This is a genomic window from Pseudomonas sp. DWRC2-2 (assembly GCF_049897885.1).
Taxonomy (GTDB): Bacteria; Pseudomonadota; Gammaproteobacteria; order Pseudomonadales; family Pseudomonadaceae; genus Aquipseudomonas; species Aquipseudomonas azotoformans_A.
This window is the reverse complement of sequence record NZ_JAFCXD010000005.1, coordinates 223,493-281,163: the sequence shown is the minus strand read 5'-3', so window position 1 is coordinate 281,163 and position 57,671 is coordinate 223,493. Positions and strand designations below refer to the sequence as shown.

At 59.4% G+C, this 57,671-nt stretch carries 50 protein-coding genes (1 of these 50 cut by a window edge); 25 read left to right on the top strand and 25 right to left on the bottom strand.

Annotated features, from left to right (window positions below; genetic code table 11):
* From ACP7EW_RS23095 to ACP7EW_RS23075, 5 genes are all read left to right on the top strand, one after another.
* Positions 1-690 carry the end of a UDP-glucose dehydrogenase family protein gene (locus ACP7EW_RS23095; RefSeq protein WP_426220002.1) on the top strand. The gene continues 690 nt to the left of window position 1, outside the view, so the window shows 690 of its 1,380 coding nt (coding positions 691-1,380); the start codon falls outside the window, past its left edge; it ends in the stop codon at positions 688-690.
* A 3-nt stretch (positions 691-693) separates the two neighbouring features.
* Entirely contained in the window at positions 694-2,316 is a 1,623-nt protein-coding gene (locus ACP7EW_RS23090; RefSeq protein WP_426220000.1) for an ArnT family glycosyltransferase, read from the top strand.
* 172 nt (positions 2,317-2,488) lie between these two features.
* Complete coding sequence (locus ACP7EW_RS23085) at positions 2,489-3,199, top strand: HPP family protein (protein WP_426219998.1); 711 nt, start codon at positions 2,489-2,491, stop codon at positions 3,197-3,199.
* A gap of 141 nt (positions 3,200-3,340) precedes the next feature.
* Positions 3,341-4,444 carry an enoyl-CoA hydratase/isomerase family protein gene (locus tag ACP7EW_RS23080; RefSeq protein WP_426219996.1) on the top strand — a complete coding sequence of 368 codons (1,104 nt, stop codon included), beginning with the start codon at positions 3,341-3,343 and terminating at the stop codon, positions 4,442-4,444.
* 3 nt (positions 4,445-4,447) lie between these two features.
* Complete coding sequence (locus ACP7EW_RS23075) at positions 4,448-5,599, top strand: acyl-CoA dehydrogenase family protein (RefSeq protein WP_426219994.1); 1,152 nt, start codon at positions 4,448-4,450, stop codon at positions 5,597-5,599.
* A gap of 54 nt (positions 5,600-5,653) precedes the next feature.
* Here ACP7EW_RS23075 and ACP7EW_RS23070 read toward each other — a convergent pair whose 3' ends face one another.
* From ACP7EW_RS23070 to ACP7EW_RS23055, 4 genes are read right to left on the bottom strand one after another with little or no spacing between them, the layout of a single operon-like run.
* The gene (locus tag ACP7EW_RS23070; protein WP_426219992.1) at positions 5,654-6,427 is read right to left on the bottom strand and encodes an enoyl-CoA hydratase; all 774 of its coding nucleotides are present in this window, start codon (positions 6,425-6,427) and stop codon (positions 5,654-5,656) included.
* 11 nt (positions 6,428-6,438) lie between these two features.
* The gene (locus ACP7EW_RS23065) at positions 6,439-7,566 is read right to left on the bottom strand and encodes an acyl-CoA dehydrogenase (RefSeq protein ID WP_426219990.1); all 1,128 of its coding nucleotides are present in this window, start codon (positions 7,564-7,566) and stop codon (positions 6,439-6,441) included.
* A gap of 9 nt (positions 7,567-7,575) precedes the next feature.
* Entirely contained in the window at positions 7,576-8,760 is a 1,185-nt protein-coding gene (locus ACP7EW_RS23060) for an acetyl-CoA C-acyltransferase (protein ID WP_426219988.1), read from the bottom strand.
* 12 nt (positions 8,761-8,772) lie between these two features.
* A complete protein-coding gene (locus ACP7EW_RS23055; RefSeq protein ID WP_426128892.1) occupies positions 8,773-9,540 on the bottom strand; it encodes an SDR family NAD(P)-dependent oxidoreductase in 768 nt (255 codons plus the stop codon).
* A 200-nt stretch (positions 9,541-9,740) separates the two neighbouring features.
* Between ACP7EW_RS23055 and ACP7EW_RS23050 the strand changes: the two genes are divergently transcribed.
* The 5 genes from ACP7EW_RS23050 to ACP7EW_RS23030 all read left to right on the top strand — a co-directional run bounded on the left by ACP7EW_RS23050 (position 9,741) and on the right by ACP7EW_RS23030 (position 19,863).
* Complete coding sequence (locus ACP7EW_RS23050; RefSeq protein ID WP_426219986.1) at positions 9,741-10,634, top strand: bestrophin family protein; 894 nt, start codon at positions 9,741-9,743, stop codon at positions 10,632-10,634.
* A 70-nt stretch (positions 10,635-10,704) separates the two neighbouring features.
* Positions 10,705-11,763 carry a tetratricopeptide repeat protein gene (locus tag ACP7EW_RS23045; protein ID WP_426219984.1) on the top strand — a complete coding sequence of 353 codons (1,059 nt, stop codon included), beginning with the start codon at positions 10,705-10,707 and terminating at the stop codon, positions 11,761-11,763.
* A 144-nt stretch (positions 11,764-11,907) separates the two neighbouring features.
* Positions 11,908-13,407, top strand: a complete 1,500-nt coding sequence (locus ACP7EW_RS23040) for an ATPase domain-containing protein (protein ID WP_426219982.1) — start codon at positions 11,908-11,910, stop codon at positions 13,405-13,407.
* Positions 13,407-15,077: an ATP-binding protein gene (locus ACP7EW_RS23035; RefSeq protein ID WP_426219980.1), complete on the top strand. Its 1,671-nt coding sequence runs from the start codon at positions 13,407-13,409 to the stop codon at positions 15,075-15,077. Before ACP7EW_RS23040 ends, ACP7EW_RS23035 begins: the two co-directional genes overlap by 1 nt.
* Positions 15,078-15,180: 103 nt before the next feature.
* On the top strand, positions 15,181-19,863 hold the full coding sequence (locus tag ACP7EW_RS23030) for a hypothetical protein (RefSeq protein ID WP_426219978.1): 4,683 nt from the start codon (positions 15,181-15,183) through the stop codon (positions 19,861-19,863).
* 36 nt (positions 19,864-19,899) lie between these two features.
* On the opposite strand, the gene ACP7EW_RS23025 is transcribed toward ACP7EW_RS23030, so the two are convergent.
* The 5 genes from ACP7EW_RS23025 to ACP7EW_RS23005 form a co-directional block, all read right to left on the bottom strand.
* Positions 19,900-20,277 carry a response regulator gene (locus ACP7EW_RS23025; RefSeq protein ID WP_003217591.1) on the bottom strand — a complete coding sequence of 126 codons (378 nt, stop codon included), beginning with the start codon at positions 20,275-20,277 and terminating at the stop codon, positions 19,900-19,902.
* 78 nt (positions 20,278-20,355) lie between these two features.
* A complete protein-coding gene (locus ACP7EW_RS23020; protein WP_426219976.1) occupies positions 20,356-21,549 on the bottom strand; it encodes a hybrid sensor histidine kinase/response regulator in 1,194 nt (397 codons plus the stop codon).
* Complete coding sequence (locus ACP7EW_RS23015; RefSeq protein WP_426219974.1) at positions 21,543-22,148, bottom strand: chemotaxis protein CheB; 606 nt, start codon at positions 22,146-22,148, stop codon at positions 21,543-21,545. The genes ACP7EW_RS23020 and ACP7EW_RS23015 overlap by 7 nt, the downstream gene beginning before the upstream one ends.
* Entirely contained in the window at positions 22,145-22,975 is an 831-nt protein-coding gene (locus ACP7EW_RS23010) for a CheR family methyltransferase (protein WP_426219972.1), read from the bottom strand. The genes ACP7EW_RS23015 and ACP7EW_RS23010 overlap by 4 nt, the downstream gene beginning before the upstream one ends.
* Positions 22,976-26,473 (bottom strand): response regulator, encoded by a 3,498-nt coding sequence (locus ACP7EW_RS23005; RefSeq protein WP_426219970.1) that lies wholly within the window; start codon positions 26,471-26,473, stop codon positions 22,976-22,978.
* 239 nt (positions 26,474-26,712) lie between these two features.
* On the opposite strand from ACP7EW_RS23005, the gene ACP7EW_RS23000 reads away from it, so the two are divergent.
* Positions 26,713-27,078, top strand: a complete 366-nt coding sequence (locus tag ACP7EW_RS23000) for a response regulator (RefSeq protein ID WP_426219968.1) — start codon at positions 26,713-26,715, stop codon at positions 27,076-27,078.
* A 157-nt stretch (positions 27,079-27,235) separates the two neighbouring features.
* On the top strand, positions 27,236-28,636 hold the full coding sequence (locus ACP7EW_RS22995) for a DUF1254 domain-containing protein (protein WP_426219966.1): 1,401 nt from the start codon (positions 27,236-27,238) through the stop codon (positions 28,634-28,636).
* Positions 28,637-28,674: 38 nt separating this feature from the next.
* Here ACP7EW_RS22995 and ACP7EW_RS22990 read toward each other — a convergent pair whose 3' ends face one another.
* The 3 genes from ACP7EW_RS22990 to ACP7EW_RS22980 all read right to left on the bottom strand — a co-directional run bounded on the left by ACP7EW_RS22990 (position 28,675) and on the right by ACP7EW_RS22980 (position 31,063).
* Positions 28,675-29,346: a DUF3313 domain-containing protein gene (locus tag ACP7EW_RS22990; RefSeq protein WP_426219964.1), complete on the bottom strand. Its 672-nt coding sequence runs from the start codon at positions 29,344-29,346 to the stop codon at positions 28,675-28,677.
* A gap of 89 nt (positions 29,347-29,435) precedes the next feature.
* On the bottom strand, positions 29,436-29,930 hold the full coding sequence (locus tag ACP7EW_RS22985) for a hypothetical protein (protein ID WP_426219962.1): 495 nt from the start codon (positions 29,928-29,930) through the stop codon (positions 29,436-29,438).
* Positions 29,931-30,043: 113 nt separating this feature from the next.
* On the bottom strand, positions 30,044-31,063 hold the full coding sequence (locus ACP7EW_RS22980) for a hypothetical protein (RefSeq protein ID WP_426219960.1): 1,020 nt from the start codon (positions 31,061-31,063) through the stop codon (positions 30,044-30,046).
* 222 nt (positions 31,064-31,285) lie between these two features.
* Here ACP7EW_RS22980 and ccoN point away from each other — a divergent pair, with 222 nt between their 5' ends.
* The 3 genes from ccoN (at position 31,286) to ACP7EW_RS22965 (ending at position 33,704) form a co-directional block, all read left to right on the top strand.
* Positions 31,286-32,713 carry a cytochrome-c oxidase, cbb3-type subunit I gene (gene ccoN / locus ACP7EW_RS22975; protein WP_426219957.1) on the top strand — a complete coding sequence of 476 codons (1,428 nt, stop codon included), beginning with the start codon at positions 31,286-31,288 and terminating at the stop codon, positions 32,711-32,713.
* A gap of 1 nt (position 32,714) precedes the next feature.
* Complete coding sequence (locus ACP7EW_RS22970; protein WP_426220305.1) at positions 32,715-32,924, top strand: cbb3-type cytochrome c oxidase subunit 3; 210 nt, start codon at positions 32,715-32,717, stop codon at positions 32,922-32,924.
* A 90-nt stretch (positions 32,925-33,014) separates the two neighbouring features.
* Positions 33,015-33,704 (top strand): aspartate/glutamate racemase family protein, encoded by a 690-nt coding sequence (locus ACP7EW_RS22965; RefSeq protein ID WP_033902917.1) that lies wholly within the window; start codon positions 33,015-33,017, stop codon positions 33,702-33,704.
* Here the strand turns inward: ACP7EW_RS22965 and ACP7EW_RS22960 are convergent.
* The 4 genes from ACP7EW_RS22960 to ACP7EW_RS22945 all read right to left on the bottom strand — a co-directional run bounded on the left by ACP7EW_RS22960 (position 33,701) and on the right by ACP7EW_RS22945 (position 37,730).
* Positions 33,701-34,213, bottom strand: coding sequence for a GNAT family N-acetyltransferase (locus tag ACP7EW_RS22960; protein WP_426219955.1), 513 nt, complete (start codon positions 34,211-34,213; stop codon positions 33,701-33,703). The two genes, ACP7EW_RS22965 and ACP7EW_RS22960, sit on opposite strands and share 4 nt — an antisense overlap.
* 61 nt (positions 34,214-34,274) lie before the next feature.
* Positions 34,275-35,339 (bottom strand): DUF1176 domain-containing protein, encoded by a 1,065-nt coding sequence (locus ACP7EW_RS22955; RefSeq protein ID WP_426219953.1) that lies wholly within the window; start codon positions 35,337-35,339, stop codon positions 34,275-34,277.
* 53 nt (positions 35,340-35,392) lie between these two features.
* The gene (locus tag ACP7EW_RS22950) at positions 35,393-36,532 is read right to left on the bottom strand and encodes a glycerate kinase (protein WP_426219951.1); all 1,140 of its coding nucleotides are present in this window, start codon (positions 36,530-36,532) and stop codon (positions 35,393-35,395) included.
* A gap of 91 nt (positions 36,533-36,623) precedes the next feature.
* Positions 36,624-37,730: a sugar diacid recognition domain-containing protein gene (locus ACP7EW_RS22945; protein ID WP_426219949.1), complete on the bottom strand. Its 1,107-nt coding sequence runs from the start codon at positions 37,728-37,730 to the stop codon at positions 36,624-36,626.
* Between the two features lie 162 nt (positions 37,731-37,892).
* On the opposite strand from ACP7EW_RS22945, the gene ACP7EW_RS22940 reads away from it, so the two are divergent.
* Complete coding sequence (locus ACP7EW_RS22940) at positions 37,893-39,203, top strand: MFS transporter (protein WP_016974773.1); 1,311 nt, start codon at positions 37,893-37,895, stop codon at positions 39,201-39,203.
* Positions 39,204-39,216: 13 nt separating this feature from the next.
* Here ACP7EW_RS22940 and ACP7EW_RS22935 read toward each other — a convergent pair whose 3' ends face one another.
* Positions 39,217-39,921, bottom strand: a complete 705-nt coding sequence (locus ACP7EW_RS22935; RefSeq protein ID WP_426219947.1) for an SDR family oxidoreductase — start codon at positions 39,919-39,921, stop codon at positions 39,217-39,219.
* Positions 39,922-40,022: 101 nt separating this feature from the next.
* Between ACP7EW_RS22935 and ACP7EW_RS22930 the strand changes: the two genes are divergently transcribed.
* The 3 genes from ACP7EW_RS22930 (at position 40,023) to rarD (ending at position 43,035) form a co-directional block, all read left to right on the top strand.
* Positions 40,023-40,925: a LysR family transcriptional regulator gene (locus ACP7EW_RS22930; RefSeq protein WP_426219945.1), complete on the top strand. Its 903-nt coding sequence runs from the start codon at positions 40,023-40,025 to the stop codon at positions 40,923-40,925.
* Between the two features lie 79 nt (positions 40,926-41,004).
* Positions 41,005-42,015, top strand: coding sequence for an aldo/keto reductase (locus ACP7EW_RS22925; RefSeq protein ID WP_426219943.1), 1,011 nt, complete (start codon positions 41,005-41,007; stop codon positions 42,013-42,015).
* Positions 42,016-42,153: 138 nt separating this feature from the next.
* A complete protein-coding gene (gene rarD, locus ACP7EW_RS22920) occupies positions 42,154-43,035 on the top strand; it encodes an EamA family transporter RarD (protein WP_426219941.1) in 882 nt (293 codons plus the stop codon).
* A 55-nt stretch (positions 43,036-43,090) separates the two neighbouring features.
* Here the strand turns inward: rarD and hppD are convergent, their stop codons facing one another.
* Positions 43,091-44,167, bottom strand: coding sequence for a 4-hydroxyphenylpyruvate dioxygenase (gene hppD / locus ACP7EW_RS22915; RefSeq protein ID WP_033902925.1), 1,077 nt, complete (start codon positions 44,165-44,167; stop codon positions 43,091-43,093).
* Positions 44,168-44,412: 245 nt separating this feature from the next.
* Positions 44,413-45,336 (bottom strand): DMT family transporter, encoded by a 924-nt coding sequence (locus ACP7EW_RS22910; RefSeq protein ID WP_426219939.1) that lies wholly within the window; start codon positions 45,334-45,336, stop codon positions 44,413-44,415.
* A gap of 77 nt (positions 45,337-45,413) precedes the next feature.
* Here ACP7EW_RS22910 and ACP7EW_RS22905 point away from each other — a divergent pair, with 77 nt between their 5' ends.
* From ACP7EW_RS22905 to ACP7EW_RS22895, 3 genes are all read left to right on the top strand, one after another.
* Entirely contained in the window at positions 45,414-46,283 is an 870-nt protein-coding gene (locus tag ACP7EW_RS22905) for a LysR family transcriptional regulator (RefSeq protein ID WP_426219937.1), read from the top strand.
* 97 nt (positions 46,284-46,380) lie between these two features.
* Complete coding sequence (locus ACP7EW_RS22900) at positions 46,381-47,922, top strand: EAL domain-containing protein (protein ID WP_426219935.1); 1,542 nt, start codon at positions 46,381-46,383, stop codon at positions 47,920-47,922.
* 198 nt (positions 47,923-48,120) lie between these two features.
* A complete protein-coding gene (locus ACP7EW_RS22895; RefSeq protein WP_038850932.1) occupies positions 48,121-48,486 on the top strand; it encodes a histone-like nucleoid-structuring protein, MvaT/MvaU family in 366 nt (121 codons plus the stop codon).
* Positions 48,487-48,598: 112 nt separating this feature from the next.
* Here ACP7EW_RS22895 and ACP7EW_RS22890 read toward each other — a convergent pair whose 3' ends face one another.
* Positions 48,599-49,135 (bottom strand): DUF4946 domain-containing protein, encoded by a 537-nt coding sequence (locus ACP7EW_RS22890; RefSeq protein WP_426220303.1) that lies wholly within the window; start codon positions 49,133-49,135, stop codon positions 48,599-48,601.
* A 196-nt stretch (positions 49,136-49,331) separates the two neighbouring features.
* Here ACP7EW_RS22890 and gloA point away from each other — a divergent pair, with 196 nt between their 5' ends.
* Positions 49,332-49,853 (top strand): lactoylglutathione lyase, encoded by a 522-nt coding sequence (gene gloA / locus ACP7EW_RS22885; protein ID WP_426219932.1) that lies wholly within the window; start codon positions 49,332-49,334, stop codon positions 49,851-49,853.
* A gap of 50 nt (positions 49,854-49,903) precedes the next feature.
* Here gloA and ahpF read toward each other — a convergent pair whose 3' ends face one another.
* From ahpF to ACP7EW_RS22870, 3 genes are all read right to left on the bottom strand, one after another.
* Entirely contained in the window at positions 49,904-51,469 is a 1,566-nt protein-coding gene (gene ahpF, locus ACP7EW_RS22880) for an alkyl hydroperoxide reductase subunit F (RefSeq protein ID WP_028616213.1), read from the bottom strand.
* A gap of 128 nt (positions 51,470-51,597) precedes the next feature.
* Positions 51,598-52,161: an alkyl hydroperoxide reductase subunit C gene (gene ahpC / locus ACP7EW_RS22875; protein WP_010210361.1), complete on the bottom strand. Its 564-nt coding sequence runs from the start codon at positions 52,159-52,161 to the stop codon at positions 51,598-51,600.
* A gap of 144 nt (positions 52,162-52,305) precedes the next feature.
* The gene (locus tag ACP7EW_RS22870; protein ID WP_426128821.1) at positions 52,306-53,232 is read right to left on the bottom strand and encodes a site-specific integrase; all 927 of its coding nucleotides are present in this window, start codon (positions 53,230-53,232) and stop codon (positions 52,306-52,308) included.
* A gap of 170 nt (positions 53,233-53,402) precedes the next feature.
* Here ACP7EW_RS22870 and ACP7EW_RS22865 point away from each other — a divergent pair, with 170 nt between their 5' ends.
* A complete protein-coding gene (locus ACP7EW_RS22865) occupies positions 53,403-54,410 on the top strand; it encodes a DNA-binding protein (protein ID WP_426219930.1) in 1,008 nt (335 codons plus the stop codon).
* Here ACP7EW_RS22865 and gorA read toward each other — a convergent pair whose 3' ends face one another.
* Positions 54,411-55,769, bottom strand: coding sequence for a glutathione-disulfide reductase (gene gorA, locus ACP7EW_RS22860; protein ID WP_426219928.1), 1,359 nt, complete (start codon positions 55,767-55,769; stop codon positions 54,411-54,413).
* Between the two features lie 105 nt (positions 55,770-55,874).
* On the bottom strand, positions 55,875-56,714 hold the full coding sequence (gene galU / locus ACP7EW_RS22855; protein WP_028616217.1) for a UTP--glucose-1-phosphate uridylyltransferase GalU: 840 nt from the start codon (positions 56,712-56,714) through the stop codon (positions 55,875-55,877).
* Positions 56,715-57,021: 307 nt separating this feature from the next.
* Between galU and ACP7EW_RS22850 the strand changes: the two genes are divergently transcribed.
* On the top strand, positions 57,022-57,207 hold the full coding sequence (locus tag ACP7EW_RS22850; RefSeq protein WP_033902935.1) for a hypothetical protein: 186 nt from the start codon (positions 57,022-57,024) through the stop codon (positions 57,205-57,207).
* The last annotated feature ends 464 nt before the right edge of the window (positions 57,208-57,671 follow it).

Here is a 57,671-nt window from a genome sequence, read left to right as displayed (position 1 = left end):
GCCGAACACCTGGGCGCGGACATCGAAGCCGTACGCCTGGGCATTGGTGCCGATTCGCGTATCGGCTACCACTTCATCTACCCCGGCTGCGGCTACGGTGGTTCGTGCTTCCCCAAGGACATGCGCGCCCTGATCCACAGCGCCAAGCAAGCCAACTGCTCCAGCGACCTATTGGAAGCGGTAGAAGCCATCAACCAGCGCCAGAAGAGCAAGTTGTTCGAGCGCATCAATGCGTTCTTCCAGGGCAACCTGCGCGGCAAGACGTTTGCCCTGTGGGGCCTGGCGTTCAAGCCGAACACCGACGACATGCGCGATGCGCCCAGCCGCGTGCTGATGGAGGCCCTGTGGGCGGCCGGCGCCAACGTGCGCGCGTTCGACCCGGAAGCTATGCAGGAAACCCAGCGCATCTATGGCGATGACCCTCGGCTGATGCTGATGGGCACCCCGGAATCCACCCTGGGCGGCGCCGATGCGCTGATCGTCTGCACCGAATGGCAGCAGTTCAAGGCGCCAGACTTCGACCTGATCCACCAGCGCCTGAAAACCCCGGTGATCTTCGACGGCCGCAACCTCTACGACGGCGAGCGCCTGGCGCGCAAAGGCTTCCAGTACTACCCGATCGGCCGTGGCGACTCCTGCCAGTTGCCGATTCCGCAGCAGCAATGGTTGCCGCAGGTCGTGGAAGCCTGAGACGTGAACAAAGATCGACCGCCCCTGTTAACCCCAACGATCCGCCGCCAATCCCTCGGTTTGGGATTGCTGGCGTTGTTGCTGTTCATCGCCGGCAGCTGGCACCAGGCGATTATTGGCTTCGATTCCCGCTTCGTGCTGTTCGCCCAGGAGATGCTGCGCCATGGACCGGGATTCTTCCCGACCACCTACGGCCAGCCTTATGCGGATTACCTGGCCACGTCGACGCTCCTGACGTGGTTGTTGTCCTTGCCGCTGGGCCAGGTCACCAGCCTTACAGCCTGGTTGCCCACGGCGATGGCCTCGGCGGTGATCGTTACCCTGGTGTATCGCCTGACCGCGCCCTACTCCCAGCGTTGGGGCTTGCTGAGCATTGCGATCCTGTTGCTGAGCAGCACCTTCATCAGCGAAACCCGCTCGGTGTCACTCGACCAGATGCTGGCCGCGATTGCGTTGGCGGTGTTTTACCTGGGCTATGCCCACGATCACTTTGGCGCCGGTAAACGCCTGCATTGGCTGTACCTGCTGCTGATTGTCGGCTTTGCCGTGCGCGGGCCGATTGGCCTGGTCATTCCCACGGGCGTGTTGTGCAGCTATTACCTGATCACCCGCCAATGGCGGCAACTGTTCAGCTTCGGCTTGCTTGCGCTGGCGTTGTTGGTGGCCTGTGTCGGCTTGCTGTTGCTGATGGCCAAGCTGAGTGGCGGCGAGCCGTTCATGCAGGACGTGATCCGCATGCAGTTCCTCGGGCGCATGGACGGCAGCGAAGGTTCCAGCGGTGTGCTGTATTACTTCACCAGCTCCCTGGGCAACTATGCCCTGGCGTATCCGATGGCTGTGCTGGTGCTGTTGGCCATGCTGATCAGCGGACGGCGGGCGCCTGGGCCAGCGTTGCAGTTGGTGTGGTACTGCGCGGCCGCCGGGTTGCTGGTGATGCTGGGCTTGTCGATTCCCCAGGCGAAGAAGGCGCGCTATGTGCTGCCGATGCTGCCCATGGCGGCGATGATTGCGGCGTATCCGTTCCAGGTTGCACACGGGCGATTGTTTGCCGGGTTGCGCGGATTGATGCTGGGTATCTGGACGTTGTTGCCGACACTGTTGATCGCCGGGTTGCTGTTCGCACGGCCGCGCTATCCGGAACAGTTGAGCCATCTGGGCTGGGTATTCGGTGTGCTGGGTGGGCTGCAAGTCGTGGCACTGCTGGCGCTGCTCAAGACACAGCTGCGTACGGTCGGACCGGCGTTTGCGGCGGTACTGGCCGTATGGGCCACCTACATCATGGTGGTCGAACCGCTGGAGCGCAGTGTCTACGACACCCGCACCTTTACTTTGCAAGTGCATGAACAGGTGATGCAGCAAAAGGCACCGGTGGTGTTGCACGGCCTGGGCAAAGACGCCAAGGCCATCAAGTACATGGTCAACCTCAATTGCGACCAGGTGCCGTTGTTCACTCAGCAGGCGGCCGACCTCAAGCCCCTCCAGGGGCCCGCGTGGCTGGTGATGAGCGAGGCAGACTATGAAGGCTTGACGGACCCACGCTTGCGTTCCATCACGCCGACCTTGGCCGGCGAATTTGATCGTAACCCTTATGTGCTGCTGCATTTGGAAAAAAGCCCACAACCCTGAGGCTCAACTTCATTTTTTTTGCACTCAACCTTCATTAATATGCATTGGCGCCCTGTTCTCCGGGGCGGCACACTGCATGGGTTCCTTCCCCCAAATGTTGGAACTTTCAAAGGGCTTTTCCGGGCAACCAGACAAGCCTTTTTTTTGCCCGCTGTTTATGGATCCCCTTTCAATGCTCGCTCGCTGGTTACCCGCTGCTATCAACACCCGCCCCACCGAATGGAGCCGTGCCGCCATCGGCATGGCCCTGGGCACGCTGTTCAGTGTCTGGCTGTGCTCACACGTGTTTGGCATGGAGGTGGCGCTGCACCTGCTCGGCCCGCTCGGGGCTTCGGCGGTGTTGTTGTTCGCTGTTTCGTCCGGCGCCCTGGCGCAACCCTGGTCAATTATCGGCAGCTATTTGTGCGCGGGTGTAGTGGCTTTGCTCGTCGCCCGTGTGCTTGGCCCTTCCCTGGGTGGGGCCTGCCTCGCAGCAGGCATGACCGTGGTGCTGATGTGCTGGCTGCGCTGCCTGCATCCGCCGGCCGGCGGCTTGGCAATGACGCTGGTGTTGGCCGACCCTGCTTCTGCCGCCCTCGGTTGGTATGAATTGGGCGCGGTCTTGCTCGGTGCTGGCGCGCTGCTGGCCTGTGCGCTGGCTTACAACAACGCCACTCGCACGCGGTATCCCAAAGGCGCCGCTGAAGCACCGACGCTTACCTTGAATAACCCTGATGCCGCTCAAGACCCCGCCATTACTGCCGCCGATTTGAAGCTGGCGCTGGCCGACATGGAGCAGTTCTACGATGTGGAGCCCACGGAGCTGGAACAATTGATCCACGCCGCAGAAACCCACGCGCGACGACGCAGCATTGGTGAAGTCCTGGCCAGCCGGGTGCCTTGAGCCCATCGTCCCCTCGCTGCATAAATGCAAAAACGACCTGCAGGATTCACGGTTGTACTGGGCAAATTTGCACTGGTACGATCACGAGAAGGTTCGTCCGCGAACATCTTGATAAAGAACAATAAAAGCAGGGAGTTATCGATGACTGCTCAGGTTTCATCCGAGGCAAGCCACGCAGAAACACTTCAGGACGAAGTCCTCGCCGAGGTCCGTAACCATATCGGCCACCTCACCCTCAATCGCCCCGCTGGCTTGAACGCCATTACCCTGAACATGGTGCGCAGCCTGGCGTCCCAACTGCAGGCCTGGGCCGATGACCCGCAGGTGTACGCCGTGGTCCTGCGCGGCGCCGGCGAAAAGGCCTTCTGTGCCGGAGGCGATATCCGTTCGCTGTACGACAGCTTCAAGAACGGCGATACGCTGCATCAGGACTTTTTCGTCGAGGAATACGCACTGGACCTGGCCATCCACCATTACCGCAAACCGGTACTGGCACTCATGGATGGATTTGTCCTGGGCGGCGGCATGGGCCTGGTGCAAGGCGCTGACTTACGCGTGGTCACCGAGCGCAGCCGCCTGGCGATGCCGGAAGTGGCCATCGGTTACTTCCCTGATGTGGGCGGCAGTTACTTCCTGCCGCGTATTCCGGGTGAGCTGGGGATTTACCTGGGTGTCACCGGGGTGCAGATCCGCGCAGCCGACGCGCTCTACTGCGGTTTGGCGGATTGGCACCTTGAAAGCAACAAGCTCACCGAACTGGACCAGAAGCTCGACCGCCTGCAATGGCACGACTCGCCGCTCAAGGACCTGCAAGGCGTGCTCGCCAAGCTGGCCGTGCAGCAACTCCCCGACGCACCGCTGGCCGCCTTGCGCACGGCCATCGACCATTTCTTCGCGCTGCCGGATGTGCCGAGCATCGTCGAGCAGCTGCAGCAAGTCACCGTCGGCGACAGCCATGAATGGGCACTGAACACCGCCAACCTGATGCAGACACGCTCTCCCCTGGCCATGGCTGTGACCCTGGAGATGCTGCGTCGCGGCCGGCGCCTGCCCCTTGAGCAATGTTTTGCCCTGGAATTGCACCTGGACCGCCAATGGTTCGAACGTGGCAATCTGATCGAAGGCGTGCGCGCCCTGATCATCGACAAGGACAAAGCCCCGCGCTGGAACCCACCCACCCTGCATGGTCTGGCCCTCAGCCATGTAGAAAGCTTCTTTCATCACTTCGAGAAGGTTGCGAACTAAGCCATGCAAGACATTGAATACACTGAAGAACAAGTGATGATCCGCGACATGGCGCGCGACTTTGCCCGTGGCGAAATCGCACCCTACGCCCAAGCGTGGGAAAAAGCCGGCTGGATCGACGATGCCCTGGTCGCCAAGATGGGCGAACTCGGCCTGCTGGGCATGGTGGTGCCGGAAGAATGGGGTGGCACCTATGTCGATTACGTCGCCTACGCCCTCGCCGTGGAGGAGATCTCGGCCGGCGACGGCGCCACGGGCGCGCTGATGAGTATCCATAATTCAGTGGGTTGCGGACCAATCCTCAACTACGGCACAGAAGCGCAGAAGCAGACATGGTTGGCGGACCTCGCCAGCGGCCAGGCGATTGGCTGCTTCTGCCTCACCGAACCCCAAGCGGGTTCCGAAGCCCACAACCTGCGCACCCGCGCCGAGCTGCGCGATGGCCAATGGGTGATCACCGGCGCCAAGCAATTCGTCAGCAACGGCAAGCGCGCCAAACTGGCGATCGTGTTTGCCGTGACCGACCCAGAACTGGGCAAAAAAGGCATCTCGGCGTTCCTGGTGCCCACCGCAACAGCGGGCTTCATGGTGGACCGCACCGAACACAAGATGGGCATCCGCGCGTCCGACACCTGCGCCGTCACCCTCAACCAATGCACAGTGCCGGAGGCCAACCTGTTGGGTGAGCGCGGAAAAGGCCTGGCGATTGCCCTCTCCAACCTGGAAGGTGGACGCATCGGCATTGCCGCCCAGGCGCTGGGCATCGCCCGTGCCGCGTTTGAGGCAGCAGTGGCGTATGCGCGTGATCGCGTGCAGTTCAACAAGGCGATCGTCGAACACCAGAGCGTGGCCAACCTGCTGGCCGACATGCAGACCCAACTGAATGCCGCGCGCTTGTTGATCCTGCATGCCGCGCGACTGCGCAGTGCCGGCAAACCGTGTTTGTCGGAAGCTTCCCAGGCCAAGCTGTTTGCCTCGGAAATGGCCGAGAAAGTCTGCTCGTCAGCGATGCAGATTCATGGTGGGTACGGCTATCTGGAGGATTATCCGGTGGAGCGTTACTACCGGGATGCGCGGATCACGCAGATTTATGAGGGGACCAGCGAGATTCAGCGGATGGTGATTGCTCGCGAACTGAAAAATTACCAGCTGTAACCTGACACGCTACACAACAACGGTGGGAGCTGGCTTGCCAGCTCCCACATGCGCTTACTTGTCCTTGAACTCCGGCGCACGCTTGGCCACAAACGCCGCCATGCCTTCCTTCTGATCCTGCGTCGCAAACGCGGCATGGAACACCCGGCGTTCAAAACGTACGCCTTCCGACAGGCTCACTTCAAACGCACGGTTCACGCTTTCCTTGACCATCATGCTGATCGGCACCGACTTGCCGGCGATCAGGGTGGCGACTTTCAGTGCTTCTTCCAGCAGCTCATCGGCGGGCACGATCCGCGCGACAATCCCGCAGCGCTCCGCTTCTACGGCGTCGATAAAACGCCCGGTCAGGCACATTTCCATGGCCTTGGCCTTGCCCACGGCGCGGGTCAGGCGCTGGGTGCCGCCCATGCCCGGCAGTACGCCGAGGTTGATTTCCGGCTGGCCGAACTTGGCGCCGTCGCCGGCCAGGATGAAGTCGCACATCAGCGCCAGCTCACAGCCACCACCGAGGGCAAAACCGTTGACGGCGGCGATGATCGGCTTGCGGCGGTTGGCCACGCGGTCGCTGTCGCTGAACAGGTTGTCCAGGTAGATCTGCGGGTAGGTCAGCTCGGCCATTTCCTTGATGTCGGCACCGGCGGCGAAGGCTTTCTTGGAACCCGTCAGCACGATACAGCCGATTTCCGGGTTGGCTTCCAGGCCATCCAGCGCCTGGTTCAATTCGCTGACCAGTTGCGCATTCAGGGCGTTCAAGGCTTGTGGGCGATTGAGGGTAATCAGCCCGACGCGGCCTTGGACGTCGAGCAAAATGGTTTCGTAACTCATGTATCGGCTCCTTAGAGATTGCGTGAGATGACCATGCGCTGGATATCGCTGGTGCCTTCGTAAATCTGGCAGACCCGCACGTCGCGGTAGATCCGCTCCAGCGGGAAGTCGCTCAGGTAACCGTAACCGCCCAGGGTTTGCAAGGCGGCCGAACAGACTTTCTCGGCCATTTCCGAGGCGAACAGCTTGGCCATCGAGGCTTCCACCAGCGCTGGCTTGCCACTGTCACGCAGCGCAGCGGCGTAATGCACCATCTGCCGGGCGACCGCGATTTGTGTGGCCATGTCCGCCAGGCGGAAGGCCACGGCCTGATGTTCAATGATCGGCTTGCCGAAGCTTTCACGCTCGCGGGCATAGTCGCGGGCCGCTTCAAAGGCGGCGCGGGCCATGCCCACCGCTTGCGAGGCGATGCCCACGCGGCCGCCCTCAAGGTTGGCCAGGGCAATCTTGTAGCCTTCGCCCTCCTCCCCGAGACGGTTGGCGACTGGCACCTTCACATCCTCAAACAGAATCTGGCACGTATCGGACGCATGCTGGCCGAGCTTGTCTTCAACCCGCGCCACGCTGTAGCCCGGCGAATCGGTCGGTACGATGAATGCGCTGATCTCCCGCTTGCCCGCCGCAGGGTCGGTCACCGCAAATACAATCACCACCCCGGCGTTCTGCCCGGAGGTGATGAACTGCTTGCAGCCATTGAGTACGTAATGATCACCTTCCAGGCGCGCGCGGGTTTTCAAACTGCTGGCATCGGAACCCGCCTGGGGCTCGGTCAGCGCGAAGGCGCCGAGCATGGCGCCGCTGGCCAGGGGTTTGAGGAACTGTTCTTTCTGCTGATCGTTGCCGAACGTGAGGATCGGCACGCAGCCTACCGAGTTGTGCACGCTCATGATAGTGGAGCAGGCGCCGTCACCGGCGGCGATTTCTTCCAGGGCCATGGCGTAGGCCAGGTAGCCGGTGTCGCAACCGCCCCACTGTTCCGGCACCAGCATGCCGAAGAAGCCCAGCTCGGCCATTTCACCGATGGCTTCCTTGGGAAAGCGATGCTCGCGGTCCCATTCGGCGGCAAAGGGTTTCAGGCGCTCCTGGGCAAATTGCCGGGCGGCGTCGCTGATTTGCAGGTGTTCGTCATTGGGCAGCATGGTCAGTCCTTAATACAGGCATTCAACAGCCATGGCCGTGGCTTCACCACCGCCGATACAGATGGCGGCGACGCCACGCTTGAGGCCGTTCTGGCGCAGGGCCGAGAGCAGCGTCACCAGGATCCGCGCACCGGACGCACCGATCGGATGGCCCAACGCACAGGCGCCGCCGTGGATATTGACCTTGGCGTGGGGGATTTCCAGCTTGCTCATGGTCACTAGGCTGACAACGGCGAAGGCTTCGTTGATCTCGAACAGATCCACTTCATCCAGGTTCCAGCCGGTTTTGGTCATCAGCTTGCGGATAGCGCCCACCGGCGCCACCGGGAACAACCCTGGTTCATCGGCAAACGCCGCATGCCCATGAATCACGGCCAAGGGCTTGAGACCCCGTTTCTCGGCCTCGGACTGGCGCATCAGCAGCAAGGCCGCCGCGCCATCGGAAATCGAACTGGAGTTGGCCGCCGTCACCGTGCCGCCTTCGCGGAACGCCGGTTTCAGGCTGCTGATCTTGTCCAGCTTGGCCTTGGGCGGTTGTTCGTCATGCAGGATGGTTTTCTGTTCTTTGCCCACGGTGACCTGTACCGGAACGATCTCGGCGGCAAAATGGCCGTGGGAGATCGCTTCCTGTGCGCGAGTCAGGGACGCGATGGCGAACGCGTCCTGGGCCTCACGGGTAAAACCGTTGTGCAGGGCGCAGTCCTCGGCAAAGGTGCCCATCAGGCGGCCTTTGTCGTAGGCATCTTCCAGGCCGTCGAGGAACATGTGGTCCAGCACCTTGCCGTGGCCCATGCGGTAGCCGCTGCGGGCGCGGTCGAGCAGGTATGGCGCGTTGGACATGCTTTCCATACCACCGGCAATCACCACGTCGACGCTGCCGGCCAGCAGCGAATCATGGGCCAGGATCGCGGCTTCCATGCCTGAGCCGCACATTTTGTTGAGGGTGGTGCAACGCGTGGCCTTGTCCAGCCCCGCGCCCAAGGCGGCCTGGCGTGCCGGCGCCTGGCCGAGGCCGGCGGGCAGTACGCAGCCAAACAACACTTCATCCACGGCATCGGGAGCAATACCGGCACGTTCGACGGCGGCACGGATCGCGGCGGAACCCAACTGCGGCGCGGTCAGGCCCTTGAGGTCACCCTGGAAGCCACCCATGGGCGTGCGCACGGCGCTGACGATAACAATGGGATCGGTCATGGAAAATACTCCTTACTTGGCGGCCATGCGCAAGGCGCCGTCAAGACGGATCACCTCGCCATTGAGCATGCTGTTTTCAATGATGTGCCGCACCAGCGCGGCGTATTCGGCGGGTTTGCCCAGGCGTGGCGGGAATGGCACGCCGGCCGCCAGGGAATCACGGACTTCCGGGGTCATGCCAGCCATCATCGGCGTCTCGAAAATGCCCGGAGCGATGGTCATGACGCGAATGCCAAACCGCGCCAGTTCGCGTGCTGCCGGCAGGGTGAGGCTGGCGATGGCGCCCTTGGACGCGGAATACGCGGCCTGGCCGATCTGACCGTCAAACGCGGCGACGGAGGCGGTATTGATGATCACACCGCGCTCGCCGTCGGCATTCGCCTCGGTTTCGGCAATGGCGGCGGCCGCCAGGCGCAGCAGGTTGAAGCTGCCGATCAGGTTGACGTTGATCACCTGGGCAAAGCTGGCCAGGCCGTGGGGGCCGGTCTTGCCGAGGATTTTCTCGCCGCGGACCACGCCGGCACAGTTCACTAGGCCATGCAACCCGCCAAACGCTGCGACGGTGGCTTGCACGGCGGCTTCGGCGGCCGCTTCCTGGCTGATGTCCGCCACGGCGCTGCGGGCATTCTCGCCCAGCTGCTGGGCCTTGGCGGCCACGGCCTCGGCGTTGAGGTCTACCAGCATCACCTTGGCGCCTGCCGCTACGAGCATTTCAGCGGTGGCTGCACCCAGGCCCGAGGCGCCGCCGCTGACCAGGAAGATCTTGTTTTCAATCTGCATTGTTATTCTCTTTAACAGTCCGAATCGTCGAAATAGTCGCCCCAGAGCGCCACTGCGGCAATGGTCAAAGCCCTCAACCTGCCTGACTGTTTTGGCCAGTCATCGACCGCGCCGATCAGCCGGTCAGCCCCAGCGATTGGACGGGCACACTGCAGGCTTCTACTCTGATGGGCTGCGCCACCCAAGAAGCCCGCCCCTGAATGATAGTCCGACCCAAACCCAACCTCCTGGGCATCCTGTTTTCCCTCAAGGGCTCGATTGCCAAGCGCATCGCCCTGCGCAGTCTGCTGGTCACCCTCTTGGCCTCGGTGATCGTGCTGGTGGAAACCCTGCACCCGGCGTACTTTTCCAAGGTCAATGCCACGCCGTTCACCTTGCTCGGGCTGTCGTTGTCGATCTTCATGAGCTTTCGCAACAACGCCTGCTATGACCGCTGGTGGGAGGGCCGCAAGCAACTGGGGCAGATGATCATCGACGTGCGCTCGTTGATTCGCGAAACCCAGGTGCTGCGCGATCCCGCCGAGCGGGCGGGCTTGCTGCGCAGCCTGTGTGGGTTTGCCCATGGTCTGGTCGCCCGGCTGCGTCATGAAGATGAAGCCCTGGCCATCAAGCCGTGGAGTCAGGTCCAGGCCAGCCACCCCAACTTGCCCGATAACGTGCTGCAACAGGTCGGCGCGCGGTTTTCCGTATTGGCCGAACAAGGCGTGATCAGCGAATGGCGCTACACCCAACTGGAGGCGCGCCTGGTCAGCCTCAGCCAGGTGCAGGCGTCCTGCGAGCGGATCAAGAGCACGCCGCTGCCCTTCCCCTATACCTTGTTGCTGCATCGCACCATTTACCTGTTCTGCATCCTGCTGCCGTTTGCCATGGCCGAGCCGTTGGGCTGGCTGACGCCGGTATTTACCGCCATCGTCAGCTACACGTTTTTCGGCCTCGATGAAATCGGTGATGACTTGGAAGACCCGTTCGGCTTTGACGAAAACGACCTGCCCTGCAATGCCCTCCTGCGCACCCTGGAGCGCGAAGTGTTGGCAGCCCTCGGCGAAACCGACCTGCCGCCGCTCCTGGAGCCGGTGGAATACGTGCTGACCTGATGCGGGTTTGACACCTGCCGTGGTCTGACCGAAGCTGACGACTTTGCTGCCCACGCTTTCGGACGCCTGCATGTCAAAGTCACGCCGTTACTCCTTCGTCGGCCTGTGCGCCCTGTTGTTGATTGTGCTGATCACTTGGTGTTTCTCTCGCTCCACCCCGGTAGCTGTAGCGCCCGCCATTGCCCATGGTTACGCCAAGGCCCTGAAACAGGCGCGCAACGGCGAGCCGGGTGCCGCGCGTGTGCTGTACCAGCAACTGGCCCGGCCGGACCTTTCGCCCGAACGTCGCGCTGCGTTGCATGCTGAATTGCCCAACTATCCCAGCCCCCAAGCGCTGAAGCTGGCAGACAAAGACCTGGCCAGCGAGTCGCCCCTGGTGCGCGAAGCCGCCATCCACAGCATTGTCGGCCTGGTGCCCACCGGCCAACGCACGCTGTTGCTCGGGCCGGTACTGGACGATCCCGAGCAGGACGTGCGGTTTGCCGCCGCCAATGCCCTGCTTGGCCTGTCGCCCGATACCTTGGGCCTGTACTTCGGGCCCCTGCAGCAGGTCCTCGATGAGTTCGTGAAGAAACTCAAGGCCCAGCCCGAAACGGCCGAAGGCTGGATTCAACTGGCGCGCCTGTACATCCACAGCGCCCTGTTGCCGGAGGCGCAAAATGCCCTGGAACAAGCCATGCGCCTGCAACCGGACAACCTGCAAGCGGTGGTGGCGCAGATTGAATTGCTGGATAAACAGGGCAAGACGGAAGAGTCCCGCCAGTTGCTGGCGCGCCAATTGGCCGCGCACCCTGAGTCAGCCTACCTGCAACATGCCTTGGGCCTGTGGCTGTTGCACCACGGCGAGCGGCCGTACGCGCTGCTCGGCCTGTCGAAGGCGGCGGAGCTGGAACCGGACAATCAGGATTACCGCTACGACCTCGCCACCACGCTGCATGCCCAGCAAGAGCTGGAAGCCGCCCAGCGCCAACTGGAGGAAATCATTCAGCGCCACCCCGCCAATCGCAAGGCCCGCGTGCTGCTGATCAATTACTGGAAGGAAAGCGGTCAGTTGCAGAACGTCCAGGTTCTGCTCGCGCAGCTTGAGCAACAGAATCCGGATGATCCGGCGTTGCAACAAGGTCTGTAGGTTCAGGCTAAAAACTTGTAAACCCAAGCCACCGTTGTACAAATTTTACGAAACGTTGAACCGCTAAAGGCCACTACGGTCAAGTAAATATGGCGCGCCACAAGCGGCGCGCCCCTCTATTTGAACGTGACCTGAGGGCACTCCTTGTCTACATCCAATGAGCTGTTCAGTGAAAAGGCCGCCACCGGCATCGAAGGTCTGGATGACATTCTTTCCGGGGGGCTATCGCGCAGCCACCTGTTCCTGCTGGAAGGTGAACCAGGCACCGGTAAAACCACCGTCGCCCTGCATTTTCTGCAGGCGGGTGCGAAAAACGGTGAGACTTCGTTGTACATCACCTTGTCCGAGACCGAACGTGAACTGCGTCAAGGTGCCAAGTCACACGGCTGGGACCTGGACGAGAATATCCATATCTTCGAACTGACCCCTCCGGAAAGCCTGCTCAACGCTGAACATCAGCAAAGCCTGCTGTATTCCTCTGACCTGGAATTGGGCGAAGCCACGCGACAGATCTTCGAAGTGGTTGAGCGGGTCAAACCGACCCGGGTGGTCGTCGACAGCCTCTCCGAAATCCGCCTGCTGGCGCAGAGCTCTTTGCGTTATCGCCGGCAGATCCTGGCGATCAAACATTACTTTGTGCGTTATGACGCCACCGTGCTGTTGCTGGATGACCTGACCACCGAATCCCTGGACAAAACCGTGCACAGCGTGGCCCACGGGGTGATCCGCCTGGAAGAACTGACCCCCAACTACGGCGCCGAACGTCGCCGGGTACGGGTGGTCAAGTACCGCGGCCAGAAGTACCGTGGCGGCTTCCATGACTTCACCATCATGCAAGGTGGCGTGCATGTGTTCCCGCGCCTGGTCGCGGCCGAGCATCGTGGTGGCTACAACCGCGAGACGCTCACCAGCGGCATCCGCGAGCTGGATTCGTTGTTGGGCGGTGGCATCGAGACCGGCTCCAGCAGCCTGATCCTCGGCCCGGCCGGTACGGGCAAATCGCTGATCTCAATGATTTTCGCCGCTGCCGCCGTGGCCCGTGGCGAAAAGGCCGCGCTGTTTATTTTCGATGAAGAGCTGGGTTTGCTGTTCGAACGCATGAAGAACATGGGCATCGACCTGGCGGCCTTGCAAGCCACCGGCAACCTGCTGATCGAGCAAGTGGACGCCGCTGAACTGTCGCCCGGCGAGTTTTCCCACCGCGTACGGCGGTGCGTGGACGACCGGGGCATCAAGACCGTGGTCATCGACAGCATCAACGGCTACCAGGCCGCCATGCCGGAAGAGAATGCGCTGATCCTGCACATGCACGAGCTGTTGCTGTACCTCAACCGCAGAGGCGCCGCCACCTTCATGACCGTCGCCCAGCATGGTTTGGTCGGAGACATGCAGGCGCCGGTAGACATCACCTACCTGGCCGATACCGTGATCCTGCTGCGTTACTTTGAAGCGATCGGTGAAGTGCGCCGCGCCATCTCGATAATCAAAAAGCGTACCGGCTCCCATGAGTCGACAATCCGTGAATACCGCATCGGCAGCCGGGGCATGACGGTCGGCGAGCCTTTGAACAACTTCCAGGGGGTCCTGCGCGGCATTCCCACCTACATGGGCGCTGGCTCGCCCCTGCTCAAGGACATGGGCTAGTGGCGGCCGTTACGCCTGTCTCCGAGCGCGCGATCATCCTCGCGCCGTTGGGACGTGACAGCTCGCTTGCACTGATGATGCTCAATGAAGCCGGGTACAGCGGCATCATTGCCAGTGACCTGGGCATGCTGTGTGAGGCGTTGGAACACGGCAGCGGCTTGCTGATCATCGCCGCCGAAGCGCTGCGCGGCGCTGACCTGGACCCGTTGCTGGAGCATTTGCACCAACAACCCGCCTGGTCAGACTTGCCTATCGTTCTGATGACCCACCACGGCGGCAGCGAACAGAACGGTTCATCCCAGTTCAGCGGCTTGCTGGGCAACGTGACGTTCCTGGAGCGTCCGTTCCATCCGGTGACGCTGATCAGCCTGGTCAGCACCGCCCTGCGCGGGCGTCGTCGGCAATACGAAGCCCGCGACCGGCTGATCGATCTGAGTGAAAGCGAACTGCGCCTGCAACGCACCCTGGAAACCCTGGAACAACAGGTTGAGGAACGCACTGCCCAACTGCGCCACAACGAAGACGCCTTGCGCCAATCCCAGAAGATGGAAGCGGTCGGCCAGTTGACCGGCGGCATCGCCCATGACTTCAACAACATGCTCACCGGCATCATCGGCAGCCTGGAGCTGCTGCGAAGGCGTGTGTCCCGTGGCAAATTGGACGACCTCGACAGCCTGATCGATCTCGGTGTGACCTCAGCCAACCGCGCTGCGGGCCTTACTCACCGCTTGCTGGCGTTCTCCCGCCGGCAATCCCTCGATTCAAAACCCGTTGAGATCAACCAACTGGTGACCTCGATGGGCGAATTGCTGCAACGCAGCATCAACGAGAGCATCGCCCTGGACATGCGCCTCACCGGTCAGCTGTGGACCGCCGAAGCCGACCCCAACCAATTGGAAAGCGCCCTGCTCAACCTGGTGATCAACGCACGGGACGCCATGCCCAACGGCGGCAGCCTCACCGTGGAAACCACCAATCGCCACCTCGACAGCGTCTTCACCGCCGCCTACGGCACCTTGAAACCCGGTGACTACGTTGAACTGAGCGTCAGTGACACCGGCTGCGGCATTCCGGAAAGTGTGATGGGGCGCGTGTTCGATCCATTCTTCACCACCAAGCCGATCGGCCAGGGCACGGGCCTGGGGTTGTCGATGATCTACGGGTTCGCCCGCCAGTCACATGGTCATGTCACCATTCACAGTGAAGTCGGCAAAGGCACGACAGTCAGCCTGTTTCTGCCTCGGTTCATTGGCGAAATCGTGGCCGATGTGGCGGCCGATGCAGCGCTGCTGCCCTTCGCCAATGCCGGAGAAACGGTACTGATCGTCGAGGACGACCCTGCGGTGCGTGTATTGGTCGGCTCAGTGCTTAAGGAGTTGGGCTATGGGTTTATCGAAGCGGGTGATGCTGATACAGCCGTGCCGATCATCGAGTCGGACCATCGCATCGACCTGATGATCAGCGATGTTGGCCTGCCGGGCATGAATGGCCGCCAACTGGCGGAAATCGGCCGGCAGATCCGGCCAGAGCTCAAGGTATTGTTCATCACCGGTTATGCCGAACATGCGGCGGTGCGGGGTGGGTTTCTGGATCCCGGCATGCAACTGATCACCAAGCCGTTCACGTTCGATTTGTTGACCGCGAAAGTTCGGGAAATGATCCAGCAATAAAACGTGATATGTCTGGCAACAGCTACACACATTAGGATTGGAATCGTTGTTGTGGTTATGAATACAAACACTCTGGTATTCATACATCCCGACGAGCGAACCTATGACCGTTGCCGGCCCAATCCATACAGCGCCCCGCCACCTGCCATTGACCCAATTTCAGCAGCGCTCCCTCACGCAAGCGCCCCTTGCTGCCAGTAACCAACCCATAGAGTCTCCCCCGCCTCAAGGAAACACCCGCAGCCAAGGCGATCTGGATCTGTCAAAACACTACGGAATAACGCTGGCCAAGTCCTTGGATGATCATGCTCTGGACGGTCAGGTGTCGCCCATTCCAGCCCACTCGACGTTCGGTCAATGGTGGGCGCAGTTGAGACGTGCGTTCCAGGCGCCCGATATCACGCAATGGATGAATGATCGCGGCATTGACCCGGACTCGGTGGAAATCAATCCAGGCGCGGGACAAGTCATGTTCCGGCTCAAACGCCTGCTGGACCCGCGGCAAGTCATACACACTGTAGGACAGGACGATGCGCAGTGGGCGGCCGCGAGCCGCCACCTCATGATGGCCGCACGCGTTATTGCTGCCGGTTCGTATTTTGCGACATTCAAGCCGCCTCAGGCCAAGACCAGCAACATTGCACCGATCGTACTGATCGGTCATTTCTACAGAGAACGCAATGTTTCGCCTCTCCCAACACCCCAGGAGCGTGTCGCGGACTTTGCGGCCGGGAAAGGCTTTCCTGTGATCAACGATCCAGCGTTCGCAGAGCTGCGCGCCCAGCGCGACGAAGACACCTTGGCACAGCAAAAAGCCTTGCTGGGTAACGTGCACACCCGACGCAATGTCGCTGAAACATTGAAGACATTGCTCGCGGGACTGGAGTCGGGCACGGCTGAGATCTCGACCTATCTGACGGACTACCATGCATCGGTCCATCCCGACAGTGATTCTGAATATGCGGGCACCACACCCAGTCTCAAACAGATATTTATCAGTAATGACTGGGATATTCCAACCGATCACGCCCAGTTGGAAAATGTTGTACAGGCGTTGATAACGCCATCCCCCGTACGTCCCGAGCATGACAACTACGCGGGTGCGCTCGACTGGCCGCTGCCCGCAGACAACCTCACACGGCTGGAACTCATGGCAGACCTGCGTCAGGGGGCCTTTGGCGATATCGACATTTCGCCATTCGCCAACGTGCTTGAATACCTGCTGGATAAGGCAGTCATCACGCCTGAGGCGCTCAGCAATCCGCGTCAGTTGCTCGATCGCCTGATCAACTCGCCAAAAGGCCGTGCGCTGGGTCAAGCGATTCAAGCCCGATTTAATAACAGATCCGTCAGCGGCAGTGCGAATGATTGGTTGCTGGCGGCCATGAGCGCCGATCCACAGCACGCCCAGCAAGGCGATAAACGCAATATCGCGGGTTTTTTGCTTATAGATGCCAGAAATGGTGCGTACACAGCGTCAGAGATTGTGCTGACACTGACGGATCACTTGCTTGACACCGGCAGGTCCTCTTCCTACGAAAAAGCTCAGCTTTTGGCACACCTGCTGTTGTCCTCTCAGGCCCCGGAGTTGCTGGTCAAGGGGATCCCCGATGCGGTGAAGTTCGGTACCCATAGCTGGGTCAGTTTTGCTACCGCAGTTTCACGCATCGAGGCGAGCGCGCCGGGGGCTACGGCGGCTATGACGTATGCGCAAGTAATGCTCGCCGCCGACATCGCGCCGATCAGCCTTGAGCAGCGCCAGGTCGAGTACCAGGCCCAGCAACAGGCACTTAAGGATTGGGCGGTCGTCACCGGGATGGAGTTTCCTGTGTCGGATGAGGCCATGCTGGCGGTGCGCAAGGCATTTGATCAACACATCAGCGAATTGAGTGCGGCGTCTGCCGCCCATTCGAGGGTAATGCCCGATGTTAGGCAAAACGGGCTGCAGGAACTGGCCAAGGCCTTTCCTGATATGGCGCCCGGGCTCTTTGAGAAAAAATGCATCGAGTTGAAACGTCAGCACTTGGATTTCCCCGGCCCCTACTCGTTGCTTGATCTGTATATGCGCGACGGCGCGCAGGGGACGCCGGGTTTTTATGATGGGATTACGCGGGACACGGCCGACAGCGCAAACCAGTGGATCTCGACGTCAACCGATGTCGATCTCGACACAATACTGCCCGTTCTGATCGATCTTCCGCATTTGAAAAACGACTTCAGGGTCGCCTTCCCCCTTTACGCCGACGGCATCAACAAGAGCGTGGCGACCCAAGTCAAACAGCTTGTATCGACACAAAGCCTGGAACACCGGCGCAACTTCGAGTTTGGCAAGATCACATTGGCCAAACAAGTCATCACCGAGCATGAGGCCTTCAGCCGCAACGTCGTGAAAAGCAGGACGACCGTGTCTGAGGGCCATAGCCTGCTGGTGAGGACCGAACGCGAGGGTAAGGTCAATATCTACGAAATAGATATCAAGCAGAACAAGATCCTCCACCGCGATGACTTGGGAGACTTTGATGTCTCGCAGCAAGAAGGATCTGTGACGTACCAGGGGGTTGTGCCCTCAGGCACCTATGACAGCGGCATAGCAGATGAAACCAAAGGTGCATCGGGCATACCCAATAGCTTCAGCAGTGACCGCACCTCCTACATTGCTGCTGCAATGATGAAAGAGGTGAATATTGACGGTCTCAAGGAAGCCGCCCTGGGGCTGACCACATTCGATACTGAAGTGCCCTTTTACAAGACCGCCACTGAGTTCATGCTGAATTTGATTCCGCTGAGGTCCGCGATCAAAAACTTCAGCGAGGGTAACTACGGTGAAGGCATTATCGATCTGACCATGGACGCCTTCGGTTTCATGCTTGGGCTGGGGGCCGCAGCCAAAGGCGCCAAGGCCCTCCAGCTGGGCGCCTCTGTCGCAAGCAAAATCGCCCGAGGAACAAAAATTGTCGGGCGCGCTGCGATCAGTACGCTCAATCCTCTGGACGGTTTGGGTAATCTGGCGGTTCGATCAGTCAAGGCTGGAGCCAGCGGCTCCGTCTACTCCTACCGCTGGCTACGCGGCAGTATCGACAGCTATGACTTGCTCAAGGCCAGCAAACGCTTCGACGCCAGTGCCATCGGGACATTCAAGCTGCAAGGTGCCGTTATTGAAGGGCCCGCCGTGCTCAGCGGCGGTAAATGGCACGCTTTCGATACCGCCAGCGGGCAGGCGTTTGGCAAGTCGCTGGATGACTTCGTGCCCAGTGCACGACTGGAAACGAACCGGCTCGGAGGCTGGGAGACAACGAGGAGTGTCGGCAAGCTCGATGACAATGTTGTGAACACTTGGAAAAAGGCTGTTCGTAAGCATCGGGAAGGTAACGAGAGGGAAGCATTTGAAAATGGCTACAGCTCTGGAACCCTGGCAAGTGTACCTGGGCTATCAAAGTCCTCAAAAATTGCGGACCTGATCAAGTTGGGCGGTAACCAAAACCTGACCGCCCTTCAGGCAGGTGTCTTGATGCGCAGATACGACGATCTCGCCTACGCGTTCGGTCATCGTGGTGTGGCCCGTTTCATCGACAATATAGAACCGCGCTTCGGCAGCGTGACGCCCATGCCGCAAGTGGTTTACTTCAGCCAGACATCCCAACTGTCCGAAGGACAATGCGCGGCACTGGCGCGCACATTCGCGAGCGCTATGGCCGAGGGCAAGGATCACCTGCTGATCAAGAACATGTACACCGCAGCGGCTTTTCCCACAGACCCCACTTCCCGACGGTTCATGGAATCGCTGCGCAAGCTTCAGGTACAGGTAGGTGGCGAAACGGCCTTCCACGCCGGCAAAGTCCCTCGCTTGGAGACCTATCAAGAGATGGTAAAGGGATTGGCCGATTCCGCGGTTTCAAAGTCGGTGATGATTGACTCTCCGGGCCACGCAATGGCCGCCGGCGTCAAAATCGAGGGTGATGTCAAAAGCTTTTACTTTTATGACCCCAACCACGGTGTCGCAACGTTTTCGAGCGCGGCGGACATGGAAGGAGGCCTTAAAAAGCTGTTTCATGATAAAAAAATGAATGTGCAGTATAAAACCCACGCCAACGATTCAAACACACTGAAGTTCAAGGTATTTGACCATGACGATGAGTGGCAGCAGAAAAACAGCGTGTTCGGTCCGGAGTTCAAAAAACTGTACGAGGCGCAAATTATTCCTTCCGCCGCGCCGCATCCTCTCAGCCACCAACAATTGAAGATGAACTGGGAGAAACTGCATGCAGACCCGGACAATCATGCGCTGAACTGTTATCAAGCGTCCCTGCGTGTCGGGCAGGCTGAAAAGACGCTCTCTCCCAAAGTATTCGATGCCGTTACCGACACAACGAACGGTAGTGACGGCATCAATTATTCAACCCGCTACCTTGAGCTCATGGAGGTCAAACCAGGCAACTTGAAAGATCAATTCAACCCGGCCGAGATTACCGAGTCTGGGTTTCTCAATTTCAAGCACTCCACACCCAATGGTCAGTTCGGTCATACCGTCTACATTCAGAAAACCAGTAGCAATGAGTTGATGCTGTTCAATACGAACAACCTGGACCTGGATGCGGCAATGGTGAGGAATGGCAACCCGCCCCAGCTCAGTGGCGCAATGACGGTTTACAACCTTGGCCATGGCAAACACAAAGGCTTGCAGAACTTCATCGACGGATTTAATGGAAATACAGGTTGGCAGTTCGCCTTTACCCCGGCCAGCGTGCTCAATGCGAATGTCAACAAACTAAAGCCATCAACCCTTTGAAAACAGCGGCGTCGCAACGGGAGGACGCCGCCTCTTTCAAGCCAACAACCGCTGGATATGCTCTTGCAGCGTATCCAGATCAAACGGCTTGGCCAGGATCGGTGCATTGCGCGTGATCGGGCTGTTGCAGTCGAGGATTTCCTGCGGATAACCGCTGATGAAGATCACTTTCAGCTCAGGGCGCAATTTGATCGCCGGCTCGGCGATCTGCACCCCGGAAATCCCGCCGGGCAGGCGGTAATCGGTGACCATCAGGTCCAAGTGCGGCTTGGTCGCGAGGATTTCGAAGGCCTGCTCCCCATCAATCGCCTTCAACACCCGATAGCCCAGGCCGGCCAGGTATTCACCCAGCACAAACATAATGGATTCGTCGTCCTCGACGATCAGAACGACATCTTGTGCATCTTCACTCATGGGAAGCCTTAGTCCGGTCAATTGCTGCAATTACGACCATGGGGTCACGCAGAGGTTGCGTCGAGGTGACGATTGAATTCATGCCGAGGCCTGCAACGGCAGGCATACCCGGAACAAGGCGCCCTCGCCTATCTGGCTCTCGACCTCGATGGTGCCGCCATGGGCCGCAACGATCTGTTCGGAAATAAACAGCCCAAGGCCCAGCCCAGCAGCCACTTGGCTGGCGGACACTCGCTCGAACTGTTGGAAAATGCGCTTCTGGTTCTCTTCGCTGATGCCGATCCCATGGTCGCGCACTTCCACCCGCGCCTCGCCATGCTCGCTGTACACGCGCACCTCCACCGGGCTCTTGGCCCCGTAACGCAGTGCATTGGTCAGCAGGTTGGTCACCACTTGCTCGATACGGAACTCGTCCCAGTTGCCTTCCACCGGGCCGTCGGCGGCCAGTGTCATGGACGAATCCGCCGCAGCCACTTGAGGCGCAAAGTTTTCCACCAGGTTGCTCACCAACTGCGTCAGGTCGAAGCGCGCCGGACGTATCGACAGTTTGCCGGTGCGGATGCGCGAGACATCGAGCATGTCTTCGATCAGGCGGATCAGGCTCTGGATCTGGCGCTCATCGCGGTCGACCATGGCGTGCATCTTGTCCAGGGTGAACGCGGCAGCGTTGTCACGGGCCAGGTGCATCTTGCGCAGTTGGGTTTCGAGAATCAGGCCGTTGAGGGGCGTACGCACTTCGTGGGCGACAATCGACATGAAGTCGTCCCGCATGCGCACCGCCTGCTCCAACTCGGCCTGGGTGGCCTGCAGCCGCGTCAGCAGCAGTTCCTGCTCGCGCCGGCTGCGCTCCAGGGCTTCGACCTGTTGTTTCATGGCCTTGCTTTGGCGGAAAAGGTCGACGAACACGTTGACCTTGCTTTTCACCGCATGGATATCCAACGGCTTGTGCAAAAAGTCTACCGCGCCGCTTTCATAGCCCTTGAAGGCGTAATTGAGCTCGCGGCCGGCGGCGCTGACGAACACAATCGGGATGTTCTTGGTCTTTTCGGTACCGCGCATCAATTCGGCCAGCTCGAAACCATTCATGCCGGGCATCTGTACATCGAGAATCGCCATGGCGAACTCATGCTCCAGCAACAGGGACAAGGCTTCGTCGGCGCTCAATGCCTTGAACACCTGGCGGTCCTCGCGCTTGATCAGCGCTTCAAGGGCCAGCAGGTTTTCCGGCAGATCGTCGACGATCAGCAGTTTGGCCTGGACAGTACTTAACATGGGGAATATTCCAGGGAAGCCAGCAATGAGCCAATGTGGCTCAGCTTCAGAATGTGGTCGGGTGTGTGCAGCGCCAAGGCTGCGCGGGGCATGACGGCAACGCGTGCTTCTGTGGGCTCTTGCACCACAGTGGTTCCACCGTGTTGCTTGACGTGAGCCAGGCCGCGCGCGCCGTCATGGTTGGCGCCGGTCAACAGAATGGCCAGCAGGCCCGTGCCGTAGGCATCGGCGGCGGATTCGAAGAGGAAATCAATGGCCGGCCGCGAATGGTGCACGCGGTCTTCCTGGCTCAGGGACAGGCTGCGGTCGTGTTCCACCGACAGGTGATAGCCAGGGCCGGCAAAATACAATGTGCCCGGCTTGATCACTTCCTTGTCACGGGCATCCACTACAGGCATGGCCACGCGGCGGTCGAACACTTCGGCTAATTGGCTGCGACGCTCGTCCGGCAGGTGCAGGACGGTAATGATTGGCAAGCCAAAATCGGCGGGCAGCTCGGCGAATATCGTCAGCAACGCCTCCACGCCACCGGCGGAGGCGCCGATGACGATCGCTTCTATGCCCCGGACCGATGCCGGGCTGGCAGCCGCTTGATTCATAGTTTGCGGTAGATCCGTTCCTGTTTGACCAAGGGTTCGAACTGCTTGCCGTACGCGGAGAAATCCAGGGTCTCTTTGCTGCCCAGCACCAGGAAGCCGCGATGACACAGCGACTCATGGAACAATCCAAACGCGCGATCTTGCAATTTTTTATTGAAATAAATCAGTACGTTACGACACGAAATTAATTGGGTTTCTGAGAATACACTGTCGGTCGCCAAACTGTGATCGGCAAAGGTGACATTCTCTCGCAACGTTTTATCGAAGATCGCGTAATCGTAAGCCGCGGTGTAGTAGTCGGCAAATGAACGTTGCCCACCGGCCTGCTGATAATTGGCGGTGTAGGCGCGTACGTTCTCCAGGGAGAAGATGCCCTGCTTGGCCTTGTCCAGCGACGCCGGGTTGATGTCGGTGGCGTAGATGATCGTACGCTCGAGTAAACCCTCCTCGCGCAGCATGATCGCCATGGAGTACACCTCCTCCCCCGTGCTGCAGCCGGCGATCCAGATCTTGATCGATGGATAGGTCTTGAGCAGCGGCACCACTTCCTGGCGGATCGCCAGGAAGTGCGACGGGTCGCGGAACATCTCGCTCACTGGAATCGTCAGGAACTGCAATAACTGCATGAACGCCGCCGGGTCATGCAGCACACGCTCCTGCAAGGCGGAGATGGTCGCGCAGTCGAATTGGCGCAGGGCGTGGGCCACACGCCGCTTCACCGACGCCCCGGAGTAATCGCGGAAGTCGTAGCTGTACTTGAGGTAAATCGCCTCGATCAACAGGCGCAGCTCAATGTCGCTGCTTTTTTCCAAGAAACTTCGCTCCACTTAAATGCGTTCCATCTTCGGCAGCCAGACGCGAATCAGCGAGAACAGACGGTCCAGATCGATCGGCTTGGCCAGGTAATCGTTGGAGCCCGCCGCAAGGCAGCGCTCCTGATCGTCCTTCATAGCCTTGGCCGTCACCGCAATGATCGGCAGCTTTTTCCAGCGCGGGTCCTGGCGGATCAAAGCAGTGGCCTCGTAACCGTCCATCTCCGGCATCATCACGTCCATCAACACCAGGTCGATATCCTCGACTTTATTGAGCTTATCGATGGCTTCACGGCCGTTACGCCCGATCACCACCACGGCGCCTTTGTGCTCCAGGGCGCTGGTCAGGGCGAAGATGTTGCGTACATCGTCGTCCACCAGCAGGATTTTACGCCCCTCGAAAACCTTGTCGCGGCTGCGCGCGGTCTTGAGCATCTTCTGGCGGTCATGGGACAGCTGGGATTCGACTTTGTGCAGAAAGAGTGTGACTTCATCCAGCAGGCGCTCTGGCGAGCGGGCGCCCTTAATGATGATCGAGCGTGAATACTTGCGCAGCTCGGCCTCTTCATCGCGGGTCAGGTTGCGCCCGGTGTAGACGATCACCGGCGGGAACGAGCAGATATCTTCAGTCGCCATGCGTTTGAGCAGCTCGTTGCCGAGCATGTCCGGCAGCTTGAGGTCGATGATCATGCAGTCGTAGATATTCGTGCGCAACAGGTCCAGGGCGGCCTGGGCGTAGCCGACGTCGGTGATCTCGATGTCATCGTCGCCGATCAGGCGGGCAATGCTGTCGCGCTGCAGGTCATCGTCTTCCACCAGCAGCACGCGCTTGACCTTCTGGGTCAGCTTGGCTTCCAGGCGCGCAAACACGTCCTTGAGTTCTTCGCGGGTGGTGGGTTTGACCGCGTAACCAATGGCGCCCATGTGCATGGCGGCTTCGACGCGGTCTTCCACAGAAATCACATGCACGGGGATATGCCGGGTGCTGGCGTGTTCTTTCAGGCGTTGCAGCACGGTCAGCCCGGAATGGTCCGGCAGGCGCATGTCCAGCAGGATCGCGTCGGGTACGTATTCCTCGGCCAGACCGTAGCCTTCATCCGCGCCGTGGGCCACCAGGCAGTTGTAGCCCAGCTCATGGGCCAGGTCGAAGAGGATACGGGCGAAGTTCGGCTCGTCCTCCACCACCAGTATGCAGCGCGTGGTAAAGGGTGCCTTGTCGCGATCGTCGGCAAAGCGCGGAATCTGGTTGGCGTCGGCCACCGGCAATGGCGACACCTTTACCGGCGTCGGCGCAGGCGCCACCACGACTTGACGCGGTTGTTCGATGGGCGCTGAGTTTTCCTCACGCTCTACATACTGCTCCGGCAGCACCAAGGTGAAGACACTGCCCTTGCCCGGCTCGCTGGTCACACTGATGTAACCGCCCAGCAGGGTCGCGAGGTCACGGGAGATCGACAGGCCCAAGCCGGTGCCGCCGTAGCGCCGGTTGGTGGTGCCATCCGCCTGGCGGAAGGCTTCGAAGATGCTTTCCTGCTGGTCCGGCGCAATACCGATGCCGGAATCGCGCACGGTAAAGGCAATGCCCTCCCCCGGTGCACGGGACACCGACAGGCTGACTTCGCCCTGTTCGGTGAACTTGACGGCGTTGGACAGCAGGTTCTTGAGGATCTGCTCCAGGCGCTGGCGATCGGTAAACAGCATGCCCGGCGCGCCTTCCTGCACTTCCACCTGGAAGCCCAGCTTGCGATCGGCCGCCAGTGGTTCGAACATGCCGCGCAGGCCATCGACCAGGCGTGCCACGCTGGAATTTTCCGGGCGCATTTCCAGCTTGCCGGCCTCGACCTTGGAGATATCCAGGATGTCGTTGATCAGGTTGAGCAGGTCATTGCCGGCAGAATAGATCGACTCGGCAAACTTGACCTGTTCGGCGCTGAGGTTTTCCTGGGGGTTCTCCGCCAGCAATTTGGCCAAGATCAGCGAGCTGTTCAGCGGTGTGCGCAGCTCGTGGGACATGTTGGCGAGGAATTCGGACTTGTACTTGCTGGAACGTTGCAACTCGTCGGCACGGTCTTCCAGTTCGAGCTGCGCCTGGCTGAGTTCAGCGTTCTTGCGGTCCATGGCGTCGCGTTGCTGGGCCAGGGTTTCGGTCTGTTCGGCCAACTGCTCGTTGGTCTGCTCCAGCTCGGCCTGTTGGGTTTCCAGGTGGGCCTGGGATTCCTTGAGGATGCGCGACTGTTCTTCGAGTTCTTCGTTGGCGGTCTTGAGTTCTTCTTGCTGCACTTGCAGCTCTTCGTTGAGCTGCTGAGTCTCGGCCAGCACTTCCTGCAGGCGCTGGCGATAACGGGCGGCTTCGATGGATGTGCCGATATTCCCGGCGATCAGCTCAAGCAGTTCGACGTCACGTTCTTCCAGTGGGCGGAGGAAGCCCAGCTCAATCACCCCGTTGACGCGCTCGTCATTATTGGTGGGCATCACCAGTACGCTACGGGTAGCACCCTCGCCAAGGCCCGAGCTGACCTTGAAGTAATCCACCGGCACATCGTCCAGACGTATCAGGCGGTCTAGATTCGCAGCCTGTCCAACAATACCCTCGTCGCTGTAGATCGACTGTTCCTTCTGCTCCTGCTCGCGGGAGAAACCATAAGTGGCGACACGTTTGAGCCCGCCGTGCTCTTCACGCACGTACAGCGCGGCGACGGCTGAGCCCATGTACTGGGCAAAGAATTGCAGGATGTTGCGGCCCAGCATGTTCAGCGTGAGCTGGCCGAGCACTTGTTCTGCCAGTTCTGTCTGGCCGTTACGCAACCACGCTTGTTGCTCCAGGCGCCGTGCAATCTTCTGTTGCGACGCGAGGTTTGCGCTGTAACTCTCTGATAATGAAATTAAATTCTTACGCCCAATGTATGCCAGAAAACCACTCAGACCGAGCACAAATGCCAGGTACAGGGTGACGCTGACCACGGTAGTGCGGGTGACTTCTTCATTGCGAGTGATGCGGAACTGCTGTTCCATCGCCACCGCGTCGTCGTATTCCTTGCGGATCTCGTCCGTCAGGCGCTTGCCACGACCCGCCTTGACTGCGCTGCGGTAGTCACCGCTCTCACGCTGCATATCAATCATCGACTGGGCGTATTTGTTCCACTCGACTTGCAGGGCTTCCAGACGTTTGAGGCGATCCACCTGTTGTGGGTTGTCGGCCACCAGCTCTTGCAAATTACGCAAATCGGCAATGATGCGCGGCTTCGCCACCTCATAAGGGTCGAGGAAATGCTCGTCACCGGTGATCAGGAAACCGCGCATGCCGGTCTCAAGGTCTACCGTCAGCTTGGACGACTCATTGAGGTTATTGATCACCCGGTCGGTGTGTTCGACCCACTGGATCACCGTCAACAGATAGGTGATCAGGCAGACGAAAAACACCGCACTGAGCACGCCCACACCCAGTGGCAGCGCGACGTTTCGGCTCAGGAGGTTACGAAAGCTCTTTTCATCGACGGACGATGCAGGGGTCATGGGCATGCCTTGGCCAGGTGTGGAAAAACCGGGAGTTTGCCCCAAAGTGGCAGCCAAGACCATTTTTCTGGAACGGTTTTGTACTGATTCCTACAAAAGAACAGGCTATTCTCTCTGGTCTTTTCTATCGCATTGTTTTTACGGCCAGCGGGAACTTGTCATGAGTGCGCGCTTACTCAAGGAAGAGGCCTGTCAGAACGGCCGCGTGTAAACCTCGCCTTTTTTGGGAATTCCATATTATGTCCGCAGTCACCTCCACCATCCTTGTCGTCGAAGACGATGCCATCGTGCGCATGCTGATCGTCGATGTCCTGGAGGAGTTGGAATTCAGTGTCTTGGAGGCTGCCGATGCTGAAGAAGCGCTGGCAGTGGTGCAAAACGGAGCGCAGGTGATCGACCTGATGATGACCGACGTCGGCCTGCCGGACATGGACGGCAAGCAATTGGCGACCAAAGTGCGCAAGTTGCGCCCCGCCCTGCCCATCCTGTTCGCCAGCGGGTATGCCGAGAATATCGACGTGCCGGTGGGCATGCAGGTGATCGCCAAGCCGTTCTCCATTGATCAGTTGCGTGACAAAGTCAAATCGATGCTGCCAGTGCATTAATACCGTTCTGCTGTTGAATGCCGCCTGAATGGGCGGCATTTTTGCGTCAGACGTACCGAGATTAACGTGACCTTCGGCCCATAAAACCGGAAACTCAACGCCTGCCCGCGCCATTCAGCCTTATTCTTCAAAACGCACTCAGGAAGGACGCAACAACATGATTGGAAAACCGACGCGCCTGCTGTTGGCGAGCCTCTCGATACTCATGAGCACCGGCGTCTGGGCCGACTTCACCGCCAACCCCGTCGAAGCCCGGGCAATCGCCAAGGAAGCCTATCTCTACGGCTACCCGGTCGTTGAGATGTACAAGACGCTCTACACCCAGGCCGTTGATCAAGGTGGCGCAGGTTTCAAAACGCCCATTAACCGCATCAGTCATTCCGCGCAGGTGCTGGGGCCTAAAGACATTTCGCAACTCAAGCCCAACCCGGACACGCCCTACTCCTTCGTCTGGATGGATCTACGCAGGGAGCCACTGATACTGACGTTGCCCCGGATCGAAGACGATCGTTATTACTCAGTGCAGTTGATCGATCTCTACAGCCAGAACATCGCCTACCTGGGTACTCGCAGTACCGGAAACAATGGCGGCCACTACATGGTCGCGGGGCCTGACTGGAAGGGCCAGCAGCCGGTGGCCGTCGACCGGGTGATCTACAGTGAAAGCAACTTGGTGTACGCCCTCTACCGCACGCAACTGTTTGATGAGAAAGACCTGGGCAAAGTCAAACAGATACAGAATGGCTATAAGGTGCAGCCGCTGAGCGGCTACGTGAAACAAACCGCGCCAGCCAAGGTGGCTAAAATCGAATGGCCCAAGCCCACGGCCACCATGACAGACAGCCCGCAACTGTTTCGCTACCTGAACTTTATGCTGGCTTTCGCCAAGCCTCAGGACAGCGAGAAAGACATGCTGGCTCGCTTTGCCAAGATAGGCATCGCGCCCGGTGCGCCGTTCAAGGTCAGCCAACTGAGCGCGGAACAACGCAAAGCCCTGGAAGAAGGCATTGCAGACGGCAAGGCCGAGTTTGCGGCATTCAAGAAGGACAAGATCGATACCCATCAAGTCAACAGCGGCGAACTGCATGGCAGCCGTGACCGCCTGAAAAACAATTACCTGTATCGGTACGCCGGGGCCAACCTGCGTCTGTTCGGCAACTCGCCAGACGAAGTCGCTTACATGACCTACGCGGTCGACAGCGAAGGCAAACCGGCCAATGGTGCGCGTCACAGCTACACCGTCCACTTTGCCAAAGACCAGCTGCCGCCGGCCGACGCTTTCTGGTCATTGACGATGTACAACGCCAAAACCGGTCAATTGGTGCCCAACCACAAAAAGCGCTACCTGATCAATTCGCGGATGCTGCCTGATCTCAAGCGCGACACCGATGGTGGGCTGACCCTGGCGTTGCAACACCACGAGCCACCCAAGGCCGAACAGAGCAACTGGTTGCCTGCGCCGCCTGCGCCCTTCTATGCCGTGCTGCGGATCTACCTGCCCAAGCCGGAAGTGGGTAACGGCCAATGGAAGTTGCCGCCTCTGACCCCGCTCAAGTAACGCTGCCTGGCCGGCGGTTACGCCGGCCAGCACTGGGCTCAGTGCCTCTTCAACGTGACGTAGGACTGGTGCAGGTCCGATGCCCAGCCATCGATTACGCTTTTCACATCCTCGGCTTTCATCACCTGCGAATCATTCGCCAGCGGCTTGCCGGTGCCTTTGCGCACCACTTGGGCGAGGACCTTGCCGCTGGCACCGTCGAGAAACTGCGCTTCCGTGCCCAGGGCGGTTTCCTGGTCCCGAATGCCAGTACCCGCACTGACGGCGGCAGCGACCAGTGCGACCGGTACAAACTCATACGGTTTGAGCCCCTCCGTCTTGCTGCTGACCGCCGTGATGGCTGCTCGCACCACGATTACGCCAGGACCGGGGCCTTCGGCCTGGGGCAGCGACTTGACCAGCTCACGCTTGAGCGCCTGATTAAAGTAATCGTTGATACCGCGCAGGGTGCTCTCCGGGATTTTTGCGGTGGCCTGAGGCTTGGGGTAAAACTGCGTGGGCTCGATATACACAGCGGTGTAGCGGTCGAGATCCAGTTGAGGATCGACCCAGCGCATTACTTCAGCGCCCGAAGGCGACTTGGCTTCTTTCAGTTGGCTGTAGTCGGAGAGGAAACCGGAGTATTCATCCGGTGGCGTAATCTTGCTGGCACACCCCGCCAGCCCGAGCAACGTGATGCACAGCGTGCTGATCAATTGCCTTGGTTTCATCGGTGATCTCCCTGGCGGTCTGCGCTGAAACAATGAGCTGTAGGTATAGCCAATTCTGGGAAAATAACCCTGGGCCAGCCACCAGAGATTCAAGCACGCTCGCGTGGAATCAGGCTCTGCAACTGCGAGGCCAGGAAATTCGCGTCGAAACCAAAGGTGTCCGCGTCTTTCAGGCCATTGGTCTTCTTCCACAGCCAATCGTTTTTGTCCGCCGGCAGCACCAGCGAAACGCTGCCGTGCCGCGCAGCGGTCAAGCCCATGACCGACACGGAGATCAACCCGCCCACACCCATCACGTCCGGCACGAATTCCACCGATTTGCCGGTGATATTCACGGTCAGTTTCTCGGTCTTGAAGGTCGATGCCTCCACCGGCACGCTGGGCCCACTGGCGACGTAGGCTTCACGATGCACCTCCAGCAAGCCGACCGTCTTTACCGGCGCAAGCCACTGCTCGATCTGACCAAACAACTCATCGAGCTTTTGCGTCCAACGGGCAGACTGCACATCGAATTGCTGTTTTTTATGCGCTTCGCTGTCGGCGTAATGACGAAGCATCTCGCCCAGTTGCTGAACATCGTCCATTGCGGATTTCCTTGGGTGAGCCAGGTTGCGAAGCCTGATCATGGCAGATGTGGTGGCCGGTCGTGCGACTAATGCCTATAAGGCAACGAAGTGCAGTGACCGGCGCTTCTTACTTAACTGTCAGCACCTCGCCATTCCCATTGGGTATAAGCCGTACTGACGCCAAGGGCTTCGAACTTCTCCGCGACATACTGCAGGCAGGCTCCACCATCCGGTTTGTAGTGCCCTGAAGCGTCGTTGACCATAGCAATCACGTGATCCATGTTGTTTTCAGTCACCCTGAACTCCCCAGCACAGACAACAGGCCGTCCACTCCCCAATTGGCTATGCCTTACATAGCCGGTTCGATCACTATGTTCCCAACGTTTATAGATAATGGCGCTTTCAGGTGTATATACCCAGGTATAACTATTCCCCAGACTATTGGGTGCCAGCGCCTCACTAGTGCGTGTTTTTAATTGGTGACCGATGAGTCTGCCATCCACGACACCGACTAATTGACCGACCCCTTCGATTTTTGAAGGGTCATAGCAGCGCCAATGCATCAAGTCTCCAATAAAAGGCATCCACCTAATCGGAAAAGTCTGAGAATTAATATCGACAGGCTTGTAATCGGAGTTCCTCCAATTAGAAAAATTGACATGTCCGGACCATACTTGCTGTTGATGCTCAGAGGCGTTCCGCAACCACTGATCAACGTGTTTGAATGATGTATTAGTGTAAATGTCATTGGCGGTGATAAGCACGGAATCAAGCTTCCAGTCATCGGAGGCCAGTGGGTGAGACCTGGGCGCGCGGAATGTCCATATACTCAGGACTGCTCCGGCAGTGGTGACCTGCTGTGGATGCTGTACAAATGCGATGTTATCAATTTCTGCGAGAGAGATATAAGGACGACCGAACATTCTCTCGATATCAATACCTACCGTAATGACTTGCCCGACCCTCGGCGCATCGCAAAAAAACTGCGTATGGCCTTGGTGCCCCATGGACACATAAATTGAGTCGTCGGTACCCGCCCAGTCTTGGTTGTCAATAACAGCTGTGATCGTCAGCGTGTCAATAATGCGATCGGCACCCAGATAGTTATCATCGTTAGAGCGAGCGGCTTGAACGTTGCTTATCGAAGTCATGGCATTCATCCAGAGCAATAGTGTTTATTGAGGGCCGCACAACTATGAAATATTATTATCGGGTCCGCACTCAGCAAAACCTATTGGCGTGTGTAAAACAACACCTCATAGCCTGTAGGGCATTTTGGCAACTGATCCGCTCCAATGAAGTACCTCTGAGTCTGTTTTGTTTTATCTACGTTTCCTACAGTGCCGCCACTTGGAACCGTGGGAGGACTGAGCATGAGCACAGCAACAATCGGGCAGGCCTATAACTATAAAGTCGTCCGCCAATTTGTTATCGCCACTATCGTCTGGGGTGTGGTGGGCATGGCCATGGGCGTGTGGATCGCCTCGCAACTGGTGTGGCCGGAAATGAACCTGGATCTGCCCTGGACCACCTTTGGCCGTTTGCGGCCCTTGCACACCAGCTTGGTGATCTTTGGTTTTGCCGGCAGCGCGCAGTTTGCCGCCAGCTATTACGCGGTGCAGCGCACCTGCCAGGTGCGGCTGTTTTCTGATGGCCTTGCGGCGTTCACCTTCTGGGGCTGGCAATCGGTGATCGTGATCATGCTGATCAGCTTGCCGCTGGGCTACACCACCACCAAGGAATACGCCGAGATCGAGTTCTCCGGCGCGGTGTGGATGGCTGTGGTTTGGGTGGCCTATGCCATTGTGTTCTTCACCACCGTGGTGCGACGCAAAACCCAACATATTTACGTGGGCAACTGGTTTTTCGGCGCCTTTATCCTGGTGATCGCCATGTTGCACGTGGTCAACCACCTGGCGATCCCGGTGGATTGGTTCAAGTCGTACCCGGTGTATTCCGGGGCCACCGAAGCGATGGTGCAGTGGTGGTACGGGCACAACGCCGTAGGGTTTTTCCTGACCACCGGTTTTTTGGGGATGATGTATTACTTCGTGCCGAAACAAGTCGGACGCCCGGTGTACTCCTATCGTCTTTCCATCGTGCACTTCTGGGCTTTGATCACCCTGTACATCTGGGCCGGCCCGCATCACCTGCACTACACCGCCCTGCCGGATTGGGCGCAGTCATTGGGCATGGCCATGTCGTTGATTCTGCTGGCGCCGAGCTGGGGCGGGATGATCAACGGCATGATGACCTTGTCCGGCGCCTGGCATAAATTGCGCACCGACCCGATCCTGCGGTTTCTGGTGCTGTCCCTGGCGTTCTACGGCATGTCGACGTTCGAGGGGCCGATGATGGCGATCAAGACCGTCAACGCCCTGTCCCATTACACCGACTGGACCATCGGTCACGTACACGCCGGGGCCCTGGGATGGGTGGCGATGATCACCTTTGGCTCGCTGTACCACATGATCCCCAAAGTGTTCGGGCGCGAGCAGATGCACAGTGTGCCGCTGATCAACCTGCACTTCTGGCTCGCGACTATCGGCACCGTGCTGTACATCGCGTCGATGTGGGTCAACGGCATCACCCAAGGCCTGATGTGGCGGGCGATCAACGATGACGGCACCCTCACCTATTCCTTTGTCGAAGCCTTGCAGGCCAGCCATCCGGGGTTTGTGGTGCGGTTTGCCGGGGGCGTGTTCTTTCTTACGGGGATGGCGCTGATGGCCTACAACACTTGGCGCACGGTGCGAGTCGCGGACGTGAAAATGGCGCAGCTTGAAGCGCGGATCGCCTGAGATGTGGGGCCTGCTGATGGTGGTGTGCCTGTACGGCGCGGTGGAGTATTGCCTGCGCGGCCAGTCGGACAAAAGCCTGGACGAGGCCAGCCTGATGCCCTTTGCCGACGACCCGGACGTGGCCCAGCGCGTGGAGCAGGCGACCGGCAAACGGATTAACGCGGTGGCGCCGGAGGAAGCGAAGCCGGGGTGGATCAACCTGGACATGTGAAACTGCACCGGTCATTTCGCGGCCAACTGCGTATGACTAATCCCCGGCCGATGGGTAAGGTGAAGCGACTTTCGTTGTCAGGAGCATCGCATGCGCACCATCGGCCTTATCGGCGGCATGAGCTGGGAGTCCAGCGCCGAGTATTACCGCATCATCAACCAGCGCGTGCGCGACCAGCTCGGCCCGCTGCGCTCGGCGCAACTGTTGATGTACAGCGTGGACTTCGGTCCGGTGGAACAGGCCCAGCACGCCGGCCGTTGGGATGACACCGCGCTGATCCTCGAAGACGCCGCGCGCCGTCTGCAAGCCGGTGGCGCCGAGTGTGTGGTGCTGTGTACCAACACCATGCATTTGGTAGCGCCACGCATTGAAGCGGCGGTGTCGATTCCGTTCCTGCACATCGCCGATGCTGCAGGTGCAGCGGCCGTGGAAGCCGGCACGTTGACCGTGGGCCTGCTCGGCACCGCGTTTACCATGGAGCAGGATTTCCTCAAGTCGCGCCTGGCGGCCCAGGGCCTGACCGTGCTGGTGCCCGAGGCGGACGAGCGACAGGCCGTGCACCGAATCATCTATGAGGAGTTGTGTGTCGGCGTGATCAGCGATGCGTCACGCAAGGTCTACCAAGCGGTGATCGAGTCCCTGGCCGCACGCGGCGCCCAGGCGATCATCCTCGGTTGCACGGAAATCAGCCTGTTGATCAAGCCCGAGCACAGCGACCTGCCGCTGCTGGACACCACCGAGCTGCATGCGCAGGCTGCGGTGGCGTTTGCCCTGGGCTAAGCCGACTGGTGCAGGCGCGCCATGCTGACGGTGTCGACAAACTGGCCGTCACGCAGGGCGTAATCACGCAATACGCCTTCGACCTCAAAGCCGAACTTGCGGTACAGCCTCTGTGCCGCTTCGTTGTCGGCGTACACTGTGAGTTCCACCCGACGCAGGTTCATCCAATTGTCCGCCACGTCCAGCGCGGCCGTCAGCAGGCGCGAACCAACCCCTTTGCCCTGCCACGCCGTCGCCACGCCCATGCCGAATGAACCGACATGGGCCTGGCGGACCCGCAGGTATTGTTCCAGGCCAAGCTGGCCGATCACTTCACCACCGTGCAAGGCCACCAGCTGCAGGCGCCGCTCGTTGTCCTGGACCAGTTTATTACGCCACGCCTCGACCGACTGGAAAGGCATTTGCAGCACCTGACGGCAAACGGCCGGTTCGTTATAGAGCGCAGCGACGCCTTCAAGGTGGGCCTCGGTGAAGCGCTGGATCACGATGTGGGGTTCAGGTGTGTGCATTGTGTTTCATCCTTTGAAAGACAAGTGGCCGGCCAGTGTAGAGGCGCTGTGGGCCCGATGGCTAGGGTGCTGGCATGGTCGTCCACAACGCTGGCCAATCACCGTAACCGACGCCGGTGCAACGCGGCATTCTGTGGAACTCGCTGAGCTGGAAACGCTTGCCATCGAACACCCAGGAAGCACCACCGCCGCAATCACCGATCCCACGCTGCTTGTAGAAATAACTCAGGGTCCCAGATGCTTCGTCATACCCGACCGAGCCTTGCAGCGCGGCGTCTTCCAGGGGCAGCGGTTGCAGGTCCATTGGCGTTTCCTTGTAAGGCGCCTGGCGCTCACGGCTGCTGACGTCGAACTCGCAGTTATAGGCCGCACAGTCATAACGCGTCACCGTCATGGCCTGTTGCGCTGTCAGCGCGCCAACTTTTGCCTCGGGCTCGCCTTCCTCAGGCTTCACGGCCTGCAAGGCAGCAGCCACCAGGCCAGCCTGCTCCTGGGCAGTCAGCGGCGGCGCCACTGCAAACTTGCGCAGCACCGGCGCCGGCACGCGTGCCGCAACCTCACTGGCGGCGCCCTTTCCGGGCCGTGCCAGAGCCGTCACGTTGTCCACACGGCCCTGCACGGCATCCATCAACAGCAACGAAGCACTCAGTCCGCTGAGCGACACATGTGCCGCCTCATCGCCCGGTAACTGCAAACGCTGGCCATTGCGCAAGCGTTGCAACCAGCGCCGCGCGGCCGCCTCCTCGATCACCCCGAAGGACTGCACCTCGGGGTCGCCGCCCTGGTCATCCAGCTCGACGTGCAAGTCCTGCGTCAGTTCCAGGCCCAGCGGCTTGCCATCCAGCAGTAAATCAGACAGGTCCACCTCCTCGCCTCGATGGTCAAAACGCAAACGCAGATAGCCTTGAGGACCGGCCTGGTGCCAGAGGTGCAAGGTCAGCGAGCTGTAATCCTCTTCATCGACGCCACTCGGCGCACTGAGGGCGTGGCAATTGCGCAAGTTGTCGCAACCGATGACCCACTGCTTGATCTCCCGCAGCAGCGGGACCGTTTCGGTAGGGGGTTGAGCGAAGGCTGGGGCGGTGGCGCCTGTCAGAAACAGAGCCAGGAGTGCGGGGCGCAGCATAGGGACTCTCCGTGTCGAAAAGGCGCGGATTGTCCCATGCCTGGGGTTTTACGTCAGCGCCGTGTTGCCACGCGCCACACCCGCGCAATATCCGCCGCCCGCTCCTGCAATAAACGCGGTGCCTCGCTGCACGCCTGTTCCAGGCTCATCGGGCCGCAAGGCAAGGCAAAGGCGGCGTCTACGCCGTGGGCGTACATCTGTTCGTAGCCATCACCCAAGGTGCCGGCAATCACGATCACCGGTACGTTGTGTTGTTGGGCAATGCGTGCCACGCCGAACGGGGTTTTTCCGCGCAGGGTCTGGGCGTCGAAGCGGCCTTCGCCGGTGATCACCAGGTCGGCGCCACGTACCGCTTCGTCCAGGCCGACCAGCTCAGCCACCACCTCGACACCCGCGCGGAACTGCGCGCCCAGGAAGGCCTTGGCGGCGAAGCCCAGACCACCCGCAGCGCCACTGCCAGGTTCGTCGCGTACATCGTTGGGCAGGACCTTGGCGCAGTGGTCGGCGAAGTGGCCGAGTGCAGCGTCCAGCTGTTGGACTTGCTCGGGGCTCGCGCCTTTTTGCGGGCCAAAAATCGCTGAGGCGCCGTGGGGGCCGCACAGCGGGTTGTTGACGTCGGCGGCGATTTCAAAGCGTACCTGGGCCAGGCGGGGGTCGAGGTTTTCGAGGCTGATCTGCGCCAGGCGAGCCAAGGCCAGGCCACCGGGTGGGAGTGCCTGGTGTTCGGCATCGAACAGCTGCACGCCGAGCGCCTGCATCGCCCCCGCGCCACCGTCGTTGGTGGCGCTGCCGCCAATCGCCAGGATGATGCGCTGGGCGCCGGCATCCAGGGCGGCGCGGATCAGTTCGCCGGTGCCATAGGTGGTGGTTTTGCAGGCGTCGCGCTGGCCCGTTGGGACCAGTTGCAAGCCGCTGGCTTCAGCCATTTCGATGATTGCGGTGTGGCTGTCGGCCAACCAGCCCCAATGCGCTTCAACTGCGATACCCAGCGGTCCGCGTACGGTGCGGTGACGCAACTCGCCATTACACGCTGCCAGTACCGAATCCACCGTACCTTCACCACCATCCGCCATCGGGCACTGGATCAACTGTGCATCCTGCCAGACCTGGGCCAAGCCGGCCGCGATGGACTGGGCGACGCGTTCGGCACTCAGGCTGTCCTTGAACGAGTCGGGGGCGATGATGATTTTCATGGGCTTTCTCCGATTTTTATAACGCCCATGCTGCCAGTTGCCACGGCCGATGACGCCGGTCCGATGCACAAGTACCGCGGCGCTTTGTTGTTCATTCCGACAAAGCCTGGGGCAGCAGCTGTACGCCCAGGTAGAGCGCGAGCATGCCGTCCAGGGTCAGGGGGTCGACGCCACTGAGTTCGGCAATACGTTCCATGCGGTAACGCAGGCTGTTGCGGTGAATACCCAGGGCATCGGCACAGGCCTGGCTTTGCCCGTCGTGTTCGCACCAACTGCGCAGTGTGGCTTGCAGTTGACCATTGCTGTCCTTGGCCAGCACTTTGCGCAGGGGGTTGAGCAGTTCGTCGAGCGCGTCGTCATTGCGATGGCGCCACAGCATCACGGGCAAGCGATAGCGATTGAGGGTCAACAGGCGCGACTGCGGCAGCACATCACGGCCATAGGCGAGCAAATCCCCCACACGTCGATAGCAACGGCGCAACCCCGCCAGACCATCCGCTTGCCCGCCCACGGCGACGCGCTGGATGTTCCAACCGAGGCCTTCGAGTTTTTCCAGCAAGCGCGGGTTGTCGACCGGTACTGCCGCTGGCCGACACCACAGCAGTGAGTATTGCGACGAGCTGACACACCAGCTGTCCGGATAACGCGAGGTCAGCCAGGCACTCAGGGCTTCCGCCGATTGCCCTGCGCCCAGTTCAAACAGGTACGGCGTGCGTGCCAGTTGCGGCTTGAGCCCCAGTTGCTGCGCTTCGTCCACCAGGCGCGGCGAATCGCCGGTTTCCGCCAGCAGCAAGGCCAGCAGATCATCACAACGCTGACGCCGCCATTGTTGCTCAGCCTGCTGGTGGCGATGGCTGACCAGCATCTCGGCGGTCATGCGTACCAGTTCGGCGTACGTACGCAGGCCTTCGGGTTCGCCGGTGATGCCAAGCACGCCGATCAGGCGCCCGTCGTGCAGCAACGGCAGGTTGATGCCCGGTTGCACCCCCTTGAGGTGCTTGGCGGTCTGGCCGTCGATTTCCACTACGCGACCATTGGCCAGCACCAGTTGTGCGCCTTCATGGCGGGTGTTGATGCGCTCGGGCTCGCCGCTGCCGAGAATCAGGCCCTGGCTGTCCATGACGTTGACGTTGTAGGGCAGGATCGCCATGGTCCGATCGACGATATCCTGCGCCAGGTCATGATCCAGCTCGAACATGGGGCTAAATTCCTTGAAAGCGATGGGTTGTTCATAGGCACAGCGCAAAGCCGGGTTCGGTGTGCGCAAGCACAAAGACAGCAGCCTGCCAGGTGGCCGAGACTCAGTGGGCGATCAACGTTACCCTCGCATCGCGAAAAATCATAATAAAGAGAGACTGCCATGTCACAGAGCGCCACGACCCCACTGGCCACCGATGACGATAAAAACGCCATCTACAAGCGCATTACCCTGCGCCTGATCCCCTTCATTTTCATCTGCTATCTGTTCAATTACCTCGACCGGGTAAACGTTGGCTTTGCCAAGTTGCAGATGCTCGATGCGTTGAAATTCAGCGAAACCGTGTACGGCCTCGGTGCCGGGATCTTCTTCATCGGCTACGTGCTGTGTGGCGTACCGAGCAACCTGGCGCTGACCAAGTTCGGTCCACGGCGCTGGATTGCGTTGATGATGATCGTCTGGGGCACGCTGTCCACCTGCCTTCTGTTCGTCACCACGCCGACACACTTCTACACCTTGCGCCTGTTCACCGGTGCCGCCGAAGCGGGCTTCTTCCCCGGCGTGGTGCTGTACCTCTCGCAGTGGTTCCCGACCTTCCGCCGTGGGCGGATCATGGCGCTGTTCATGTCGGCGATCCCGGTTTCCGGGTTGCTCGGCAGCCCGTTCTCCGGCTGGATCCTCAACCACTTCGCCGCCGGCCAAGGTGGCCTCGCGGGCTGGCAGTGGATGTTCCTGCTGCAAGGCATCCCGACCGTCGTGCTGGGCGCGCTCGCCTACTTCCTGCTCAGCGACAGCTTTGCCAACGCCAAGTGGCTCAAGCCCCACGAACGCGCAGTATTGGAAGCCGATCAGGCGACCGATCTGGCGAACAAGCCGAAGACCACCACCGATTCCCTCGCTGAGGTGTTCAAGAACCCTGCCATCTGGGCGTTCGGCCTGATCTACTTCTGCATCCAGAGCGGCGTGTACGCCATCAACTTCTGGCTGCCGTCGATCATCAAGAACCTGGGGTTCAGCGACAACCTGGTGATCGGCTGGCTGAGTGCGATCCCTTACCTGCTGGCAGCAGTCTTCATGTTGCTGGTGGGCCGCTCCGCCGACTTGCGCAAGGAGCGTCGCTGGCACTTGGTGGTGCCGATGCTGATGGGCGCTGTCGGCCTGGTGATCGCGGTGAACTTCGCGACCACACCGGCCATTGCAATCCTCGGCCTGACCATCGCCACCATGGGCGCCCTGACCGGCCTGCCGATGTTCTGGCCGGTGCCGACCGCCATGCTCAGTGCCGGCGCGGCAGCAGGTGGCCTGGCGTTGATTAACTCCATGGGCCAGATGGCCGGCTTCCTCAGCCCGTACATCGTCGGTTTTGTGAAGGATGCCACCGGGTCCACGGACGTGGCGTTGTACCTGCTGGCGGCGGTGATCGTGGCCGGTAGTGTGTTGGCGCTGCGAATGACGCGCACCCTGAAGGCTTAAAACGCTCCAGCCATCAGAGCAGACCGCCGCCGTCGATGTCGATGACGGCGCCGGTCATAAAGCCATTTTCCATGGCCAGTACATACCCCGCCGCAACCTCCTCCGCCTGCCCCACTCGCCCCACCGGCAGCGCACCGCCGGCCTTGGCAAACATCGCCAAGCGCTGATCGTCTGCAAGCCCGGCATAGGCCGGCGTATCAATCACCCCCGGACTGATCGCATTGACCCGGCGTGGCGCCAGTTCCTTGGCCAATTGCTTGACCAGCGCTTCGGTCGCAGCGTTGATACCGGTCTTGATGAATTGCCCCGCCACGGATTTACGCCCCAATTGCCCGGAGGTCAGGCTGATGCTGCCGTGCTCGCTCAAAAATGGCAGTGCCAACTGGATGGCCCGCAGTGAGCCCCACAGTTTTACGTTGAAGTTCTCCTGGGCTTCACTCAGATCGGTTTCGATCAAGGTCTTGGCGCGCACGCTTGGCCCTGAGGTGTAGACCAAGTGATCAAAGCGCCCCACCGTTTCGTAAAGGCGTTGCAGGGAAGCTGCATCAGTGACGTCAACCGGTTCGCTGCGCAGGCCGTTTTCGACGCCACTCACTAGCCGCCGCCCGGCCAACACCACCTGCGCACCCCGCGCGGCAGCAGCCTTGGCCACGGCGGCACCGATGCCGCTGCTGCCGCCGATCACGATGACGGTTTTGCCGTTGAGGGAAGAAGTCATGGGAGAGATTCCTGGTTGAGAAAGTGAGCGTTTATCTTCCCAGCTTGGCAATCCGCGAAAAATCCCGGTAAAACGACAAGATCTTTAAAGGATTTTTACAAATGAGTTCGATCCTCGATCTTGAAGTCTTCGTGCGCACCGCCGATACCGGCAGCCTGTCCGCCGCCGCCCGTGGCCTGGGCTTGACGCCGGCGGCAGCGAGCATTGCCCTCAAGCGCCTGGAAATCCGCCTGGGTATTCGCTTGCTGGCACGCTCCACGCGCAGCATGCGCCTGACCGAGGAAGGCCGGCGTTACCTCGACAGCGTGCGCGTGGCACTGGCGGCGTTATCTGAAGGCGAACAAGCGCTCAAACAGCAAAGCCAGGGCTTGAGCGGGTTGCTGCAACTGGCCGCGCCATCGGATTTCGGGCGCAATGTGGTGCTGGGCTGGCTGGATGAATTCAAGGCGGAGCACCCGAATATCCGCCTGCAATTGATGCTGAACGACAGCAATGCCGACCTGTTCCGCGAAACCGTGGACATCGCCCTGCGCTTTGGCGTGCCCCAGGACTCCAGCCTGGTTGCATTGCCGATTGCCCCAGATCACCACCGCGTCGCCTGCGCCAGCCCCGCTTACCTTGCACGCCACGGCACACCGCGCGAGCCTATGGAATTGTCCGGACACAGTACGCTGCGGTACATGCGCCAGGGCCAGGTGAGCAAGACGTGGCGGTTTCGCCAGGGTGATCAGCTACAGGAGGTGGAAGTGTCCGGTGATTTCCTCAGCAACGACGGAGAAATCGTCCGCCGTTGGGCGCTTGGCGGGCATGGTATCGCCTACAAGGCCAGGCTCGACGTGATCGGCGATATCGCCGCCGGTCGACTGGTGCCGTTGTTTGAGGATTGGCAAGGCGAGCCTGCCCCGTTCAATCTGATGTGCCCTCACCGCCTGCAGGTGTCGGAACGGGTGAAGGTGCTGCATCGATTTCTACAGGCACGTTGCCAGGCGTTGCTGAGTTCATGAAGAAACGCGCGCGGGGCTTGTCCCAGAGCGGCTGAGTCTGGTATTGCAAGGGTACATTTCGCGCCTTGAGGAGTTATCCATGATTTACCGCACATTGGGCCAGTCCGGGTTGAAGGTCAGCGCCTTGACCCTGGGCACCATGATGTTTGGCGAACAGACCAACACCGAGGACTCGCTGCGCATCATCGACAAAGCCTGGGACCAGGGCATCAATTTTATCGACACGGCGGACGTCTACACCGGCGGTCGCTCCGAGGAAATCGTCGGCGAAGCCATTGTGCGCAATCGCCAGGATTGGGTGGTGGCGTCCAAGGTCGGCATCGGCCCGGTGGACGGTTTGCCCAACCGCAGCGGCTTGAGCCGCAAGCGTATTTTCAACGCGCTGGAAGCCAGCCTGACACGCCTTGATACCGACTACCTGGATATCTACTACCTGCACCGCGAGGACCACAACACGCCGCTGGAAGTGACGGTGTCGGCGATTGGCGACCTGATCCGCCAGGGCAAGATCCGTTATTGGGGCCTGTCCAATTATCGTGGCTGGCGTATTGCCGAGGTGATTCGTGTGGCGGAGCGCCTGGGCGTCGACAAGCCGGTGATCAGCCAACCGCTTTACAACATCGTCAACCGCCAGGCCGAAGTGGAGCAGATTACCGCGGCAGCCGCCTACGGCCTCGGCGTGGTGCCTTACAGCCCACTGGCCCGCGGCGTGCTCAGCGGTAAATACGCTCCGGACGTTACCCCCGAGGCCGGCAGCCGCGCGGCGCGCCAGGACAAACGCATCCTGGAAACCGAATGGCGTGTGGAGTCGCTGCGCATCGCCCAGCAGATCCAGCAGTACACCCAAGGACGTGGCGTAGGGATTGTTGAGTTTGCGATTGCCTGGGTATTGAACAACTCGGCGGTCAGTTCGGCGATTGTCGGGCCGCGTACCGAGGCGCAGTGGGACGCTTATATCGGCGCGCTGGAGGTGAAGATCAGCGCAGAAGATGAGGCGTTTATCGATTCGCTGGTGACGCCAGGGCATTCGTCCACGCCGGGGTTCAATGATGTCGGGCATTTTGTTTCCGGTCGCGTGCCACGCGTTTAAGCGGGCTTGCCACAAGGGTGAATTTAAACTCGCTCATCGGAAAAATTCCTGAAAACGCCCCAAAAGAGCGCAACCCTCTCCCGCCAAAAGCTCCATAATCACCTCATCTTTTGTATCAACGGTTTTCGCGAGGACAGTGTGTCTAAAGGTGTTGTTTTATCGGTCTTGGCCTCGGTGCTGTTTGCCGTGATGTATTACTTCACATCATTGCTCACGCCCTTGAGCGGCCTGGAGATTTTCGGCTGGCGCATGTTGCTGACCGTGCCGTGCATGACGGTCTTCATGATCGTCAGCGGCGAATGGCGGCGGGTGTGGGAGCTGCTGCAGCTGTTGGCGGGCAAACCGCGCTTGATTGCGGGTGTGTTGTTGTCTTCCGCGTTGTTGGGCGTGCAATTGTGGCTGTTCATGTGGGCGCCGCTGAATGGGCGCAGCCTGGATGTGTCGGTGGGTTACTTCCTGTTGCCGCTGACCATGGTGCTGACCGGGCGCCTGGTGTGGGGTGAACAGCTGTCCTACCTGCAACGGATCGCCGTGTTTTTTGCCGCCCTCGGTGTACTCAACGAGTTATACCAGGCTGGTGGATTCTCTTGGGCAACGCTGGTGGTGATCATTGGTTATCCGGTTTACTTCATCGTGCGCAAATACCTCAAGACCGACCATCTGGGCGGGCTTTGGCTGGATATGGCGCTGATGTTGCCGGTGGCCTGGTGGTTTGTGCAGAGTGGCGAGCAAGGCTTTGCGGTCATGGATGCCCACCCGAAACTGTACGCACTGATCCCGATGCTGGGGCTGATCAGTGCCTCGGCGCTGGTGAGCTACATCATCGCCAGCCGCTTGCTGGCGTTCAGCCTGTTCGGGTTGCTCAGCTACGTTGAGCCGGTCCTGCTGTTAGGCGTGGCGCTGATCTTGGGTGAAGGGATCAAGGGTGGCGAATGGTTCACCTACATCCCGATCTGGCTGGCGGTGATGGTGCTGGTGTTTGAAGGCTTCAAACACTTGGTGCGCCAACGCAAGGCCTGATGCGCAGGCAATAAAAAGCCCGGCCGGGGTCGCCCTCGGCCGGGCTTTTCTACGCTTAGTCGGCGGTCAATACACCACGACGCACCTGGTCGCGTTCGATGGACTCGAACAGCGCCTTGAAGTTGCCCTCGCCAAACCCATCATCGCCCTTGCGCTGGATGAATTCGAAGAACACCGGGCCCATCAGGGTTTCCGAGAAGATCTGCAGCAGCAGGCGCTTGTCGCCTTCCACCGAAGAGCCGTCCAAGAGGATACCGCGTGCCTGCAATTGATCCACCGGCTCGCCGTGGTTCGGCAGGCGGCCTTCGAGCATTTCGTAATAGGTGTCCGGCGGTGCGGTCATGAAGCGCATGCCGATCTTCTTCAACGCGTCCCAGGTCTTGACCAGGTCGTCGGTGAGGAACGCCACGTGCTGGATGCCTTCGCCGTTGAACTGCATCAAAAATTCTTCGATCTGCCCCGCGCCCTTGGACGACTCTTCGTTCAGCGGGATGCGGATCATGCCGTCCGGCGCACTCATGGCCTTGGAGGTCAGGCCGGTGTATTCGCCCTTGATGTCGAAATAGCGCGCTTCACGGAAGTTGAACAGTTTTTCGTAGAAGTTGGCCCAGTAGGCCATGCGACCACGATAGACGTTGTGGGTCAGGTGGTCGATGACCTTGAGGTTTGCACCGACCGGGTTGCGCTCCACCCCTTCGAGGTACACGAAGTCGATGTCATAGATCGAGCTGCCTTCGCCAAAACGGTCGATCAGGTACAGCGGTGCACCGCCGATGCCCTTGATCGCCGGCAGGTTCAATTCCATGGGGCCAGTTTCGATATGGATCGGTTGGGCACCGAGTTCCAGGGCGCGGTTGTAGGCTTTTTGCGAGTCCTTGACGCGGAACGCCATGCCGCACACCGATGGGCCATGTTCGGCCGCAAAGTAGGAGGCGATGCTGTTGGGCTCGTTGTTGAGGATCAGGTTGATCTCGCCCTGGCGGTACAGGTGCACGTTCTTGGAGCGGTGGGTCGCGACTTTGGTAAAGCCCATGATCTCGAAGATCGGCTCCAGGGTGCCCGGCGTCGGCGACGCGAATTCGATGAATTCAAAGCCCATCAGGCCCATTGGGTTTTCGTATAGATCTGCCATGGTGGCACCTCATCATTCTTGTAATAGACACAGTATTAGTGGCGAGCAAGGATGAGGTTGCAGGGTGGCGCACAGGAAAGGCCTCGCACGCTGCGGGCGAGGAAGTCACCAAAGATGAGGGGGGAGCCGAGTAGCTTCATGGGGTCATCAGTCTCTGACGGCTTAGGCTTGCGTGAGCGCAAGTCCATATTCTTGTATGCGTAAATCGATTCTACACAGCGTAACCACGTTTGTCCGTACTCTTATCAAATCCCCATTGCCCTGGCGCGTGCAAGGGGTTTGTTGCACAGGTAGATGCCCAGCAGGATCAGCGCACCGCCGCTTAGCATGGAAAGGGTCAACTGTTCATCCAGCAGCAAGGCGCCACAGATCACGGCTGTCAGCGGATTCAGCGCGATGAAGACGCCGGAGCGCGTCGCGCCGATACGCCGGATGCCGTCGTAATAGCCGATATAGGCCAGCGCCGAACCCAGCACGCCGAGATATATCAGGCTCAGCCCTTGCGCGAGATGCACGCGGCCCATCGCCTCCAGCGTAAAGCGCCCCATGACCAGTGTGGTGACGGTCAGCATGAGCGTGCCCAGCAGTATCGACCACGTGACCGTCTGCAGCGGCCCCAGGCTCTGATTCAAACCACGGGAAAACAATGAGTAGATGCCCCACCCCGCGACACACCCGAAGATCAGCACATCCCCACGCCAAGTGCTGGTTGCGTCGTTAAATACCTGGGGGTTGCGACTGACGATGACCACGGCGGCCCCCGCCAGACACAGCACGATCCCTGCGATTTTGCCGACACCGAGGCGCTCCTTGAACAACCACCAGGACGCCAGGCCGATCACCGCCGGGTTCAGCGCCACGATCAATGAAGCGCGCGACGCGTTGATGAACTGCAACCCGTAGAAGAAACACAGGTTGTAGAAAAAGATGCCGAAGAAACCCAGCATCGCCAGTTGCAGTAGCTGCCGAGGGTTTGGCCGGACCAACCGGATGCGTGCCAAGCCCAGGAAGACCAGCAACGCCAGGCTGGCCAGCGCAAACCGCAGGCTGGCCGCCAGCAAAGGGTCGAGCGTCCCGCTCAGGTAGCGACCGGCCACAAAGGTGCCGCCCCAGATCATGGTGACGGCGGCCAGCTTCATATAAGTGATGCGATCTGAACTTGAATGCACGGGACAGGGCTCTGATGGCTTGAGAATGCCTGCATTCTTCTGGTAATACGGTGTCATCGTAAAATGAGTGATTGCTCATGACCCTGACTCAACTCGAAATCTTCTCACTCGTTGCCGAGCTGCAAGGCTTTACCAGCGCCGCGCACCGCCTCGGCATCAGCCAATCAGCGGTTTCCCACGCGATCAAAGGCCTGGAACAGGAACTGGGGGTGGCGCTGTTCAGGCGCCATCAGGCCCAGGTCGAACTCAGCGACATCGGCACACAGTTGCTGGGGCGTGCACGGGCGATGCTGGGGCTGGCCAACACGCTGCAACAGGAAGCGGCGGATGCGCGCGGCATGAAACGCGGGACGCTGCGAATCGGCTCATTCGGCCCCACCTCTTCGACCTACTTGCTGCCGAAGATCCTCAACCGGTTCCGCCTGGAGTATCCGGGCATTGAAGTCCACGTAGACGAAGGACCCGACAGGCAAGTCATCCAATGGCTCGACGAACGTAGGATTGATATTGGCTTTGTGGTGCTGGACCAGGAACGCTTCGACACTTTCCCACTGTTCGAGGACCAGATGGTCGCACTGCTGCCGGCCGAGCATAAGCTGGCTGCCCGTGAACACGTGAGCCTCAAGGATTTGTGCAGCGATCCTTTCGCGCTGACCGAGGCCGGCTCTACTGAATTGGTGATGCGCCTGTTCAACCAGGCGCGGCTGACCCCGAAGGTACGTTATCGCTGTTCGCAATTGCTGAGCACCCTGGAGACCGTCAGTCGGGGTGATGCGGTCAGCGTGGTGGCACAGGCCTCATTGCCGGCTGGACGCGATCCTCGGTATGTACAGCGCGCATTATCTCCCCGTGTGCTGCGCCAAGTTGGCCTCGCCGTGCTCGACCGACGCCAGTCTTCCCCTGCTGCACTCGCCTTTATTCGCATTGCCCAAGGCCTGGAGCTATAGCGGCGCATACTGGCCAAATGGCTAGGCTCGCGAGCTTATTTCAGTCGAGCCATCTATCATCGACTCAATCTGATCCCTGTAACAGGCCGTTCACCCCATGCCCCTGACCGTCAACGGCCCGCGAAAACGCGCCACTCGCTACTTGATCACCTCGCTGAGTGCTCTGCTGCCGATTGCGCTGGGGGTCGTGATCCTGCACTGGCAAGCCGAACGTACCCTGCAACAAAGCACGGCCCAGACCGCCCAGGAGGCGGTGCGCCAATTCGACCTGATGCTCGACAACACCGCACTTGCCGCCAAGGCCTTGCTGCCACTGGCGGGGCAACCCTGTGATAACGGCGCACAGCTGGCCCTGCGCGAACAAGTCACACGTCGCCCGTTTGTGCGTGCGACCACCCTGTCCTGGCAAAAAAACATCTATTGCAGCTCGTTGTTTGGCAACAACCACGAATCGCCGGTCAACCCGGATGATTACGTAGATGGCCGCTTATGGCTGATGAACGGCAACCCGGTGACACCCGATACCGCGCTGCTGGTCTACCGGTTGGTTGAGGGCGACAAGGCGGCTTTTGCGTCGATTGATGGCTACCACCTGACCAACGCCCTGCGCCTGATCAGCAGATACGCCCACCTGGTGCTGCAAGTGGGCCCCAATTGGCTCGGGGCTGATGGCAACGTGCATGACACTGCGGTGCCAGCGTTCGCAGTGGCCCACCATCACTTGGCGTCCGCACGCTATCACTACAGCGTCGACGCAGGCATGCCGGCCGGTGAAGTGTGGCGCTACATGCAGGCCCGATACCCGGCAATGTTCAGCCTGATCGTGTTTTTTGGCGTGCTGGCAGGCCTTTTGGCGCACTGGCTGCAAAAGCGCTCATCGGCGCCGACTCACGAATTGCAGCGGGCATTGGGCGCCAATGAATTCATTCCGTATTTCCAACCGGTGGTCCGAGGCGATACTCGCGAGTGGGCGGGATGTGAAGTGCTGATGCGCTGGCAACACCCTAAAGAAGGCCTGGTACGCCCTGACCTGTTTATCCCCCTGGCCGAGCATTCGGGCCTGATCGTACCGATGACCCGCGCCCTGCTGCGCCAGACCGCCGCGCAACTGGCGCCCCATGCGTCGCGTTTCAGTCCGGGGTTTCATATCGGCGTGAATATCACCGCACGCCATTGCCAGGATTTGGCCTTGGTGGATGACTGCCGTGAGTTTCTGGCCGCCTTTCCCGTGGGCCAGGTGACGTTGGTGCTGGAGTTGACCGAGCGCGAGCTGATCGTGCCCACTGACATTACCCGCCAGCTGTTCGACGCCCTGCATCAACTGGGGGTAATGATCGCTATTGATGACTTCGGCACCGGCCACTCCAGCCTGGGCTATTTACGTAACTTCAATGTCGACTACTTGAAGATCGACCAGAGTTTTGTCGCCATGATCGGTGCAGATGCACTCTCGCGGCATATTCTCGACAGCATCATTGAACTGTCCGGCAAACTCGATTTGGGCATTGTTGCAGAAGGTGTGGAAACGCCTGAACAGTCCGATTACCTGGCGGCTCAAGGCGTGGATTTCCTGCAGGGTTACCTGTTTGGAAAGCCTTTGCCGTGCGATGAATTTATTAAATCACTGGCCAGCCATTGAATAGCCATGCACTACCTGCTCTGAAATAATGTTATTTAGACAAAAGACATGATTTACTCGTAGCAAATTAACTACTACAATTTTTCCAGCCTGTGCAGAACTCGCGGGACGGCTTCTTTCTTGAGTCGCCTTAAAGCGCTTGGCTTATAGCTTTGTCTGCAGTTGATATCAGCCAAACACACTATTGGAGTACCTATTTTGTCCAGACTCGCCGAATTTCGCGCAGCCGAAAAAGCCCTTCAAGAGCAGCTTGCCCAGCTGGAATCCCTGAAGAACGACGCCGGCCTGAAGAAAGAAATCGAATTCGAAGAAAAGCTCCAGGGCCTGATGAAGACCTACGGCAAAGGCCTGCGCGACATCATTTCCATCCTTGATCCAAACCCGGGCAAGTCCAGTGCTGCTGCCGTCAGCGCACCAAAACAGCGCCGCGCACGCGTAGTCAAGGTTTACCAGAACCCGCACACTGGTGAGCTGATCGAAACCAAAGGTGGCAACCACCGCGGCCTCAAGGCCTGGAAAGAACAGTACGGTGCAGCCACTGTAGATTCCTGGCTTCGCGGCTGATTGCACGGCACTAACAAAGAGCCCCGCTTATGCGGGGCTTTTTTAATTCTGCGGTTCGAAAGCGAACTTAAATAACGTTTCATTATGTTCAGAATCGACAGGCATTACACACTTAAAGTTTCAGGCTATCGCGCACCGAACTGACCTCATCCTTGCTTGCTTCGTACGCCTCGGCCTGCCCTGCGTATGAAAAAACATAGGCCTTATCGGCATCAACCGCGCCCACCAATGTTTGCGAAAGCACGTGACGTCCATTTTCGGTTATCACACAAGTAGTTTCCAACGCTTCAAGACGGCTCAATGTTGTAGGGTGCATCTTGCTGCACACACTTTGATAACCGCCCTGGGCAAAATCTTTCTGGATGGACTTGCGCATCTCCAGCAATACACCTTGAAGATTAACCTTATGCCCCGCTTCAATCGGTGTACCGGTCAACTCCATTACCATCAAGGTCGTGCCATTTTCATCATTCTTGATTGCACGCTGGCGCGACACCGCCTGGGGTTTAACAGGTGCTTCATCATCCGCTACCACCTCTTCAACCTGCCAGCCACTGGGCCAGTGAATTTCGGGGTCCGCCGCCAGTACGCAGGAACTGCCGACCAACAAACACACAGCGCTCAACAGCGGTTTACGAAATGCGATCATTGCAAAAAATACCCAAGGTTCAAGCGTCAAAGTTTGAGCCCCGGCGCCCCTGTGTCGCAAGGCCTGCATGGGCTTTTTCATTTGGCGCCTGGGGCGAGCCTTGCGTATCATGGACCGGCTGCACGGATGCCAGCCGCAAGCCAAGGAACCGCTCACATTTCAGAGCTGCGTTTGCCCCATTTTTTCTGGAGGGCCCATGAGCCTGCACGAACTGAACAATTTCCCGGGCGTTACCGCCCAACCGGACACCGCCACCACGAACTTCGTGTTCAACCACACGATGCTGCGGGTCAAGGACATCACCAAGTCGCTGGACTTCTACACCCGCGTCCTGGGTTTTTCCCTGGTTGAAAAGCGCGACTTCCCGGAAGCCGAATTCAGCCTGTACTTCCTGGCCCTGGTGGACAAATCCCAGATCCCGGCCGACGCCGCCGAGCGCACCCAGTGGATGAAGTCGATCCCAGGCATCCTGGAGCTGACCCACAACCACGGCACCGAAAACGATGCCGACTTTGCCTACCACAACGGTAATACCGACCCACGCGGTTTTGGCCATATCTGCATCTCGGTGCCGGATATCGTCGCTGCCTGCGAACGTTTCGAAGCCCTGGGCTGCGACTTCCAGAAGCGTCTGAGCGATGGCCGCATGAAGAGCCTGGCCTTCATCAAGGACCCGGACGCTTACTGGGTCGAGATTATCCAGCCTGCACCGCTGTAACGAAAAAACCCCATGATCACTCATGGGGTTTTTCATTTCCGTCTGCGGATTTACGCCGGGGCGGAAGTCCGGATCAAGTGATCGAAAGCACTCAGCGAAGCCTTGGCGCCCTCGCCCACTGCAATCACGATCTGCTTGTACGGCACCGTCGTCACGTCGCCGGCGGCGAATACGCCCGGCAGTGAAGTCTCACCCCGCGCATCGACGATAATCTCGCCGCGCGGCGTCAGTTCCACGGTGCCTTTGAGCCAATCTGTGTTGGGCAGCAAACCGATCTGTACAAAGATCCCTTCCAGATCGATGGTCTTGAACTCGCCGCTGTCGCGATCCTTATACGCCAGGCCGGTGACTTTCTGGCCATCGCCTTTCACTTCGCTAGTCAACGCACTGGTGATCACGTCAACGTTCGGCAGGCTGTAGAGCTTGCGTTGCAGCACGGCGTCGGCGCGCAATTTGCTGTCGAACTCAAGCAAGGTCACGTGGCTGACGATACCGGCCAGGTCGATGGCCGCCTCAACGCCGGAGTTACCACCGCCGATCACCGCCACACGCTTGCCCTTGAACAGCGGACCGTCGCAGTGTGGGCAGAAGCACACGCCTTTAGCCTTGTATTCCTGCTCGCCCGGCACACCCATTTCGCGCCAGCGGGCGCCGGTGGCCAGGATCACGGTCTTGGACTTCAGGGTCGCACCGCTTTCAAAACGAATTTCGTGCAGGTCGCCGGCGTTTTTCGCAGGCACCAGGCTGCTGGCGCGCTGCAGGTTCATGATGTCCACGTCGTATTGACGCACGTGGGCTTCCAGTGCGCTGGCCAGTTTCGGCCCTTCGGTCTCTTGTACCGAGATGAAGTTCTCGATGGACATGGTGTCCAGCACTTGGCCGCCAAAACGCTCGGCAGCAACGCCGGTACGGATGCCTTTACGTGCAGCGTAGATCGCGGCCGCAGAACCGGCTGGGCCGCCGCCGACGACAAGTACATCAAAGGCGTCTTTGGCGCTGATTTTCTCGGCGGCTTTTTCAATGCCACTGGTGTCGAGCTTGGCAAGAATCTCTTCCAGGCCCATGCGGCCCTGACCGAAGTTCACACCGTTCAAGTAAACACTCGGTACCGCCATGATCTGGCGCTCGTCGACTTCAGCCTGGAACAGCGCGCCGTCGATGGCGACGTGTCGGATGTTCGGGTTGAGCACGGCCATCAGGTTCAATGCCTGGACCACGTCCGGGCAGTTCTGGCAGGACAGCGAGAAGTAAGTCTCGAAGCTGAACTCGCCTTTGAGGGCGCGGATCTGTTCAATGACTTCGACACTGGCCTTCGACGGGTGGCCACCGACTTGCAGCAGGGCCAGCACCAACGAAGTGAATTCATGGCCCATCGGGATGCCAGCGAAACGCAGGCTGATCTCGGCACCTGGGCGGTTGATGGAGAACGACGGCTTGCGCGCATCATCACCATCGGTTTTCAGGGTAATCAGCGTCGTGAGGCTGACCACATCCTGCAAAAGGGCAAGCATTTCCTGGGATTTCGCACCGTCGTCGAGGGAGGCGACGATCTCGATCGGCTGGGTGACCCGTTCCAGGTATGACTTCAACTGAGCTTTAAGATTGGCGTCCAACATACGGGCGATTTCCTATAAATTTCGGTTTATTGCAGACAAAAAAACGCCCGAGCGAATCTCGCCCGGGCGTTTTGGGGGCGGATGCAGCTTACTTCAGTGCGGAATACCGCCCTTGAGACTTCACAGACTTAGATCTTGCCGACCAGGTCCAGGGACGGAGCCAAGGTCGCTTCGCCTTCTTTCCACTTGGCTGGGCACACTTCGCCTGGGTGGGCAGCGACGTATTGAGCGGCCTTGATTTTGCGCAGCAGCTCGGAAGCGTCACGGCCAACACCGCCGTCGTTCAGTTCAACGATCTTGATCTGACCTTCTGGGTTGATCACGAAAGTACCGCGGTCTGCCAGGCCAGCTTCTTCGATCAGTACGTCGAAGTTGCGGGAGATGGTCAGGGTTGGATCGCCGATCATGGTGTACTGGATCTTGCCGATGGCTGGCGAAGTGTTGTGCCAGGCAGCGTGGGCGAAGTGGGTGTCGGTGGAAACGCTGTAGATCTCGACGCCCAGCTTCTGGAATTCGGCGTAGTTGTCAGCCAGATCTTCCAGCTCGGTTGGGCAAACGAAGGTGAAGTCGGCTGGGTAGAAGAACACAACGGACCACTTGCCTTTCAGGTCGGCGTCGGACACATCGACGAAGTTGCCGTTTTTGTAGGCGGTAGCTTTGAACGGTTTTACTTGGCTGTTGATGATAGGCATCGTTGACTCTCCGTCAGGTTTGTAGAAGGGCTTAGTAAGTTGATGAGATGAATCCTACCCACTCTCTCGGCTGATGGCTCATTGGCAAACCTGATGCTGACGATTGGTTTTCCCTATCAGGTGACTGTATTAATAGAAGAAATCTCAAAGCAGCGGTTGCGTCGCCAGGGTCATGCCAAGAAAGGGCGTCGCTTCAACATAGCGCATGGCGGATTTCATGTCGCTCCAGCCGACGTAACTCATCAATGACTTCAAATCCCAGCCGCTGCGATGGGCCCACGTGGCAAAGCCACGGCGCAGCGAGTGACTGGTGTAGTGCTCGGCGGGGATGCCGGCGCGCTCCAGCGCCTGGCGCAGCAACGGGATCACGCTGTTGGGGTGCAACCCCTCCTCCCCCAGGTTGCCCCAGCGATCAATACCGCGAAACACCGGGCCACGCACCAATGCCGAGGCGCTGAGCCATTCGCTATAGGCCTGCACCGGGCACAGGCGCAGCAGCGCCGGGGTGTGATAGGTCTTGCCGAGGTTGTCACGGTCGCTTTTGCTGCGCGGCAGATACAGGCTGATCCCGGCACCGGGCGTCGCTTGCACATGCTCGATCTCGAGCCGACACAGCTCATCGCTGCGAAAGCCGCGCCAGAAGCCCAGCAAGATCAGTGCAGTGTCGCGCTTGGCGCGCAGTAGCCGAGGCAAGTCGTGGGCCGCCTCTTTCGCCTCGCTTTCAAGGGAGGCCACCACCTGTTCAAGGTGTTTGAGCTGCAGCGGCTCGGCTTGCTTCTCCCGCACCGGATGCACGGCGCGAATGCCCTTGAGCACTTTGCGCACCACCGGCGCCTTGGTCGGGTCGGGAAAGCCCTGGCTCGTATGCCACTGCGCCAGTGCCGACAGCCGTAGCTTCAGCGTGTTGACCGCCAAGACGCCGGCATGCGCCACCAGATAACGCGCCACGCTGTCGCTGGTCGCGGGCAGGAACCCTCCCCAGCTCACTTCGAAATGCTCGATGGCCGCACGGTAACTGCGTCGCGTGTTATCGCGGGTGGCGGCGTTGAGGTAACGATCCAGATCGCTCATGAGAGGCCTATTCGTACTGCTGGCGGTGGCTTTCGCGGGTCCAACCCGCATGACACGGGATAATACGCCAATATCCCATCTGTTAAATCATGAATTCAAACGATATTTTATTCATGATATAGTACGTATATACATACTACGTACCACAGTACTAAATCGACGGAGACCCCATGGCTCGCGGCGGCATTAATAAAGCAGTAGTTCAAACGGCACGCCTGGCGATCCTCGCTCGCGGCGAAAACCCCAGCATTGACGCTGTACGCATCGAAATGGGCAACACCGGCTCGAAAACCACGATTCATCGCTATCTCAAGGAGCTGGATGAGAGCGAAACCCGAGTCACCATCACCGAGGCCCCCATCGACGACGAGCTTGGCGAGCTGGTGGCGCGCCTGGCGCAACGCCTGAAGGACAAAGCCCAGGAGCCTATCGACCTGGCTTTGGCGCAGTTCGAGCAACAGAAAGCCGCCCTGCTCGCCCAGCTGGAGTCCCTTGATGAAACCCATGGTCAACTCAAGCAACAATTTGATATCCAGGCCGCCGCCCTGGCAGAAGAAAGCGCGGCCCTGCAAACCACCAGCACCAGCCTGCAGACCGAACAAACCCGTAACGCCGGGTTGAGCCAGGCGTGCAGTGATTACGAGCTACGGATCAACGACAAGGACGAGCAGATCCGTTCGCTGGAAGAAAAGCACCTGCACGCAAGGGACGCCTTGGAGCATTACCGTAATGCGATCAAGGAGCAGCGCGAGCAGGAACAGCGTCGCCATGAAGGCCAGTTGCAACAGGTACAGGCAGAATTGCGCCAGGCCCAGCAGAGCGCCATGGTGCGTCAGGATGAAATCACCCAACTGCATCGCGACAACGAGCGGCTGCTGATCGAGCATCGGATGACATCGAAAGAGTTGACGGCGCTGCAGGAACAATCCCGCAAAGACCAGGCCCAGCAGCTCAAGCTGAGCGAACAGGTGAGCCTGATTGACAGCGAGCGCACCCTGCTTCAGGAGCGCCTGCGCGTTGCCGTGCTGGAAAGTCAGTCACGCCAGGAAGCGTTGACCGAACACCAGCACTCCAACAAAACCCTGGAATTGGAATTGATCAAAGCCCAGGCCAGTATCGAGGCATTGCGCCTGGCGGCTGCCGTTGCGACCGCGCCAGAGGCAACGCCCGAGCGCTGATCAGCCCGCCACAGGCGTGCGCATGGTGACGAACTCTTCCGCCGCCGTAGGGTGCACGCCGATGGTGTCATCGAAATGCTGCTTGGTAGCGCCCGCCTTGAGCGCGATCGCCAGGCCCTGGACGATCTCGCCAGCATCCGGCCCGACCATGTGGCAACCCAGCACCTGGTCGGTGTCGGCGTCGACCACAAGCTTCATCAGGGTTTTTTCCTGGCACTCGGTCAGGGTCAGCTTCATTGGCCGGAAACGGCTTTCGAAGATCTGCACTTTATGGCCCTTCTCTTTCGCCTCTTCTTCAGTCAGGCCAACCGTGCCGATGTTGGGCAGGCTGAACACCGCCGTCGGGATCATGGCGTAATCCACCGGACGATATTGCTCAGGCTTAAACAGCCGACGCGCCACGGCCATGCCTTCGGCCAGGGCCACCGGTGTCAGTTGCACACGACCAATCACGTCGCCGATGGCCAGGATCGACGGTTCGGCGGTCTGATACAGATCATCCACTTCGACGAAGCCGCGCTTGTCGAGCTTCACGCCGGTGTTTTCCAACCCAAGATTGTCCAGCATCGGACGGCGACCCGTGGCGTAGAACACACAGTCGGCTTCCAGCACGCGACCATCTTTCAGCGTGGCTTTGAGGCTGCCATCGGCTTGCTTGTCGATACGCTCGATATCGGCATTGAATTGCAGGTCCAGGCCACGCTTGGTCAGCTCTTCTTTCAGGTGTGTACGCACCGAACCGTCGAAGCCACGCAGGAACAGGTCACCGCGATACAGCAGGGATGTCTGTGCGCCCAAGCCATGGAAAATCCCTGCGAACTCGACGGCAATGTAGCCACCACCGACCACCAGTACACGCTTTGGCAATTCCTTGAGGAAGAACGCCTCATTGGAGCCGATGGCGTGTTCACGCCCTGGAATCTCCGGAATCTGCGGCCAGCCACCTGTTGCGATGAGGATGTGCTTGGCGGTAAAGCGCTCGCCATTGATCTCGACCTGATGCGCATCCACCAGGCGCGCGTGCCCTTCATGCAGGGTCACACCGCTGTTGACCAGCAGGTTGCGGTAGATGCCATTGAGGCGATTGATCTCGCGGTCTTTATTGGCGATCAGGGTGGCCCAATCAAAATTCGCCTCGCCCAGAGACCAACCAAACCCGCTGGCCTGCTCAAAATCCTCGGCAAAGTGTGCGCCATACACCAACAGTTTCTTCGGCACGCAACCGACGTTGACGCAGGTACCACCCAGGTAGCGGCTTTCCGCCACGGCCACTTTGGCACCAAAGCCTGCGGCAAAACGCGCCGCACGAACACCGCCGGAACCGGCGCCAATCACATACAGGTCAAAATCGTAAGCCATTTCACTCTCCTCGGCAGGCAACCAGCATACCGACTTACATGGGGCTGAAAAACGAAAAAGCCACCCGAAGGTGGCTTTTTTGGAACAGGCCGCTTACAGCGTGAATCAGTAAGCCTTGCCAGTCTTGTAGAAGTGCTCGTAGCAGAAGTTGGTCGCCTCGATGTAGCCTTCAGCGCCACCGCAGTCGAAACGCTGGCCCTTGAACTTGTAGGCAATGACGCAGCCGTCTTTAGCTTGCTTGAGCAGAGCGTCGGTGATCTGGATTTCGCCGCCCTTGCCCGGCTCGGTTTCTTCGATCAACTTGAAGATGTCCGGGGTCAGGATGTAACGGCCGATGATCGCCAGGTTCGACGGGGCATCTTCCGGCGCTGGCTTTTCAACCATGTCACGTACGCGGATCAAGCCATCGCCGATTTCGTCGCCCGCGATTACGCCGTATTTGTTGGTTTCCTGTGGGTCCACTTCCTGGACTGCCACGATGGTGCAACGGTATTTCTTGTACAGATCAACCATCTGCTCCAGAACACCCTTGCCTTCCAGGTTGACGCACAGGTCATCCGCCAGCACCACGGCGAACGGTTCGTCACCGATCAGCGGGCGACCGGTCAGGATCGCGTGGCCGAGGCCTTTCATCTGGGTCTGACGGGTGTAGGAGAACGAACACTCGTCCAGCAGCTTGCGGATGCCGACCAGGTATTTTTCCTTGTCGGTGCCCTTGATCTGGTTTTCCAGCTCATAGCTGATGTCAAAGTGGTCTTCCAGCGCGCGCTTACCACGGCCGGTCACGATGGAGATTTCGTTCAGACCGGCATCCAGTGCCTCTTCGACGCCGTACTGAATCAGTGGCTTGTTCACCACCGGCAGCATCTCTTTGGGCATGGCCTTGGTCGCTGGCAAGAAGCGAGTGCCGTAACCGGCTGCTGGGAACAAGCATTTCTTGATCATATGGGTCCTTACAAAGGGCTGTGCGTACGGAATTCGGCGCAGTCTAATCAGGCCGCAGTCACCTTACAATGGGTCCTGCTGGCGTTGCGATGTCATCATAGAGAAAAAATGTCGGCGTAAGTTCCGCTGGTCTCGCGAAGAGCCTCCACACCGGCACGGCAAAAACTGCCTGCACCTCAGGGTTTCAAAGGGCTGCACCCTTTTTAGCACGCTTTTGCACCCAGGACACTGACCTAGAATAACCTGCGCGCACCTGCCGCATTTGGCGCTATCATTACGACCTTGAATCACACCATGAGATTGATAGATGTCAGAACCAAAAGGCGTAAACGGCTACTTGATCACGAAGCGAGCGGACGGTTGGCACCTGATCAACTTCCACGGTGACAGCGTCGCCGGGGTCTTCCCCACCGAGAGCCAGGCGATCGCCGTGGCCGAAGTGTTTGTGGACGAAGCAGGCCACGCGTCGAGCAAACGACCGAAAACCAAGTAAGTTCTGCTGCCCTGTCATCAAGCCCCGTTCACCGGGGCTTTTTTGTGGGCGCTCATTTCATGCAAGCGGCCCGCTGAAACCGCGCCGTGGCCGTTACATAGCGACATCTATCGATGTTTGCATCATTAATCTCTGTAATTCTATTCTTACAGAAATCATAACGTTCAAAACACCCCTCCCCTCAATAAGAGTAGTCCATCTCTTACAGCTAATTATTGTTTTTTGGCAAAATGCCATATCCCTCTTACGCATCCTGACATAGCCGGCTACGCAACTAGGCGAATCAGGCGACTTACTTTTGTCCACGCAAACCCAACAATGACCTGAGTTCGAACGCCGCTGAAAATTGCAATGCAAATAGTTGGAAAAATCAAATTCCTCCTCACTGCAACTTGGTCGGCGTCGAACCAAGTTCCCTGCGTGCTCTACATGTCAGTAATGAACGGTAGGTGCACACCTGCCTG

Coding starts and splice junctions, on each gene's coding strand:
- ACP7EW_RS23055 (WP_426128892.1), bottom strand. CDS start 9,540: ATGCAGATTGAAAACAAGATCTTCCTGGTCAGCGGCGGCGCCTCGGGC.
- ACP7EW_RS23080 (WP_426219996.1), top strand. CDS start 3,341: ATGACTGCTCAGGTTTCATCCGAGGCAAGCCACGCAGAAACACTTCAG.
- ACP7EW_RS23070 (WP_426219992.1), bottom strand. CDS start 6,427: ATGAGTTACGAAACCATTTTGCTCGACGTCCAAGGCCGCGTCGGGCTG.
- ACP7EW_RS22905 (WP_426219937.1), top strand. CDS start 45,414: ATGACCCTGACTCAACTCGAAATCTTCTCACTCGTTGCCGAGCTGCAA.
- ACP7EW_RS22965 (WP_033902917.1), top strand. CDS start 33,015: ATGCGCACCATCGGCCTTATCGGCGGCATGAGCTGGGAGTCCAGCGCC.
- ACP7EW_RS22995 (WP_426219966.1), top strand. CDS start 27,236: ATGATTGGAAAACCGACGCGCCTGCTGTTGGCGAGCCTCTCGATACTC.
- ACP7EW_RS22960 (WP_426219955.1), bottom strand. CDS start 34,213: ATGCACACACCTGAACCCCACATCGTGATCCAGCGCTTCACCGAGGCC.
- ACP7EW_RS23030 (WP_426219978.1), top strand. CDS start 15,181: ATGACCGTTGCCGGCCCAATCCATACAGCGCCCCGCCACCTGCCATTG.
- ACP7EW_RS23045 (WP_426219984.1), top strand. CDS start 10,705: ATGTCAAAGTCACGCCGTTACTCCTTCGTCGGCCTGTGCGCCCTGTTG.
- ahpF (WP_028616213.1), bottom strand. CDS start 51,469: ATGTTGGACGCCAATCTTAAAGCTCAGTTGAAGTCATACCTGGAACGG.
- ahpC (WP_010210361.1), bottom strand. CDS start 52,161: ATGCCTATCATCAACAGCCAAGTAAAACCGTTCAAAGCTACCGCCTAC.
- ACP7EW_RS23050 (WP_426219986.1), top strand. CDS start 9,741: ATGATAGTCCGACCCAAACCCAACCTCCTGGGCATCCTGTTTTCCCTC.
- ACP7EW_RS23060 (WP_426219988.1), bottom strand. CDS start 8,760: ATGACCGATCCCATTGTTATCGTCAGCGCCGTGCGCACGCCCATGGGT.
- ACP7EW_RS23020 (WP_426219976.1), bottom strand. CDS start 21,549: ATGTTAAGTACTGTCCAGGCCAAACTGCTGATCGTCGACGATCTGCCG.
- ACP7EW_RS22940 (WP_016974773.1), top strand. CDS start 37,893: ATGTCACAGAGCGCCACGACCCCACTGGCCACCGATGACGATAAAAAC.
- ACP7EW_RS22985 (WP_426219962.1), bottom strand. CDS start 29,930: ATGGACGATGTTCAGCAACTGGGCGAGATGCTTCGTCATTACGCCGAC.
- ACP7EW_RS23015 (WP_426219974.1), bottom strand. CDS start 22,148: ATGAATCAAGCGGCTGCCAGCCCGGCATCGGTCCGGGGCATAGAAGCG.
- gloA (WP_426219932.1), top strand. CDS start 49,332: ATGAGCCTGCACGAACTGAACAATTTCCCGGGCGTTACCGCCCAACCG.
- ACP7EW_RS23025 (WP_003217591.1), bottom strand. CDS start 20,277: ATGAGTGAAGATGCACAAGATGTCGTTCTGATCGTCGAGGACGACGAA.
- ccoN (WP_426219957.1), top strand. CDS start 31,286: ATGAGCACAGCAACAATCGGGCAGGCCTATAACTATAAAGTCGTCCGC.
- ACP7EW_RS22970 (WP_426220305.1), top strand. CDS start 32,715: ATGTGGGGCCTGCTGATGGTGGTGTGCCTGTACGGCGCGGTGGAGTAT.
- ACP7EW_RS23000 (WP_426219968.1), top strand. CDS start 26,713: ATGTCCGCAGTCACCTCCACCATCCTTGTCGTCGAAGACGATGCCATC.
- gorA (WP_426219928.1), bottom strand. CDS start 55,769: ATGGCTTACGATTTTGACCTGTATGTGATTGGCGCCGGTTCCGGCGGT.
- ACP7EW_RS23075 (WP_426219994.1), top strand. CDS start 4,448: ATGCAAGACATTGAATACACTGAAGAACAAGTGATGATCCGCGACATG.
- ACP7EW_RS22930 (WP_426219945.1), top strand. CDS start 40,023: ATGAGTTCGATCCTCGATCTTGAAGTCTTCGTGCGCACCGCCGATACC.
- ACP7EW_RS22870 (WP_426128821.1), bottom strand. CDS start 53,232: ATGAGCGATCTGGATCGTTACCTCAACGCCGCCACCCGCGATAACACG.
- ACP7EW_RS22980 (WP_426219960.1), bottom strand. CDS start 31,063: ATGACTTCGATAAGCAACGTTCAAGCCGCTCGCTCTAACGATGATAAC.
- ACP7EW_RS22955 (WP_426219953.1), bottom strand. CDS start 35,339: ATGCTGCGCCCCGCACTCCTGGCTCTGTTTCTGACAGGCGCCACCGCC.
- ACP7EW_RS22890 (WP_426220303.1), bottom strand. CDS start 49,135: ATGATCGCATTTCGTAAACCGCTGTTGAGCGCTGTGTGTTTGTTGGTC.
- hppD (WP_033902925.1), bottom strand. CDS start 44,167: ATGGCAGATCTATACGAAAACCCAATGGGCCTGATGGGCTTTGAATTC.
- ACP7EW_RS22850 (WP_033902935.1), top strand. CDS start 57,022: ATGTCAGAACCAAAAGGCGTAAACGGCTACTTGATCACGAAGCGAGCG.
- ACP7EW_RS23005 (WP_426219970.1), bottom strand. CDS start 26,473: ATGACCCCTGCATCGTCCGTCGATGAAAAGAGCTTTCGTAACCTCCTG.
- ACP7EW_RS22865 (WP_426219930.1), top strand. CDS start 53,403: ATGGCTCGCGGCGGCATTAATAAAGCAGTAGTTCAAACGGCACGCCTG.
- ACP7EW_RS23065 (WP_426219990.1), bottom strand. CDS start 7,566: ATGCTGCCCAATGACGAACACCTGCAAATCAGCGACGCCGCCCGGCAA.
- ACP7EW_RS22945 (WP_426219949.1), bottom strand. CDS start 37,730: ATGTTCGAGCTGGATCATGACCTGGCGCAGGATATCGTCGATCGGACC.
- ACP7EW_RS22950 (WP_426219951.1), bottom strand. CDS start 36,532: ATGAAAATCATCATCGCCCCCGACTCGTTCAAGGACAGCCTGAGTGCC.
- ACP7EW_RS23085 (WP_426219998.1), top strand. CDS start 2,489: ATGCTCGCTCGCTGGTTACCCGCTGCTATCAACACCCGCCCCACCGAA.
- ACP7EW_RS22990 (WP_426219964.1), bottom strand. CDS start 29,346: ATGAAACCAAGGCAATTGATCAGCACGCTGTGCATCACGTTGCTCGGG.
- galU (WP_028616217.1), bottom strand. CDS start 56,714: ATGATCAAGAAATGCTTGTTCCCAGCAGCCGGTTACGGCACTCGCTTC.
- ACP7EW_RS22925 (WP_426219943.1), top strand. CDS start 41,005: ATGATTTACCGCACATTGGGCCAGTCCGGGTTGAAGGTCAGCGCCTTG.
- ACP7EW_RS22900 (WP_426219935.1), top strand. CDS start 46,381: ATGCCCCTGACCGTCAACGGCCCGCGAAAACGCGCCACTCGCTACTTG.
- ACP7EW_RS22935 (WP_426219947.1), bottom strand. CDS start 39,921: ATGACTTCTTCCCTCAACGGCAAAACCGTCATCGTGATCGGCGGCAGC.